We start from the raw sequence: 56,226 nt of genomic DNA, 5'->3' as shown, positions 1-56,226 counted from the left end.
CTTGGCGGCACGTGCGGATGCGGCACGCTTCGCCACCGGTACAGCGGGCACTGCCGGCGCGCCGGGGACTGCGGGGGTCGCGGGACCCTCGGCTGCAACGGCAGGCGCGTTGACCGCGGGACCGGGCGCCCCGGCGGCACCGCCATCGGCCACTGCGGGACGCTTCTTCTTGCGCCCGCGCTTGGGCGCGGGTTCGAGGGCGGGCGCGTCGATCTGCGGCAGTCGGATCGTGAACGTCGACCCGCGGCCGGGGCGCGACCACAGGCGCACCTCGCCACCGTGCCGCTGCACCGCGTGCTTCACGATCGACAGGCCCAGCCCGCTGCCGCCGGTGCGGCGCGCACGCGCCGGGTCGGACCGGTAGAAGCGTTCGAAGACCCGGTCCTGCTCGCCCTCCGCGATGCCGATGCCGCGGTCGGTCACGGCGATCTCGACGATGCGGTCGGCCGCCTTGACGCCCACGCCGACGTTCGAGCCCCGCGGCGAGTAGGCGATGGCGTTCGCGATGAGGTTGCCGACGGCTTCGCTCAGCACCTGCGCGTCGCCGTGGACGTAGAGGCCGCGCGCCCCGCCGCGCACCACCTCGACGCCGGCCGAGTCGGCCTGGATCGCGTGAGCGTCGAGAGCCGACGCCACGACCTCGTCGATCGAGACGTCCTGCTGTGGGAGCTCGTCCGCGGCCTGCAGCCGCGACAGGTTCATGATGCGCGAAGTCAGCAGCGCGAGACGATTCGCCTCGGCCTGCAGCCGCGATGCGAAGATCCGCACCTGGGGCGGGTCGTCGGCGGCCGACTCGATCGCCTCCGCCAGCAGGCTCACGGCGCCCACGGGCGTCTTGAGCTCATGGCTCGTGTTCGCCACGAAATCGCGGCGCATCTCCTCCACCCGCTCACGCTCGGAGATGTCGCGCAGCACGAGGAGGGTGAGCCGGGGCGAGATACGCGATGCGCGCACCGCCACGAGGCGAGGCTCGGCGGGTGGCGCACCGCGGCGCAACCGCATGGTCTCGGTGGCGCTGGTCTCGGCGACCGCCGGGTCGCCGGTGCGCACACGCCGCGCAAGCGTGCGCAGCTCGGCGGTGGGCAGGGTGCCCCCCTCGAGCAGCTCGAACGCCCCCGCCGCCGCGGAAGCGGCCAGCACCGTGAACGACGCGTCGACGACGACCGCCGGATCGTCCATCCCGTGGAGGACGCCGCGTACGCCATCGGGGATCTCGATCGATGTCTGCGCGAGCGCGCGGTCGCGCGCCCGCATCGACGCGACGACGACGGCGGAGATCGAACCGCCGATGATGATCCCCGCGAGGAGGGCGAGCAGCGCGAGCTGCGTCGTGTCCATGCCTCAAGCGTAGGGGCACGCCGCCCGCCGGAACGGACCTGACGAAGCCACAGGCCGCCACGCCCGGTACTGTTCACCGCGGGAGCACCATCCGTTAACCTTCCCTGACGACAATCGGCCGGGCGCGGGCGAAAGCTCCCCCATCCATGAAAGGTGCGTCGGAATGCGCGAAGTCTTCCACCAGTCCCTCGAGGACGTGCAGGGGCGTCTCGTCGAGATCTCCGAACTGGTCACGATCGCCATCGACAAGGCGACGCGCGCGTTCGGCACGAGCGACGTGGCGCTGGCGGAGGAGGTCATCGAGGCCGACGCGGTGATCGACGAGAAGGCCGTCGAGCTCGACGAGCTCGCCATCGAGATCCTCGCCCGTCAGCAGCCCGTGGCACGCGATCTGCGCATCGTCGTGAGTGCGCTGCGCATGAGCGCCTCGCTCGAGCGCATGGGCGACATCGCCGAGCACATCGCCCAGCTCACCCGCATGCGCTTCCCCGAGCGGGCGATCCCCAAGGGCCTCAAGTCCACGTTCCTCAGAATGGGCGAGCTCGACGTCGAGGCGGCGCGCCAGCTCACCGAGCTGCTGCGCACGCAGGACGGCGACCTCATCGACGAGATCCGCAACGCCGACGACAAGCTCGACGAGCTGCACGTCTCGGTGTTCGAGAAGGTGCTCAGCGACAGCTGGCAGGGCGATCCGTCCGCCACCGTCGATGCCACGCTCGCCAGCCGGTATCACGAGCGCTTCGGCGACCACGCGGTGTCGGTCGCGAAGAAGGTCGCGTACCTCTCCACCGGAGACTGGACGAGCGCCACCGACACCATCGACGTGGTCGCGCCGTAAGACCCGTCCCGCGAGCTGCAGCTGGGGGGCTGCCGCTGCGACGGCGAAGAAAGGGAAGAGCGGATGCCTCGTGGGGAGGCATCCGCTCTTCCGTCGTCTGTGAGATCAGGCCTTGCCCTGGTTCGCGACCGCGGCGGCACCGGCGGCGGCGGCCTCGGGGTCGAGGTACTCGCCCGGCCCGATCGGCTCGAGGTTCTCGGCGAGACGGTACACCAGCGGGATGCCCGTGGGGATGTTGAGCTCGGCGATGTCGGCGTCGCTGATGCCGTCGAGGTGCTTCACGAGGCCGCGCAGCGAGTTGCCGTGCGCCGTCACGAGCACCGTCTTGCCCGCCTTGAGGTCCGGGACGATGTCGCTGTGCCAGTAGGGCAGCATGCGGTCGATGACGAGCTTGAGCGACTCGGTGTCGGGAACCTCTCCGTCGATGCCGGCGTAGCGCGGGTCGCCGATCTGGCTGTACTGGTCGTCGGCGGGAAGCGGGGGCGGCGGGACGTCGAACGAGCGGCGCCACAGCATGAACTGCTCATCGCCGAACTCTTCCAGTGTCTGCGCCTTGTCCTTGCCCTGCAGTGCGCCGTAGTGGCGCTCGTTGAGGCGCCACGAGCGCTTCACGGGGATCCAGAGACGGTCGGCCGCATCCAGTGCGATGTCGGCGGTCTGGATGGCGCGGCTGAGCACGGAGGTGTGCAGCACGTCGGGAAGGATCCCGGACTCGGCGAGCAGCTCGCCGCCGCGCTGGGCTTCGGCCTTGCCCTGGTCGGTGAGGCGGACGTCGACCCAGCCCGTGAACTGGTTGGTCTTGTTCCACTCGCTCTGGCCGTGTCGGAGGAGGATCAGCGTGTAGGGCGCGGTCATGCGCCCCATGATATCCGCGCCGGGTGACGCGCCAGGATGCTGTGACAGGCACGGCTGGCATCATGGAGACATGGCGCGGGGACCGGTCGGGCAGATCACGCGCGGCACGACCGGCACCAACCGACTGCGGCGCGTGGACCGCTGGATCGCGCGGCATCCTGCGCTCCGCCGCGCGGCGGATCCCCTCGTGGTCGACCTCGGCTACGGCGCGAGCGGCGTCACCGCGCTCGAGCTCTACTCGCGCCTGGTCCGAGCACGGCCTGATGTCGAGGTGCTGGGCCTCGAGATCGATCCCGCGCGCGTCGCGCGTGCGCGGGTCCAGCTCGAGCGGGTGCACGCGGGTGGCACCTCGTTCGCCCCCGACGCCCGCGTGTCGTTCGCGCGCGGGGGCTTCGAGGTGCCCGTGCCGGGCGGGCGGAGGCCTGCGGTCGTGCGGGCGTTCAACGTGCTGCGGCAGTACGACGAATCGGAGGTCGCTGCGGCATGGGGGACGATGTGCGCGCGGCTGGCGCCGGACGGCCTCCTCGTCGAAGGCACGTGCGACGAGATCGGGCGCATCGCCACCTGGGCGGCGATCGGCGCCGACGCCGCGCCGCGCACCCTCACGGTGTCGCTGCGGCTGGCGGGGCTGCAGCATCCGTCCGTCGCCGCGGAGCGCCTTCCGAAGGCCCTGATCCACCGCAACGTGCCCGGGGAGCGTGTGCACGCGTTCCTCGCCGCCCTCGATACGGAGTGGGAGCGCGCGGCCAGCGTGTCGCCCTTCGGTCCCGTGCACCGCTGGCGCACGGCGCTGTCGGCCCTGGTCGACGGCGGCTGGCCGGTCCTCGAACGGTCGCGGTGGCGTCTGGGCGAAGTCACGGTGCCATGGGATGCCGTGGCCCCGCGCTGAGCCGCGCCCTCGGGTCCGTCACACGCGCGGCAGCACGGCCCGCGCCGCGGCGGACGACATGCCGGTCGCGGTGAGGAGGTCGACCGCCAACGGGCGCATCGCCGTGATGAGGTTCTGCTCGCCCTGCGAAGCGTCGGGGAGGATCGCCGCCGGGTCGAGGCGCACGGCGACCGCACGGACCGCCTCGCGCGCAGCCGGCTGCAGCGCGATGTCGTCGAGACTCTCGCCCACCAGTTCGGCAGCGCGCATGAGCTCGGCGAGCACCTCGGCCTGCACGGGCCGCCGCTGACCGTCGTCGCAGAGGTACACCGCACGGCGCGCGACGACGCGGAGGTTCCGCGTGGCGAAGTCCATCGCCTGCAGCACCTCGTGATGCCGGCGCAGCTCGGCGCGCTGCGGGCGCAGCCACGGCGAGAACGCGGCGACGGCGAGTCCGGAGTCCAGTGAGGCGCGCCACTCGTCGATGCGCGGGGCGATCGCCCGCGCCTTCTCGAGACCTCGGGCGGCGCGGATCGCGTCCCCCCGGCGCAGCGCCTGCACGATGGTGCGCGCCGCTGCGTCCGCCGCCGCGAAGACGGCGTGCCCGTCGCGGGCCTCCTCTCGTCGGGGGTTGCGCGGGATGAGCGCCGTCACGGCGAGGGCCGCGATGCCGCCCACCGCGCCGTCGATGAGGCGGGAGAACGGCTCCGTCGCCGGCAAGGACATCACGATGCACGCCTGGACGCCCGCCATGATCGCGAACGGCGGATACGGCGAGAGGAACCGGGCGACCAGGAGCGTCACGCCGAGAGCCAGAGCGAGCTGCCACCAGCCTGGGCCGACGACAACGACGAAGCCCTCCGCGACGAGGATGCCGACCAGCATCCCGACGACGGTCTCGAGCACGCGCCGCGGGCGTGCGTCGCGCACGAGGCCGAGGCTGGTGATCGTCACGGTGGCCGCGAGCAGCGGCGCCGGATGCCCGAGGACGTAGTGCGCGAAGCCCCACGCAGCGGTCGCCGCCACGGTGATCTGCAGGATCGCCAGCGCCGACCCACGAACTCGCGTCAGCTGCGGCCGCAGGTCCAGCCGGGCGCGCCAGCCCGTGGGCACGACCTGGGTGATCGCGGCGGTCTCGCCGTCGCCGCTCACGGCAGACTCCCCTACTGGGCGGCCGCGCGGCGCGACAGCCGGGTGATCCGCGGCACGTTCGCCGTCGCCCCGGCATCCGGCGGCACGACGACCTCCTGCGCCGCGGCGACCGGGCCGTCGGCGGTGTCGACCGTCAGCGCGGCGTCGACCGGGGTGGTGCGGCGGACGACCGCGAGCGCGATCGGGCCTTCTTCGTAATGCAGCGCCGCCGATGTGACGATGCCGACCGCGTCGTCGCCGAGTCGCACGGCCGCGCCGTGCTCGGGCAGCACGCTGCCGGATCCGTCGAGCTGCAGCGCGACGAGGCGGCGCGGCGGGTGACCGAGGTTGTGCACCTTGGCGATGGTCTCCTGCCCGCGATAGCAGCCCTTGTCGAGGTGGACCGCGGTGCGCAGCCAGTCCAGCTCGTGGGGCAGCGCGCGCTCGTCGACGTCGGTGGTCCAGCGCGGTCGCCACGCGGCGACGCGCAGGGCTTCGGTCGCCACAAGGCCGGCGAGCTCGAGTTCACCGCGGGCCGCTGCATCCGCGATCCGCTGCTCCTCCCCCCGGGTGACGATCGCCTCGGCCCAGTCGCGATCCGCGCCCGGGTGCGGGTCGACGGGCGCGTAGGCGTGGCCTCCGGGCGTGACAGCGGGCCACGGGTCGCGCCACACGAGCGGCACCCCGGCAGGCGTCGCGGGCGAGATGCGCTCGAGTGCTGCGGCTGTGCCGCCGATCACCGCGTACTCGTCATCGGCGATGCGCGGATCGACGCGCAAGCGGAACCGCATCTTGCGGAGCCAGTCGTACAGGCCCGCCACGTCGGCGCGATCGGCGATGAGCCAGGCGGTCTCACCGTCATCGACGACGGATGCCGCGTGCTCGACGTGTCCGTGCGGGTCGAGGATCAACAGCTCGGTGCCGATGCCGGGGGCGAGGCGAGTCAGCGCCTGTGACGACAGCGAGTCGAGCCAGGACAGGCGGTCCTCGCCGGGCACGGCGATGACGGCTCGGTCGGCGCGCGGGGCGAGAGCCGCGCCCGCGGCGAGCCGGCGCTGCTCGATGAGAGGGCTTCCGACGTGCTGCAGGCCGGCGTCGTCGACGACGGCGCCGGGGACGGAGGCGAACGGGTCGGCCATCACTGCACTCCGTTCATTCGGCTCGGGCGAGGCGCGCGGACGCGTGCGCTCCCAGCTCGAAGCCGAGCGCCGCGATGTCCCACGCCCACAGCAGGTGTCCCTCGACCAGTCCGTACATGCGGGTGGCGGCCGCGTACGACTTCGCGCCGGCGGGACGCACGACCGCGTCCGTGGCGATGTCGATGCGGGGTCCTTTGATCTGGCCGAGGTACAGCTCGCTCACGCCGTCGGCGTGCACGAGGGCCGCCTCGAGGTCGAACCCGCCGTCGGCGTTGCGCAGCCGCTCGATGTCGTCGGCCGTGCGCGCAACCGGGGCGGCCAGCGCGGGCAGCAGACCCGGACCGGCGTCGGCGTCGGTGGCCGTGAGCGCGAGGCGCCAGTAGCCGAGCTCGGCCACCAGGCGGGTGCGCTTCTCGGGGTCCTCGGCGTCATGCAGCCAGGCGTCGGCCGAGTAGTTCAGGTAGTCGCCGCCGTCGTGGCTGAAGCTCACGCGGTGCGTGAACTCGCCGGTGTAGGCGTGGTCGCCGTAGTCGATGACGCCCGTGCCCTCCCACACTCCGATGAGCCACGAGAGCGGGACGAGCTCCGCGGGAAGGTCGGTCGGGATGTCGAGCACGACCGGACCCGTCAGCGCTGGCCGCGGTAGAGGTTCTTGACGACGACGGCGGAGACGAAGACGATCGCCAGAGACGCCAGACCGAGCAGGCCCACGAAGAACAGTTCGAGCGCGACGGTATCCATATGAGGGAGTCTAGCCGGGAACGAGGGCGGCCAGACCGAACCCCAGGCTGATGACGCCCATCACCAGCGCAGCACCGAGGACGCTCGCCGCCACACGCTCGGTGAAACCCTGGGACCGACCCGACCAGAGCTGGACCGCGAACGCCGCGATGAGGCATCCGCCCAGTCCGACTCCCAGCCAGGCCGCGCGCGCGTCGAGCGTCGCGAACACGCCGACGACGATCGCGATCAGCGCCGCGAGCACCCACACGGCGACGATGCCGCCGAAGGTGCGGCGAGGGGCGAGTTCAGGCACGGCCACGCGTCCATCATCGCGCATCGGTTCGCGGGGCGCATCCGCCGACGCGGGCCGTGCGCGTGTCGACGGACGACATGCGCACCGACCGGGCCTCCCCCACGCCCTACACTGGGGTTCGCGGCGCACCCCCCTGCGCCGGGAAGGCGATCCATTGGCACAGCTCCTGGTTCTCAGTTCCACGCACGGAGGCGGCCCCGTGCTGCCCTCGCTCGAACTGCTGAGCCACCGCGTGCGCCTGATCCCCGCCGAGCCCGCCCAGCTCGTCAACGCCCCGAGCGCCGACATCATCTTCGTCGATGCGCGCGTCGACCTCGTCGGCGCGAAGTCGCTGTGCAAGATCCTCAACACCACGGGGCTCGACGCGCCCCTGCTGCTGATCGTGACCGAAGGCGGTCTGACGGCGGTGTCCCCGGATTGGGGCGTCGACGACGTCATCCTCTTCACCGCCGGCCCCGCCGAGGTCGACGCCCGCATCCGCCTGGCCGTCGGCCGCCAGTCCGCCGAGCAGGTGTCGACGCGCATCCAGACGTCGGGCATCACGATCGACGAGTCGTCGTACTCGGCCAAGGTGCACGGGCGTCCGCTCGACCTCACGTACAAGGAGTTCCAGCTCCTCCACTTCTTCGCGACGCACCCGTCGCGCGTCTTCACCCGCGAGCAGCTGCTGAGCGAGGTGTGGGGGTACGACTACTTCGGCGGCACCCGCACGGTCGACGTGCACGTGCGGCGCCTTCGCGCCAAGCTCGGCGACATGGAGCAGCTCATCGGCACCGTGCGCAACGTCGGCTACCGCTTCAACGTCTACGAAGACGAACCGGAGCCCGCCCCGCGCGAGCGCACCGAGGCCTGACGCGGCGGCACGTCGCCGTCCACCTCTCCGATACGTCGTTCACACTCTCGTCACGTCACCCTGCAATGATGAGGGGATGATCGAACCCGAGGTGCTCGACGCCGGCCTGGGCGATGCGGACGACGACGACTTCGACCTCTCGGAGGTCTTCGACTCGCAGCTGCCCGACCACCGCTATCTGGATCGCGAGCTTAGCTGGCTCGCCTTCAACCAGCGCGTGCTGGAACTCGCCGAGGATCCCAACCTTCCGACCCTCGAGCGGGCGAACTTCCTGGCGATCTTCGCGAGCAACCTCGACGAGTTCTTCATGGTGCGCGTCGCCGGCCTGAAGCGCCGCATCGTCACCGGCCTCGCGCTGCCGACGAACGTCGGCCGCTCCCCCGCAGACGTGCTCGCCGACATCTCGGCCGAGGCGCACCGGCTCCAGCTGCGTCACGCCGAGGCCTGGACGTCGCTCGTGAAGCCCGCGATGGCCGCGGCGGGCATCCAGGTCGTCTCGTACGACTCGCTGGATGAGGCCGAGCGCGAGGCGCTCTACGACTACTTCCAGGCGCAGGTCTTCCCCGTCCTCATGCCGCTCGCGGTCGACCCCGCCCATCCCTTCCCGTACATCTCGGGCCTGTCGCTCAACCTCGCCATCCGCATCCGCAGCGCCCGCACCGGGCGCCAGGAGTTCGCGCGCCTCAAGGTTCCGCCGATGCTTCCGCGCTTCGTCGAGCTGCCGCCTGTCGACGGCGCCGTGCGGTACCTGCCGCTCGAGGACCTCATCTCCAACCACCTCGACGACCTCTTCCCGGGGATGGAGGTGCTCGATCACCACGCGTTCCGTCTCACCCGCAACGAGGACGTGGTGATCGAGGAGGACGAGACGGAGAACCTCATCCAGGCGCTCGAGGCCGAGCTGCTGCGGCGCCGCTTCGGCCCGCCGATCCGCCTCGAGATCACCGACGACATGGACGACGTGACGCTCGACCTCCTCATCAAGGAGCTCGACATCACCCAGCAGGAGGTCTACCGCCTCCCCGGCCCGCTCGACCTGCGGGGCCTGTTCGACCTGTCGCGGATCGACCGGCCCGACCTGCACTACAAGCCGCACCTGCCCACGACCGCACTCGCCTTCCAGCCGGGTGACAACAACGAGCGCCCCGACATCTTCGCCTCGATCCGCAAGGGCGACGTGCTCGTGCACCACCCCTACGAGTCGTTCGCGACCAGCGTGCAGGCGTTCCTCGAGCAGGCGGCGAAGGACCCGCACGTGCTCGCCATCAAGCAGACGCTGTACCGCACGTCCGGAGACAGCCCCATCGTCGAAGCGCTGATCGACGCCGCCGAGGCGGGCAAGCAGGTCCTCGCGCTCGTCGAGATCAAGGCGCGCTTCGACGAGGCGAACAACATCGTCTGGGCGCGCAAGCTCGAGAAGGCGGGCGTACACGTGGTCTACGGGCTCGTCGGGCTCAAGACCCACTGCAAGCTCGCTCTCGTCATCCGCGAGGAGAACGGCGTGCTGCGCAGCTACAGCCACGTCGGCACCGGCAACTACAACCCCAAGACGAGCCGCATCTACGAGGACTTCGGCCTCTTCACCGCCGACGACCAGGTGGGTCGCGATCTCACCCGCCTGTTCAACGAGCTGAGCGGCTACGCGATCGAGAAGAAGTTCAAGCGCCTGCTGGTCGCGCCGCTGCACCTGCGCAAGGGCCTGCTCCGCCTCATCGACAAGGAGCGCCGCAACGCTCTGGCCGGCAAGCCCGCCAGCATCCGGATCAAGGTCAACTCGATGGTCGACGAGCAGATCATCGACTCCCTCTACCGGGCGAGCCAGGCCGGCGTGAAGGTGGAGGTGTGCGTGCGCGGCATCTGCTCGCTGAAGCCGGGCGTCCAGGGCATGAGCGAGAACATCACGGTGCGCTCGATCCTCGGCCGCTACCTCGAGCACTCGCGCATCTTCGCCTTCCACAACGACGGCGACCCCGTCGTGTACATCGGCAGCGCCGACATGATGCACCGCAATCTCGACCGCCGCGTCGAGGCGCTGGTGCGCGTGGTCGCCCCCGCTCACGTGAAGGAGCTCAACGACCTGTTCACCCTGTCGATGAGCGACTCGACGAGCTCATGGCATCTGGGCCCCGACGGGGAGTGGACGCGGCACAACGTCGACGAGGAGGGCAAGCCGCTCCTGGACCTCCAGGACCGCACCATGGTCAATGTGCAGCGGCGCCGGCGGGCGCGGGCGGTGCGATGACCGAGACGGCCGTCTACGCGGCCGGGGGCGTCGTGTGGCGTGTCGTCGACGACAAGCTGCGCGTGCTCCTGATCCACCGCACGAAGTACCGCGATGTCACGCTTCCCAAGGGCAAGGTCGACCCCGGTGAGATGCTCGCCGAGACCGCGGTGCGCGAGATCCATGAGGAGACCGGCATCCGTGTCGCCCTCGGCGTTCCGGTCGGGGTGTCGCGCTACCGGCTGCCCAGCAAGCGCATCAAGATCGTCCACTACTGGGCCGCCGAGGCGACGGATGCCGCCATCCGCACCTCCGCGTTCGTGCCGAACAAAGAGATCGCGGCGATCGAATGGGTGTCGCCGAGGAAGGCGCTGAAGCGGCTCAGCTACCCCGTCGACGCCGAGATCATGGAGAACTTCCTGCGACTCGTCGATGAGGGAGTGCTGCGGACGTTCCCCCTCGTGGTGCTGCGGCACGCCAAGGCGGTCACCCGCGAGGAATGGAAGGGGAAGGATGCTGCGCGGCCGCTCTCCGCGCGAGGCCGCCGCCAGGCGGACTCGATCGTCGGGCCCCTTGTCGCCTTCGGCGTCCGGCGGATCGTGTCGAGCCCGGCCGTGCGCTGCGTCAAGACCGTCGCGCCGCTGTCGGCCGCGATCGGCCGCGGAATCGACACGAGCAAGCTCATCAGTCAGGATGCGTGGGAGGACGGCAAGTCCGACGCGCGCACGGTGATCGGCGAGCGGGTCCGTGCGCGCAGGCCCGCCGTGCTGTGCAGCCACGGCCCCCTGCTTCCCGACATCCTGAGCGAGCTCGCGCTCGCGACGGGCACGCTGCGTGGCTCGTACCTCGGCAGCGCCTCGGCCCTCGAGCCCGCCGCGTTCTCGGTGGTGCACCTGTCGGTCGAGAACCCGGGCTCGGGCATCGTCACGATCGAGACGCACGAGCCCAAGGTGTGAGGGGGGCCGCGAGGCCCGAAGTGAACGGCCGGCGGAGGGTGAGGCGGAAATCCAAGGCGGAGCGACCTCTCACGTCAATGCCCGTGCATGGATGTCGGCATCCCGTTCACCTTCCGTTCACCCGCAGAGCGCACTCTCTTAAGAGTCCGAGCCTACGTTTCAGATCGAACCCCGCACCGGGTTCGAACCCGAAGGCCTGTTCGGCCTGTATCCCTGACACGTGAAGGATTCACACAGTGAAGATCTCTCGCATCGCCCAGGTGGGCGCTGTCGCCGCAGTCGCGGCCCTCGCCCTCGCCGGCTGCGCCTCGAACGAGACCAGCCCGGGCGGCACCGCTCCCTCCGCCAGCGAGGGCCCCGCACTCACCGGCACCCTCAACGGCTCGGGCGCCACGTCGCAGCAGGTCGCCGTGTCGGCCTGGACCCAGCTCTTCCAGACCGCCAACCCCGACGTCACGGTCAACTACGACCCGCAGGGCTCGGGCACCGGTCGCGAGTCGTTCCAGTCCGGCGCCGTCCAGTTCGCCGGCTCCGACCGCGCGTTCAAGATCGAGGAGATCGAGGCCGGCCCGTTCGACGCATGCGTCGAAGGCTCGGACCTGGTCGAGATCCCCGCCTACGTCTCGCCGATCGCCATCGCGTTCAACGTCGAGGGCGTCGACGCGCTCAACCTCGACCCCGACACGATCGCGGGCATCTTCGCCGGCACGATCACCAACTGGAACGACCCGGCCATCGCCGCCACGAACTCGGGCGTGACGCTGCCGGACCTCGCCATCGCGCCGGTCCACCGCTCCGACAAGTCGGGCACCACGGCCAACTTCACCGACTACCTCGCGCAGACGGCGTCGAGCGTCTGGACCTACGGCGCCGTCGAGGAGTGGCCGATCCAGGGCGGCGAGGCCGCTCAGGGCACGTCGGGAGTCGTCGACGCGATCAAGGGCGGCAACGGCACCATCGGCTACGCCGACCACTCGCAGACCGGCGACCTCTCGGTCGTGAGCGTCCAGGTCGGCTCGGAGTGGAACGCGCCGTCGGCGGAGGGCGCTGCGGTGGCCCTGGACGCCTCGCCGCTCGAGGAGGGTCGCGCGCCGACCGACCTCGCCTTCGAGATCGACCGCACCACGGAGGAGTCGGGCGCCTACCCCGTCATGCTCGTGAGCTACCTCATCGGCTGCGTCGAGTACGCCGACGCCGACGCTGCGGCGCTCGTGAAGGGCTTCTTCACGACGGCTGTCAGCGAGGAGGGCCAGCAGTCGGCCGCTGAGAACGCGGGCAGCGCCCCGATCTCGGCCGACCTCGCCGCTCAGTCGCAGGCTGCGATCGACGAGATCAAGTAAAGACCGCAATCAGGCCCCGGACGCGCCGCCAGGCGCGGCCGGGGCCGGATGCGGATCGGAAGCACCAACCCGATCAGGACGGATGACATGACAGCGGCCGCCCCCGCCCCAACCAAGATTGAGGCCAAGAAGCGCCCGGGCGACATCTGGTTCTCCGGTACGGCCCTCGCGGCCGGCTCGATGATCCTCGCCACGCTCGCGGCCGTCGCGATCTTCCTGATCGTGCAGTCGATCCCCGCGATCGGCGCGACGCCCGAAGAGGCCAGCCTCCTCTCCTCCAACTTCTGGGACTACGTCTGGCCGCTGCTGTTCGGCACCGTGTGGGCCGCACTGCTGGCGCTCGTAATGGCCGTCCCGCTCTCGCTCGGCGTCGCGCTCTTCATCACCCACTACTCGCCCCGCCGGATCGCGCAGGGTCTCGGCTACGTGGTCGACCTCCTCGCCGCCGTCCCCTCGGTGGTGTTCGGTCTGTGGGGCATCCTCGTGCTGGCCCCCGCGGTCCAGCCGGTCTACGCGTGGCTGACCACGAACATGGGCTGGTTCCCGCTCTTCGCGGGCGAGGTCTCCGCCACGGGCCGCACGATCTTCACCGCCGCGATCGTCCTGGCGGTCATGGTCGTCCCGATCATCACCGCCATCTGCCGCGAGATCTTCCTGCAGACCCCCGTCCTCCACGAGGAGGCGGCACTCGCGCTGGGTGCCACGCGCTGGGAGATGATCCGCATGGCTGTGCTGCCCTTCGGCCGCAGCGGCATCGTCTCTGCCTCGATGCTCGGTCTCGGCCGCGCGCTGGGAGAGACGATGGCCGTGGCCATGGTGCTCTCCGCCACGGGCACGGTGACGTTCCAGCTCTTCACGTCGACCAACCCCTCGACGATCGCCGCGAACATCGCCCTGACCTTCCCCGAGGCGTTCGGGACCAACATCAACGTCCTGATCGCGACGGGTCTGATCCTGTTCATCGTGACGTTCGCCGTCAACTTCATCGCGCGTTGGATCGTCAACCGCCGCAAGGAATTCTCGGGGGCCAACTGATGACCATCACCGCTACGCCTCCGAGCACGGACGTCCGTCCGTCGCGGTCGCAGCTCACCACGGGCCGGCTGCCCTCCTGGGCCGTCTGGTCGATGGTCGGCGGATCCCTCGCCGCGATGCTCGCCGTCTTCGCCATCGTGGCGGTCGGCTCGGGCGATGATCTCAACATCGCCGGCTGGCTCATCTCGACCGGCGTCGTCTACCTGATCCTGATCTTCACCGTCTCGTCGATCGTCGAGAGCCGCCGCAAGGCCGTCGACCGCCTCGTCACCGGCGTGGTCGCCTCGGCGTTCCTCATCGCGATGGTGCCGCTGATCTCGGTCGCCTGGACCGTGGTCGTCAACGGCATCGCGCGCTTCGACGCCGAGTTCTTCACGAGCTCGATGCGCAACGTGGTCGGCGAGGGCGGCGGCGTGCTGCACGCGATCGTCGGCACGCTCCTCATCACGGGCATGGCCGCGCTCATCTCGATCCCGATCGGCCTCATGGCGGCGATCTATCTCGTCGAGTACGGCGAGGGCACGCGCCTCGGGCGCGGTATCACCTTCCTCGTCGACGTCATGACGGGCATCCCGTCGATCGTCGCCGGTCTGTTCGCCTACGCGCTGTTCGCCCTGTTCTTCGGCCCCGGCATCCGCATGGGCTTCATGGGCTCGATCGCACTGTCGGTGCTCATGATCCCGGTCGTGGTGCGCTCGACCGAAGAGATGCTGCGCCTCGTCCCGAACGAGCTGCGCGAGGCCTCGTACGCGCTGGGCGTGCCGAAGTGGCTCACGGTCGTCAAGGTCGTCCTTCCCACCTCCATCGCCGGCATCACCACGGGCATCATGCTGTCGATCTCCCGCGTCATCGGCGAGACCGCCCCGCTGCTGATCACCGCCGGGTTCACGAACAGCATGAACTACGACCTGTTCGACGGCCGCATGCAGACGCTTCCCGTCTTCACCTACACCGAGTACATGAACAAGGGCATCCCGCCCGAGGCCTACATCGACCGCGCATGGGCCGGGGCACTCACGCTCATCCTGATCGTGATGCTCCTCAACCTCATCGCCCGCATCGTGGCGAAGGTGTTCTCCCCCAAGACCGGTCGCTGACCTCACCCAACCCGAAAGAACCACTGCCTTGTCCAAGAGCATCGAAGTCAACGATCTGAACGTCTACTACGGCGACTTCCTCGCCGTCGAGGGCGTCTCCCTGTCGATCGACCCGCGCAGCGTCACGGCCTTCATCGGCCCGTCGGGCTGCGGCAAGTCCACGTTCCTGCGCACCCTCAACCGCATGCACGAGGTCATCCCCGGCGCGCGCGTCGAGGGCGAGGTGCTCCTCGACGGCGACAACCTGTACGGTGCCGGCGTCGACCCCGTGCTCGTCCGCCGCCAGGTCGGCATGGTCTTCCAGCGCCCGAACCCGTTCCCGACGATGTCGATCAAGGAGAACGTCCTGGCGGGCGTCAAGCTCAACAACAAGCGCATCTCGAAGTCCGATGCCGACGCGCTCGTCGAGAAGTCCCTGCGCGGGGCGAACCTGTGGAACGAGGTCAAGGACCGCCTCGACAAGCCGGGTTCCGGCCTCTCCGGCGGTCAGCAGCAGCGCCTGTGCATCGCGCGTGCGATCGCGGTCGCGCCCGACGTGCTGCTGATGGACGAGCCCTGCTCGGCCCTCGACCCGATCTCGACGTACGCGATCGAGGAGCTCATCGGCGAACTCAAGAACGAGTACACCGTGGTCATCGTCACGCACAACATGCAGCAGGCCTCGCGTGTCAGCGACAAGACGGCGTTCTTCAACATCGCCGGCACCGGCAAGCCGGGCAAGCTCATCGAGTACAACGACACCACGGCGATCTTCACCACGCCGAGCGTGCAGGCCACCGAGGACTACGTCTCCGGCCGCTTCGGTTGAGCCCCCGGTCCCGCCTGACCCGAAGCCCTCGCCTCCGGCGGGGGCTTCGTCGATGCGGTCAGTCGCGCGCACTCAGCAGATAGCGGTTGAAGGATGCCGTGAGCTCGGCGTCCACGGGCATCTCGACGCCGTCGATCGCTGTGATCGGTGCTGCGAGCCGCACGCTGGACACCAGCCACGCGGCATCCGCTTCGCGTAGAGCACCCGTCGGCACGACCTCGTACCCCGTCTCATGCCCCTGCTCTTCGAGGTGGGCGAAGAGGCTCAGCTGCGTCGTTCCGTGGAGGATGCCGCCGTGGGGTGCCGGCGTGACGAAGCGGCCGCCGATGCGCAGGATGAGGGACGCCGTGGGCGCCTCGAGCACGAAGCCGTCGGAGGTGACGAAGATCGCGTCATCGGCGCCGCGGCGCTTCGCCTCGCGGATCGCGGCCATGTTGACCGCGTACGACAGGGTCTTCGCTCCCAGAAGCAGCCAGGGCGCCCGGGCGGGGGTGTCGATGCCGTAGCCACGGTCGAGCGTGACGACCCGGATGCCGTGCTCCCGCGCCGCCGAGTTGTCGGGTGCGGGCGCGACCGTCACCCACGCGGTGGGGGCGGGTCCGTGCTCGACGCCGCGGCTGAGGATGAGCTTGATCACGCCCTCCCCCGTGGCCGGAGCGTGCCGGGCGGCGACCCCGATGGCCTGCCGCCACTGTTCGAGATTCGGCCCGGGAAGGTCGCAGATGCGCGCCGAGTGCGCCAGTCGCTCCAGATGCGCTTGGGTCTCCTGCACGTGGCCGTCGACGACGCCGATCGATTCGAAGATGCCGTCGCCGCGCTGGGTGCTCAGCTCGCCGACGCTCAGCGCCGGCGCTGACGGGTCGATCACCCGGAAGGAGTCGGCGAAGCTCGGACGGGGATCATCGGATGCCGCGGGCTCGATCACGAGCGCGAAACGCAAGGCCATGCCCCGAGCTTAGGCGTTCGGGAATGCCGCGCCCTCGGACTCGGTTACACTGGATCGGCCGGGCCGCAGTAACCCCGGGCTCCAAAATTTGCCGCTTCGAGCGGCGCCGCGCCGAGAGGCGTTCTGCGGCCCGGCACTCTCATGCCCGGTGAATGCGCACGCACCGATCGCGACAGAACGCCTCTCCCGCGAAGCGCACGAGCACCGCGGCGTTCTGCGGCCCGGCACTCTCATGCCCGGTGAATGCGCACGCACCGATCGAGCCAGAACGCCTCTCCCGCGAAGCGCACGAGCACCGCGGCGTTCTGCGGCCCGGCACTCTCATGCCCGGTGAGCTTTTTCTGCTCAGGTGAGGGCGTCGCGGCGCCAGAGGGCGGCGCAGGCGGTGAGGTCGGCGGCGTAGTCCGACAGGCGCAGGGCACGGGTGGTGAAGGCCGAGGCGCGGTCGGGCTCGGTCGCCTCGTAGTCGTCGGCGACGTGCGTCGCACCGGAGGCCTGCACGCGGCAGAACGCTGCCGCACGGTCGAGAGCCACCGCGAAGTCGCCCTCGAAGAGTCCCCGCAGGATCGTGTCGACCAGCGAGACGAGCTCCTCCGGCCCGGCCGGCGACGGTGCGCCGGCCACCACGTCGTCGGCGGAGGCGAGCTCGGCACGGCCGCGCTCGTAGAGGAGCGCGGCCGTGCGCGGGTCGTCGTGGATCATGAGCTGCACCAGGTACAGCCGCCATAGGGCGCCGGGAAGGGTCTTCGCGGGCGAACGCGACCACAGCTCGGCGAGGTCGTCGATGCCGTGCTCGTCGGTGAAGGCGACGAGCCGGTCCACGACGGTGCCGTCGGGGTCGGCCCGCACGCGGGCGAGCAAGGCGTGCGCGGTCGTGTGCGCGACGCGGGAGACCTCCGCCGGGTCCTCGGCGGAGAACACCCGGTCGAAGAGTTCTGCCGGCCGGCGGACGGGCTTGTGGAACTCCCTGGACGAGTCGCTCATTCCGTCCAGGCTACTCGCCGCGACGAGCATGGGCTCGCGCTGCATGGCGGCGACCCACGGCAGGCACACGATCGCGCCCGTCTCAGACCTGGTTGATGCGGATGTGGTTGCCCGCCGGGTCGCGAAAGGCCGCGTCACGCGGGCCCCAGCCCTGCTCCTTGGGCTCCTGCAGCACCTCGGCGCCGAACTCGCGCAGCTTCTCGAATGTGGCATCGAGGTCGGAGGTGGTGAAGACGTAGGGTCCGGGACCGGATCCCTTGACGACCAGGCGCTGGAGCGCATCTCCGTCCTCGGGCGAGCGGCCCGCGGTCGGGTCCGACACGACGAGGGAAAGGCCGGGCTGGCCAGGGAAGCCGAAGCTCACCCAGCGGTGACCGTCGTACGCGACGTCGTTGATGACTTCCAGGCCGAGTCCGTCGCGGTAGAAGGGGATGGCGGCGTCGACGTCGTCGACGGTGATGGGGCTGTATGCCAGGGCGATGTTCGTCATGGCTGACACGCTACGGCCGCCCCGCCCCGCGCGCTTCTCCGATCCTGCTCGGTTGCGGGTCAGGCGTAGCGGGTGGGGCGCGTGAGGATCTTCGCGACGCACAGCGGCATCGCCTCGGCGGCATCGTGCGGACGCGAACGGTACGAGCTCGGGGTCTCGCCCACGATCTCGGTGAACGTCGAGCTGAACGACCCCAGCGAAGTCGCGCCGACGGCAGTGCAGGCATCCGTCACCGACATGCCTTCGCGCAGCAGAGCCATCGCGCGCTCGATGCGCCGGGTCATCAGGTACGCGTAAGGGGTCTCTCCATACGCGGCCTTGAACTCGCGCGAGAAGTGGGCGGGCGACATGAGGGCCTTCGACGCCATCGTGGGCACGTCGAGCGGCTGCGCGTAGTCACGGTCCATCAGGTCGCGGGCGCGGCGCAGGTGCGCGAGGGTCTGGGTCGTCTGCGAGACGGATGCCACGGCCTCACGCTACCGGGATCCGCGGCGTCGCAGGGGGTCAGGTGGGAATCGTCACGATGGGCTCGCTCGACGGCTCGCCCGTCGGAGAGCCGCCCTGGGGCTCGACGGTGACCGCGATCACATCGCCGGGCTGCATCGCGCCTTCGAGCAGCGCCGTGGTCGTCCCGTCGGTCGGCTCGAACACTCCGGCCGGAACCGCGGCGCCGTCACGCACGAACCAGAGCTCGAAGCTCTCGTCGTCGGCGATCTGCGGCAGCCCCTGCGACACCAGCACGACCTTGCCGAGCGACGGGGACCAGTGCGCCGTCGCGGAGCCGCCGTCGGTGATCTCGACCGTCGCCGACTGGGCGTCGGGGGCATCCTCGATCTGCTGCAGCGCGACGACCTCTTCCGGACGGTTCATGTACTCGTTGATCTGGACCGCCGCGAGGCCGAGCGCGACGAGCAGCACCATCGAGGCGGCGAGCGTCAGGATGCCGCGGGTCCAACGCCGCCGCGACACCGCCTGGATCACCGCTGTCGGCGGGGGCGGCTCGGCCGCGGGCGGGTCGTCGGACCCGTCGACAGCGGGCCCGGGCCGCGGGGTCCACCTGTCCACGGGTTCGGCGGCGGCTGCCACCGCCGCGTCCATCGCCGGCAGCTGGGGGGTCGTCGCGACACGCGCCAGCAGCGTCGACCGGAGTGTCAGCGGAGGCAGGGCATCGGAGACGGTGTCGGCGAGTGCCGCGGCGGTGGCGGCATCCGCCTCGACCCAGTGCTCCCACTCGGGGTGCTCACGACGCGCCGACTCGAACGCCTGCCGATCGGCGGGCGACAGCGCGTTCAGCGCCGCACCGGCGGCGAGCTCGGCGAACTCCTGCTCGTCCATCACGCGGTCACCCCCATCTCGCTTCTCAGGCGGGACAGGCCGTCCCGCATCCTCGTCTTGATCGTCCCCAGCGGCGCCCCCACCAGGGCAGCGATCTCGCTCTGACTGTAACCCCCGTAATACGCGAGGGTCAGCGCCTCCCGCTGGGGATCGGGAAGCCCCGACAGCGCCGCGGCGACCTTCTCCCCCTCGATGCGCAGCTCCGCCTGCTCGGAGACCCCATCGTGGGCGACGTCGAGGTCCCTGAAGCCCACCCGCACGTCGCGATCGCTCGCCGCCTGGGACGACCTCACGCGGTCGACCGCCCGGCGGTGCGCGATCGTCAGCACCCACGACCGTCCCTGTCCTCTGTTCGGAGCGAAGCGCGCAGCGGATTGCCACACCTCGAGGAACACCTCCTGCAGCACCTCCTCGCTCTGCGCGCGGTCGACGAGCACCCGCAGGATCAGGCCGAAGACCCGAGGAGACAGCAGATCGTAGAGGCGGCCGAAGGCTGTCTGGTCGCCGCCGGCGACACGCTGCAGCAGCTCTCCGATGTGATCGACCGCTTCGGTGCCGTCATCGGGCACGTCGATTCCGTCGATCACCATGTCCACCAGCATGCCTTACGCACCTCCCTCCGACCCGCCGTCGCCTCACCCGAACGTGAACGAGTACACTTCGACGCCCCGTGACACCTCGACATCGAGAACGTGCGCTCCCTCATCCCCCGCGTGCTGGGCGACGGCGTACGAGCGGGGCGTCCCCGAGACGACCACGGCCTTCTCGCTCCCGCCGTCGAGGCGCACGCGCACCTCGCCTGCGCCGGCGAGCACCATGCGCACCTCGTCGGCGCGGAAGCGCAGACGGATGCTGCCGCCACCCTCGCCCGACGGCGCGGCGTACTGCGACTCGACGCGCCACGAGCCGTCGAGCGCGAACGAGTCGTCGGGCTGGACCGCGGGCAGCGCGTAGGCGCCGTCACCCGCTCGATACGGGCCGGTGCCGCCGTAGTTCACGTCCTTCGACGAGCCCAGGAAGGTCTCCCGCGTGCGGGTGCCGCCGGCGGGCGTCTCATCGGCGACCTCGGTGGCGTCGGGCAGCGCGACACCCGGGTCGGCATCCTCGAGCAGCTCGCGGATCAGCTTCTCGGTCGCGGCGTAGTTCCCCTCGCCGAAGGCGATGTGCCGGACCGTGCCCTCGGCGTCCACCAGGTAGTGCGCCGGCCAGTAGCGGTTGCGGTAGTTCGTCCACGTCGAGAGGCTGTTGTCGAGCGCGACCGGATAGCTGATCCCGAAGTCCCGGGCACCGGCTGCGACGTTGTCGGCGTCCTTCTCGAAGGCGTACTCGGGCGAGTGGATGCCGATCACCCTGAGCCCCGCATCGCGGTAGGCGGCGTCCCACGCGACCACGTGCGGGATGCTGCGCTGGCAGTTGATGCACGAGTATGCCCAGAAGTCGATGAGCACGACCCGCCCCCGCAGATCCTCCAGATCGACGGCGGCCCCGCCCGGTGTGTTGAGCCACGCCTCGATGCCGCGGATGCCCGGGGCGGTTCCGCAGGACTCCAGCTCGGGAGCGCCGTTGGTGCACCGGTCGAGGTCCTCGTTCTCATCGGTGACGAGGCCCCCGAGGTCGAGCGCGCGCCGCGCGTCGGGGCTGTCGGTCAGTTCGCGCTGGATGCCCGCGGTGTAGTCGGGCACGAGCCGCTGCAGCACCTGCGGGGCGTTGAACACCAGGCCGACCGCCAGCGCGAGCATGGCGATCCCGGCGGCGATGCGCAGACCGCGCTCCCGCGTGCGGAACGCACGGATGCGCTCGACGAGACCGCGACCGGCGAGCGCGAAGAAGAGCAGCGGCACGGCGACGCCGACCGCGAACGACATCGTGAGCACGAGGGTGCCGGCGTCGATCCGCCCGGTGGAACCCGCCACGATGATCGCGGCGAGGACCGGCCCGGCGCACGGGACGAACACGGTGCCGAGGGCGAGGCCGACGCCGTAACCGCTTCCCCGGTTCTGCACCTCGGTGCGGCGCGCGAGCTTCTGGAACGGCTTCTCGAGCAGCTGCTCGAACCTCGGGACGAGAAGGCCGACGCCGATCAGCACGAGCACCGCGATGCCTGCCCACCTCAGCACGTCCTGCGGCAGGCCGAGCGCGCCCACCAGCAGCGAGCCGAGCAGCGTCACGAGGGTGAAGCTCGTGATCAGCCCCGCGATCACCAGATACGGGCGCCACCGCGACGCCGGGTTCGCATCGCCGTCCATCCTCGCCGACTGCGCACCCCCGGTGAGGAAGATGACCGGCAGCACCGGCAGGATGCACGGCGAGATCCCCGTGATGAGTCCGCCCAGCAGACCGATGATGACGAGCTCCATGCGTCCCCCTCGTGCGTCGCCGGTTGTTCGCGCTGGGCGACGCTTCGGATTGGACGCCCAGCCCCGCGGCCACGCTGGGGGGCCGCAACACGCGGAATGACTCGACGATGCCGCGCGTCACGGCCCCCGACGGACCGGAGGCCGCGGCAAGACGGCCGGAAGATCTCCAATCCGATGCGCACAGCCCTCCGAACAGCCCGTGTAGCCGCTCCCGTGGCTCGCACCCCGCCGGGGACCAGCAGACCGCGGTCGTCAGGACCGCACGCACTAGAGGAGGAAGACATGTCTCGCACCACTGGGAAGCGCCTGACGGCCGGGCTCGCCCTCGCCGTCGCCGCGACCTTCGCGCTGTCCGCGTGCTCGATGGGCGGGTCCGCCGCCGAGCCCTCGACCGAGCCGTCGACGCCATCCATGGAAGCCACAGAGGAGGCGATGACGGCCGACCCGGCCGCGAACCTCGTGGGCCCGGGCTGCGCCGCGTACGCCGAGGCCGTCCCGGACGGCGATGGCTCGATCGAGGGGATGTCGGCCGACCCGGTCGCGGTCGCAGCATCCAACAATCCGATGCTGACCACGCTCACCGCAGCCGTGAGCGGACAGCTCAACCCGGACGTGAACCTCGTCGACACTCTGAACGGCGATGAGTTCACGGTGTTCGCACCGGTCGACGACGCGTTCGCCAAGCTCGATCCGGCCACGATCGAGTCGCTGAAGACCGACACCGCCACGCTGACCTCGATCCTCACGTACCACGTGGTGCCCGGCCAGATCGAGCCGGCCGACATCGCGGGCACGCACACCACGGTGCAGGGCGCCGACCTCGAGGTCACCGGCGAGGGCGAGAACTGGATGGTCAACGACGCCAACGTCATCTGCGGCGGTGTGCAGACAGCCAACGCCACCGTGTACCTGATCGACGCGGTCCTGATGCCTCCGGCGCAGTGACCGACGCCGGCTTCGGCCGGCACCTGGGGGCGGCGAGACCGCCGGCGCCTGCGAGGTGGCGCCGGCGGTCTCGCCGTGCCGGTTGCACGTCGGCGAACCCTCGTCAAGCCCTCGATTCGCGGGGGCCGCAATCCGTACGGTGGATGCAGACCCGGTGCGGCGCCGGAGGGGTGCGGGCATCGGGTGGGAGGACATGTGACTGACCTGCTCGCGTCCGGAGAGCTCTCCACCGGCGAGCTCCTCGATGAGCGCTACCTGCTGCGCGAACGCATCGGCGAAGGCGGCATGGCACGCGTGTACCGCGCCGACGACACCCACCTCCAGCGCTCGGTCGCCGTGAAGGTGTTCCGTGAGCCCACGGACGGCATCGGCTCCGTCGAGCGCGCACTGTCGGAGACGACCCTCCTCGCTTCTCTCAGCCATCACTCGCTCGTCACCGTGTTCGACGCCCGCGTCGGCTCGGACGAGGTCAGCTACCTGGTGATGGAGCACGTCGACGGCATCACCTTGCGGGACCTGATCGCGCGGGGACCGGTCGACCCCCGGGTGGTCGCCTCGATCGCGATCGACATCGCGGAAGGACTGCACGTCGCACACGACCACGGGGTCGTGCATCGTGACATCAAGCCTTCGAACGTCCTGCTGTGGGCGTCACCCCGGCCCGGCTGGGAGTGGCGCGCGAAGCTGGCCGACTTCGGCATCGCCTATCTGATGGACTCGGCCCGCGCCCGCGTGACGACTCCCGGGGTCATCGTCGGGACCATGGCGTACGTCGCACCGGAGCAGGCGCGCGGCGTCGCCCCGGCACCGCCGGCCGACATCTATGCCTTCGGGCTCCTCCTGATCGAGGCGCTCACCGGCGAACGCCCGTTCGGGGAGGCTGAGGGCATCGGCACCGTCATGGCGCGGCTTTCGGCGGCGCCCAAGATCCCGGAGTCCCTCCACCCGTCGTGGCAGGGGCTGCTGCGCGGGATGACGGCGATCCGCCCCGACGACCGTCCCACCGCGCTCGAGGTCGTGACCGCTGCGTCGCGCCTGGCGGCGATGGAGAACACCATCGCCCGCGAGAAGGCCGACCCCTCGACCGCGCCGGTCGCGACTCCGGCCGCGACGCCTGTCACCGCACCTACCCAGGTCTTCTCGCCGGCCCTGCCGACGCCGGCACCCGCGGGTGAGCGCGGACCCCTCCGCCGCGACGCCCGCATGGCAGCCGCCGCGTCCGTCACTGACACCGCTGAATCCCTTGTGCCGTCGGAACCGGACGAGCAGGTTCGCCCGTCCCGTCGTGCGCTGATCATCGGGATCGTCGCTGCGGCGTTCCTCGCCGTGCTGCTCGCTCTCGGTACCCTGTGGCTGTCGAACGTCTGGTCGGCTGAGCCGGAGCCGGCACCCACGTCACCCGTGGTGGAGGAGCAGGATTCGCCCGCACCAGCCGAGGAAGCACCGGCGGAGGAGGTACCGGCGACTGTGCCCGATGAGCAGGCCCCGGCGGAGGACGTGCCGCCGGCCGAGACCGGCTCGGGCGGGAGCGACAACAGCGGTCCCGGCAACAACAACGGCAACGGCAACGGGCCCGGAAGCAACAGCGGCAAAGGCAACGGCAAGCGCTGATCCTCGGAGGCGGGCGAGAGGTCGAACGGACAGTAGGCTGGACTGCGAGGGCCTCTAGCTCAGTCGGTAGAGCATCGGACTTTTAATCCGCGGGTCGTGGGTTCGAGCCCCACGGGGCCCACTCGACAGGTGACGCAACGTTCGCGAAAGACAGCGCGCGCGTTCCGCGCGGGGTCAGCGGACGACCGCCCCCGCGATGAACCAGACGACGACGCTGAGCACGAGGGCACCGAGCGGGTACCAGAACGCGGTGCGCCGACGAGCGAGCGCCACGATCCCGGCGAACGCGCCGAGCACCGTGAGGGCGAGCGGGGCGTAGCCCCCGAGGGCGACCGCCCCGCCGTTGTCGACGGCGCCCATCGCCCACAGCAGCGCGGCGAAGAAGAAGCACACCGCGGTGCCCAGCGAGATCAGGATCAGCGCCACGGTGACGGTGATGTCGACGACGCGACCCCCGGTCGGTGCGGCGGGGGTCTCGCTCATGGCATGGGCCCGATCTCGTAGTGCACGAACCCGGTGCGGGTCGCGACGCGGTCGTAGAGCGACCGCGCGGTGGCGTTGGTCTCCTGTGTGAGCCAGTACACCTTGGCCGCGTCGTGCTCGCGCGCCCATTGGGTCACGTGGGCGATGAGTGCACGCCCCGCGCCGGTGCCGCGGGTGTCGGGTGTGACGAAGAGGTCCTCAAGGTAGACGTAGGGCGTCGCCGACCACGTGGCGGCGTGCGTGAGCCAGTGCACGAACCCGATGGCGCGGCCGCCGTCACCCGTGGCGATCGCCCCGTGAATCGGGAACTGCGGGTCGAGGAGGCGGTTCCACGTCAGTGCGGTCTGCTCGTCCGACACCTCGGACTCGTAGAACTCGATATAGCCGTGCCAGAGCGGAAGCCAGGCCTCGCGGTCGGTGGAGGTGAGGGGACGGATCTCGGTCACGACCCCGACAGTAGCGGTCGGCGTTCGTCGACGGATGCTGCGCCACGAGCGCCGCACCGACTCCCTCGGCGGTAGGCAGCGCGGCGTCGTCAGTCACCGAGTCCCGAGGGTGCGAGTTCGGCGCCCGCGTGCGCGAGCTCGGCGAGCGCCGCGTCGCTGGATTCAGCCGCGACCCCGGCCACGAGATCGGTGAGGACGCGGACGTGCCGTCCATGCTCGATGGCGTCGAGGGCCGACGCGCGCACGCAGTAGTCGGTGGCGATGCCGGCGATGTCGACGTCGACCACGCCGTGCTCCTCGAGGAGGTGCGCGACGGTGACGCCGTCATCGGTGGTGCCTTCGAACAGCGAGTACGCGGGTCTTCCCTGCCCCTTCTTGACGTGGTGGGTCACCGCCGTCGTGTCGAGGCCGGGGTCGTACTCGGCGCCCTCGGTGCCACTGACGCAGTGGACCGGCCACGTGTCGACGAAGTCGGGCTCCGGGTGGAAGTGCCCGCCGTTGTCGCCTTCGGCGTGGTGCCAGTCGCGCGAGGCGACGATCAGGGCGTACTCCTCGGCGTGCGTGACGAGGAACTCCGAGATGCGCTGCGCGACGGCGTCCCCGCCCTCAACGGCGAGCGCACCTCCCTCGGTGAAGTCGTTCTGGACGTCGACGATGAACAGTGCCTTGCTCATGGTTCGAGCGTACGCCTGTACTCCTCGCGGGTGAGGGGGTGCCCGTCGCCGGCCACGAGCTCGGGGTCGATGTCCACCGGGAGCGGCTCGTCGTGAGCCGCAGCTCCGCCCGATTGCGCCGCGGGTGCCGCGGCAGCGGGCGTGTCGGGCCGTGCCCGCGCGTTCGAAGCGGAGTTGCTGTTCGGCGCAGCGCCGGCATCACGCCGCCACAGCTTCGAGGGCCACCAGATCGCCTTGCCGATATCGTACGAGAGCGCCGGAACCAGGAGCGACCGCACGATGAACGTGTCGAGCAGCACACCGAAGGCGACGATGAACGCGATCTGCACCAGGAAGAGGATCGGGATGACGCCGAGCGCCGCGAAGGTGGCGGCGAGCACGAGCCCTGCCGACGTGATCACCCCGCCGGTGGCGACGAGGCCGCGGAGGATGCCGGGTCTCGTGCCGTGGACGAGCGACTCCTCGCGCACACGCGACATCAGGAAGATGTTGTAGTCGACGCCGAGCGCGACGAGGAACACGAAGCCGTAGAGCGGCACCGCGGGGTCGGCCCCCGGGAAGCCGAACACCTCGTTGAAGACGAGCGCGCTCACGCCGAGCGCCGTCGCGAACGACAGGATCACGGTGCCGATGAGCAGCACCGGGGCCAGCAGCGAGCGCAGCAGCAGCATCAGGATGACGAGGATCACCACGAGGATGACCGGGATGATCACCGTACGGTCGCGCGTCGACGTGTCATTCGTGTCGATGTCGGTCGCGGTCTCGCCGCCGACGATCGCCGTCCCCGCGCCCAGCGTCTCGTCCAGTTCGGCACGGAGCTCTCGCACCGTGTCTTCGGCGGCGACGGAGTCGGCAGCATCCGTCAGGGTCCCGATCACCAGCACGTCGCCGTCCGAGACCGTCGGCTCCGGTGCCGGCGTGCCCGGCGGGCCGACCACGGTGAACACCGGCTCCCCGTTCTCGATGACCACCTGCGTCTGACCCGTGGGCGAGTCCTCGGAGGCGACCGAGACCGACTCGATGCCGTCCGACTCATCGAGCACGGCGACCGTGTCGGCGAGGTCTTGCTCGGGCACGATCACGTACACCGGCGAGCCGGAACCCGCCGGGAAGTGCTCGGCGAGCACTTCCTGGCCGTCGCGGGCCTCGGATGATCCGAGCACGAGGTCGCTCGTGGGCACGCCGTCGGCTTTCAGCTGCGTGATGCCCACAGCACCGGCGAGCAGCACGATGGTGCACGCGATCCACACGATGCGGGCGTGGCGGGCGACGAACCGCGCCTGGCGCGGCCAGAAGCCCTTGACCGGCTGGGTGAGGTCGTCGGGGATCATCGCGATCGGCTCCTTCGGAATGAAGGGCCAGAACGCCGCGCGCCCGCACAACGCGAGAAGCGCCGGCAGGAACGTCAGCGCCGACAGCATCGAGAAGACGATCCCGATCGAGGCGATCGGGCCGAGGGCGCGGTTGGTGGCGAGGTCGGAGAGCAGCAGGCAGAGCAAGCCCGCGATCACCGTGCCGCCCGAGGCCAGGATCGGCTCGAAGGCTCCGCGCCACGCCGAGAGCGCAGCATCCCATCTCGATATCCCGGTCGCGATGGATTCGCGGAACCGCGCGACGTACAGCAGCGCGTAGTCGGTGGCCGCGCCGATCACGAGGATGAACAGGATTCCCTGCACCTGCCCGTTGAGCACCACGATGCCGGCGTACGCCAGCCACCACACGGCAAGGAGGGCTGCGCACAGCGCGAACATCGACGTCAGCAGCACGAGGACCGGTAGCAGCGGCGAGCGGTAGACGATCACGAGGATCAGGAAGACCGCGAGCAACGCCACGCCCAGGAGGAGCCCGTCGATCCCGAGGAAGCCCTCGACGAGGTCGGCGGTGAACCCGGCGGGGCCGGTGACCCAGCCCTCGAGCCCGGATGGCAGGTCTTCGGCGACGAGAGAGCGGATCTCGTCGACGATCGGCCCCACCTCGCCCGAGGCGTCGATCGGCACGAAGATCTGCACGGCCTCGCCGTCGTCCGAGGGGATGGGCGGCGACACGTCCTCCTGTACGCCCTCGACCTCGGCGATGTCGTCGGCCAGCGTCTGCACGTCGGCGATGTCGTCGTCGGTGAGTTCGCCGTCCCCCGTGACGACGACGACCGCGGGGATGCTGTCGCCGCCGAGGAAGTCCGCGAGGCGCTCGTTGACCTGTGTCGCGTCGGCACTCTCGGGCAGGAACGACGAGCGGTCATTGCTCGACACCTCGTCGACCTTGCCGAAGTAGGGACCGCCGATGGATCCCGCGGCCAGCCAGATGAGGACGAGGAGGGCGGGGATGCCGATCCGCAGCCACCCCGAGGGGCGCCGGTTCGCGTGGTGAGGCGAGGTCATATCGCTAGCTTATCTAGCGAAATTCCTTCCGGTTGACACTTGACACGAGGCCGTCGGAGCGGTTCGGTCCGGCGCGCTCCTATGCTGGGTCGCGATGCTCTCCGCCGCCATCGCCCTCGTGGGTGCCATCGTGTACGGCTCCGCGGACTTCCTGGGCGGACTCGCCGCCCGTCGGCTGCGATCCATCGTCGTGACGGCGGTCGCCGCACTTTCGGGACTCGCTGCGCTGCTCATCGCCCAGCCGCCGTTCGGCGGCGTGTGGTCCGCGTCCGACGTGGCGTGGGGCGTGCTCGCAGGCGTATTCAGCGTGGTGGCGATCGCGCTCTTGTACGCCTGCCTCGCGATCGGCCCGATGAGCATCCTGTCGCCGCTGACCGCCGTGGTCTCCGCCGTCGGGCCGATGCTGTGGGGGCTGCTCGTGAATGGCGATGCGCTCGCACCGATCGGGTACGCCGGACTCGGCGTGGCGCTCGTCGCGGTCGTGCTGGTGGGTTTCATCCCCGGTGAGAAGATCGTCCGGCCGAGCGCCCGGGGCCTCACAATGGCGGTCGGGGCGGGCCTCGCGATCGGCGCGTTCCTCGTCGTCCTCGATCGCACCTCCGATGACAGCGGTCTGGTGCCGCTGGTGACGAGCCGCGCGACGAGCGGGGTGGTGACGTGCGCGATCGTCGGTGCGCTCGCCCTGGCCGCGGGTCGCCGCGGCGAGCGTGCACGCTCGGTGTTCGCCATCGCAGGGCCCCCGCTCGGCGCGACGCCCAGCGGGCACGCCGACCTGGAGCACGCGACCACGGGGGTCGGGCGCGTCATCGCGACCACGCGTGAGGCATGGTGGCTGGCGATCGCGTGCGGGCTCGCGGATGCCGCCGCCAACGCTCTGGCGCTGTTCGCGCTGCGCACGGGCGACCTCGCGGTGGTGTCGGCGCTCACTGCGCTCTACCCCGCCGGCACCATCCTGCTGGCGGCGATCGTGCTGCGCGAGCGGGTTGCCGCCGTGCAGTGGGTGGGGCTCGGCCTCGCTCTCATCGCGGGCGGGATGCTGGCCGTCGCGTAGCGGTCCAGCGGGCCTGTCGAGCGGGCGTCAGCCGCGCACGAAGAGCATCACGAGCGACGTGACGAGCGCCACCACGCCGAGCGCGAGCATCCCGATCGCGAGGCGCGCGACCGCGCGCACGGCGGGAGAGCCCTGGGTCAGCCGCATCCGGTTCCGCGATCCGCGGCGCACGAAGATGTCGGCCATGTCGGCGTCGCCGATGTGGTGATCCTGCTCGTGCGTGAGGTGCGCCTCGCCGACGCCGCCCTCCTCGTCGAACCATCGGACGAGCCGGCCGTCGGGGCCGTTCTCTACGACCGCTCGCACCGGCAGCCAGGTGCCGTCGAAGAGGTACATGATGAGCGCGACGCCCGCGAGCAGAGCACCCACGCCGAACCCGATCCACGAGAAGATCTCGGCGAGGACGTCGATCGCCTGAGACACCGCATCACCGTCCTTCGGATACGGAAAACGGCCGCTGTCCGCGGCCGTTCCGGTTCTGAGCCACCTAAGGGAATCGAACCCTTGACCTAATCATTACGAGTGATTCGCTCTGCCGACTGAGCTAAGGTGGCGGGCCTCGCTTGCGCGACGCACAAGCAACGATCTTACAGGGTCAGGACGGTGCTCGCGAACCACGGCGGCCGAGGCATCCATTCCGGACTCGATCGCGTTCCAGGGCGAACTGGGTGTCGACGTGTTACGCCCCGTTCGAGATCGCGCATCGCGCCCACGTAGGTTCGAAGCCGGTCCGCGACGAAGCGTGCGCGGTCCGTGGATCGTGCGCGCGGTCACAAGCCCGAGACGGGCCTCGATCCACAGGAGCACTCACATGTCCACGTCCAAGAAGCTCACCACAGCAGCAGCGCTCGCGCTTCCCCTCGCCCTCCTCCTCGCCGGCTGCGCCGGGACCGGAACGGATGCCGCCGCCGGCGGCTCCGATGAGAACGAGGTCGTCCGCATCGGCGTCGTCGACTCCGGCGACCCGTACTGGGAGACGTACAAGGAGGCCGCCGCGGACGAGGGCATCGAGGTCGAGCTCGTCAACTTCAGCGAGTACACGCAGCCCAACCCCGCGCTCTCGGCGGGCGAGCTGGACCTCAACCAGTTCCAGCACATCATCTACCTCGCGACCTACAACGTGCAGAGCGACGACGACCTCCAGCCGATCGGCGCCACGGCGATCTACCCGCTCGGTCTGTACTCGTCGCAGTACGAGTCGACCGACGACATCCCCGAGGGCTCCACGGTCGCCGTTCCCAACGACGAGTCGAACCAGGCGCGCGGCCTCCTCGTGCTGCAGTCGGCCGGCCTCATCGAGCTGAAGGACGGCGGCTCGGTCTTCTCGACCGTGGCCGACGTGCTGCCCGAGTCGAAGGTCAAGGTCGAGGCGCTCGACGCCGCCTTCACCGCGACGTCGCTTCCCGACGTGGCGGCGGCGATCGTGAACAACGACTTCCTCGCAGACGCGAACCTCACCGCCGAGGATGCGATCGCCACAGACGACCCGAGCGACCCGAGCGCCTTCCCGTACATCAACATCTTCGCGGCGAAGGCCGAGGACGCCGATAACCCGACGTACCTCAAGCTCGTCAAGATCTACCAGGACACGCAGGACGTGCTCGATGGCGTCGTCGAGGCGTCGGGCGGCACCGCGGTGCTCGTGAAGACCCCCGTGGACGAGCTCGTCGCATCGCTCATCGACGTCGAAGACGACATCCGCGCCAACTCGTAAGACCCGCCACACCGCGGCACCCGTCTGTGCGGCCCGTCGGCGCGTCTGCGCCCGGGCCGCACACGCGCGTTCCGCCGAGGAGCACCCATGACCCTCATCCGCCTGACCGGCGTGACCAAGACCTTCCCTCCGCCCACCAAGGACGCCGCCCCCGTCGCCGCCGTCGACGACGTGTCGCTCGACGTCGCCGCAGGCGAGGTGTGCGGCATCATCGGCTACTCCGGCGCCGGCAAGAGCACCGTGCTGCGCCTGGTGAACGCGCTCGAGACGCCGACCGCCGGCACCGTCGAGATCGACGGCCGCGACATCACGCACCTGCGCGAGCGCGAGCTGCGCGAGCTGCGCGGCGACATCGGCATGATCTTCCAGCAGTTCAATCTCTTCGACTCCCGCACGGTCGCGAAGAACATCGCGTACCCGCTCGAGGTGGCGCGGCGTCCGCGTGCCGAGATCAGCGCGCGGGTCGAAGAGCTGCTGAGGTTCGTCGGTCTCGCCGACAAGGCGAAGAGCTACCCCGAGCAGCTGTCGGGCGGGCAGAAGCAGCGTGTCGGCATCGCCCGTGCGCTGGCGACGAACCCGCGCATCCTCCTCGCCGACGAGGCGACGAGCGCCCTCGACCCCGACACGACGCAGGAGGTGCTCGCGCTGCTCAAGCGCATCAACGAGGAGCTCGGGGTCACCATCCTCGTCATCACGCACGAGATGGACGTGATCCGCACCCTCGCCGACCGCGTCATCGTGATGGAGAACGGCCGCATCATCGAGAGCGGCGCCGTCTTCGACGTCCTGTCGGCGCCGCAGCACGCCGCAACGCGCCGTTTCGTCGCGAGCATCATCGAGGACGTCCCCGTGGGCGACCAGCTGCGCATCCTGCGCGAGCGCCACCCCGGGCGCATCGTGACGTTCACCATCCGCGACGGCGATGTCACGCAGGCCGACGTCTTCGCGGCGCTCTCGTCCCGCGGCGTGCGCTTCGAGCTCGTGCATGGCGGCATCAACGACATCGGCGGCCGCGTCTTCGGGCATCTCACCCTGGCACTGACCGGAGAGGCGGATGCCGTGCAGCGGGCTGTCGACGCGGCCTCGGCGTTCGCACCGCTCATCGAGGAGGACGCCCGTGGATAGGCTCGTCGACCTGCTCCCCGAGCTCTGGGCCGCCACAGCCGAGACGCTGTACGTGGTGTCCCTGAGCCTCGTCTTCGGCGGCATCGCGGGGCTCTTCGTCGGGCTCGCGCTCTACGCCACCCGGCCCGGGAGCCTGTTCCCGAACCGGTTCCTCTTCGGGACCATCAACGTCATCGTGAACTTCTTCCGGCCGATCCCCTTCGTGATCCTGCTCGCCGCCGTTCAGCCCATCGCGCGCAGCCTCGGCATCCCCGGCATCGGCCCCGAGTTCGGCATCTTCGCGATCACCATCGCGTCGCTCTTCGCGATCAGCCGCATCGTCGAGCAGAACCTTCTGACCGTCCGGCCGGGGGTGATCGAGGCTGCCCGGGCCACCGGTGCGAGCCGTTCGCGCATCCTCCTGCGCCTGCTCCCCCGCGAGGCGCTCGGCCCGCTCATCCTCGGCTACACGTTCATCGTCGTCGCGCTCGTCGACATGACCGCGATCGCGGGTGCCGTCGCGGCGGGCGGCCTCGGCGAGTTCGCGATCGTCTACGGCTTCAAGCAGTTCAACCCCGCCGTCACCTGGGCCGCGGTGCTGGTCATCATCGTCATCGTGCAGCTGGTGCAGTTCCTGGGCAACGCGCTCGCGCGCCGCGTGCTGCGCCGCTGAGCCCTGCGGCAAGAAGGCGAGCGGATGCCCCGGGTCGGGGCATCCGCTCGCCTCATGTATGGCGGGTCACTCGCACCGCAGGCCGTCCTGCGGAGGCGTGCCCTCGAGCAGGTAGGTCTCGATGGCGGAGTCGACGCAAGAATTCCCCTTGTTGTAGCCGGTGTGCCCCTCGCCGACCCGCGTCACCAGGACTCCGGATGAGAGCTGCTCGGCGAGCGACACCGACCACTCGTACGGGGTGGCGGGGTCGTTCGTGGTTCCCACGACGACGATGGGCGCTGCACCATCGGCGGTGATGCGCTCGCGCACGCCGGTGGCAGGGTAGGGCCAGACCTCGCAGGGGTCGGGCCCCTGCCAGTACGGGGCCACGGTCGGCGCCTCGGCCTCGAGGAGGGCCGTCGCGTCGGCCTGCTGCTGCTCGGTGGCGTCGACCGGATAGTCCATGCAGTTGTAGGCGCGGAACGCCTCGGTCTGGTTGTCGAGGTACGTGCCGTCCTGACGGTTGTTGTAGAAGTCGGCGAGCTGGAACGCGATCTCGGCGTTGCCCTGCAGGACATCGTCGAGCGCCATCGTCAGATAGCTCCAGCTGTCCTGCGAGTAGAGGGCAGCGACGATCGCGGTCATCAGGGAGTCCGCGCCGAGCATGCGCCCGTCGGCGTCCGGGATGGGGTCACGGTCGACGCTGGCCAGAAGGGCGCCCAAGTCGGCCATCGCCTCGTCGACCGTGCCGCGGAACGGGCACTCGTCGTCCGTCAGGCAGTCGGCCATGTACGCGCGCAGCGCCGATTCGAAGCCCACTCCCTGCGTGATGCCGACATCCAGGCCCGAGATCGACGGGTCGATCGCACCGTCGAGCACGAGGCGTCCGACCTTCTCGGGGAACAGCTTCGCGTAGGTCGCACCCAGGAACGTGCCGTACGAGTAGCCGAGGTAGTTCAGCTCGGGGTCGCCCAGCACCGCGCGCAGCAGGTCCATGTCGCGGGCGGCGTTCTCGGTCGTGATGTAGGGCAGGATGCCGTCGCTGTTCGCGTCGCACGCCTCGCCGAAAGCCCTGTGGCGTTCGAGGAGCTCATCGGTCCACGCCTCCGTTCCCCGGGCATTCTCCGGGATGTCGTAGAGGTAGGAGTCCATGTCGGCCGCGTCGTAGCAGGTCACCGACGTCGACTCGCCCACACCGCGCGGATCGAACCCGATGACGTCGAACTGCTGACGCACCGGGTCGCTCACGGCGAACGCGACCGAATCGCGGATCAACGCCACTCCGCTCGCGCCCGGGCCGCCGGGGTTGGTCAGAAGGGACCCGATGGGGTCGGCGGTGCCTTCGGCGCGGCTGCGGATGACCGACAGCTCGATGTCGCCCTTCGCCGGGTCGGCCCAGTCCAGAGGCGCGGTCACCGTCGTGCAGTCGAAGCTCTCGTTGCAGTTCGACCACTCGAGCGTCTGCTCGTAGTACGGGAGCAGGTTCTCGGCGACGCCCTCGGTATCGGCCGCCTTGCTCGAGGAGGGCCGGGGCGACGCGTCGGGGATCATCGCCGACAGGCAGCCGCTGAGGACGACGGATGCGGCGACGAGGCCGGCGACGACGGCTGCCGCGCGACGGAATCGGCGGGGGCGGGTCGGGTTCACGGGATCCTTCCGCTCGCGACGGTGACGAGCATGCTCTCGAGCGCCAGAGCCGGCGCGGCGTTCAGTTCGAGGTTCTCGCGGGTGACGCCGATGCGGTCGACGACCGTCAGCGTGCGCTCGGGCGTCCACGCCGTGGCGAGGGCGCGCAGGTCGGGCTCGAGCTCGCGGTTGATGAGGTCGGTTTCGCGCCCGAACTGCAGCAGCAGCACGTCGCGGAACATCGACTCGAGGTCGGTGAGGACGCGATCGATGCCGTCGCGCAGACTGCGCGTCGCGCGGCGCTTCTGCTCGTCCTCGAGGGCCGACAGCTGGGAGCGCACGGCGGGCGGGATCGCGCCTCCCTCGGCGATGCCGAGCGTGCGCAGGAGACCGGCGCGCTCCGCTTCGTCACGCTCCGCCGTCAGCGCCTTCGCGTCGTCGGTGGCGGCGGCGACGATCGCGCCGGCGACCTCCACGGCGTCCCCCACCCCACGCACCGCGAGCACGCCGCGCAGTGTGGCGTCGCGTCGCGCGCGGGCCGCAGCATCCGTCGCGAGTCTCTGCGCCATGCCGATGTGGCGCTGGGCGTGGCGGGCCGACTGCTCGGCGATCGAGGGGTCGACCCCGCTGCGCCGCACGATGAGATCGGCCACGTCGGCCACGTCGGGCTCGCGCAGGCGCAGCGTGCGCACGCGGGAGCGGATCGTCGGCAGGAGGTCGGCGTCGCTCGGTGCGCACAGCACCCACACGGTGCGGTCGGGCGGCTCTTCGAGCGCCTTCAGCAGCACGTTCGACGTGCGCTCGGCCATGCGGTCGGCGTCTTCCATCACGATCACGCGATAGCGTCCGAGCGACGGCGCGAAGTACGACCGCTCGACGAGGGCACGGGCGTCTTTGATGGAGATGATCACACCCTCGGTGCGCAGAGCCGTGAGGTCGGGATGGGTGCCGGCGAGCACCTGGTGCATCGTTCGCTCGTCGCCGGGCTCCGCGATGAGCGCCGCCGCGAAGGCGTGGGCGAGCGTGGACCGGCCGGAGCCGGGAGGGCCCGTGATGAGCCACGCGTGCGTCATCGAGGCGGGATCGGATGCCGCCTCCCTGAGCGCCGCGACGGCAGCGGGCTGCCCCCACACGTCGCCCCAGGGCAACTCCTGGTCGTCCGCCGCGGGAGACGCCCCAGCGACAGCGGCGACCGGCTCCATGCGGACCAGCCTAACCGGGGCGCCGGACACCGGCTGTGCGTGGGCCGAGCGTTCGCCTCATGCGAGCAGCGGCTCCACACGCGCCCGCACGGCGGCGGCGAGCGCGTCGGGCGGCAGGGCGGCGTCCAGCACGAGGAAGCGCTCCGGCTCAGCGGCGGCGAGCGCCAGGAACTCCTCCCGTACCCGGGCGTGGAAGTGCTCCTTCTCGGCCTCGAGGCGGTCGAACGGCTTCTCGTCGGCCTCGAGGCGCGCGCGCGCCGATGCGGGGTCGAGGTCGAGGAGCACCGTGACGTCGGGGAGGAGCCCGCCGGTCGCCCACAGGGAGAGCTCACGCACCTCATCGCGGCCGAGGACGCGCCCGGCGCCCTGGTAGGCGACGGACGAGTCGAGATAGCGGTCCTGGATCACGACCTCGCCGCGCGCGAGCGCGGGACGCACCAGCGTCTCGACGTGATGCGCCCGGTCGGCCGCGTACAGCAGGGCCTCGGCGCGCGGAGCGACCTCGCCACGGTGGTGGAGGACGATGTCGCGGATGAGCACGCCGACCTCGGTGCCGCCGGGCTCGCGCGTGCGCACGACGGTTCTCCCGGCATCCCTCAGCCATGCCTCGAGAAGTGCCGCCTGCGTCGTCTTGCCGACGCCGTCGCCCCCCTCGAACGTGACGAACAGCCCGTCGACGGGCTCAGGGACCGGTGCGGTGTCGCCTGTGGCCGTCACTTCTTCGCCGCGGGCTTGCGCGTCGTCGTCGTGCGGCGGGCCGGGCGCTTGGCCGGGCCCTTCGCGCGCTTGTCGGCCAGCAGCTGCACCGCGCGCTCGAACGTGACCTCCATCGCGTCCTCGCCGCGCGGGATCGTCGCGTTGGTCTCGCCGTCGGTGACGTACGGGCCGAAGCGGCCGTCCTTGAGCTTGATGGGCTTGCCGCTCGTGGGATCGGCCTCGAACTCCTTCAGCGCGGAGCTCGCACCCCGGGCCCCGTACTTCGGCTGCGCGTAGACGGCCAGCGCCTCCTCGAGCGTGATGTCGAAGATCTGCTGCTCGTTCTGCAGCGTGCGGGAATCGGTGCCCTTCTTCAGGTAGGGGCCGTACCGCCCGTTCTGCGCGGTGATCGGGGCCTGCGTCTCGGGGTCGATGCCGACCGTGCGGGGCAGGTCGAGCAGCTTGAGCGCGGTGTCGAGGTCGATCGTGTCGACCGACATCGACTTGAAGAGCGATGCCGTACGCGGCTTCGGCGCGGCTTCCTTCTTCGCGCCGCGCTTCTTCGGAGCGGGCTCCGGCTCGACGGCGACGACCTCGCCGGTCTCCTCGTCGACCTCTTCGGCCGCGGGCGGGTCGTTCTCCTGCACGTACGGACCGAACCGTCCGTCCTTGACCACCACGAGCTTGCCGTTGGCGGGGTTCTCGCCCAGCACCCGGTCACCGGCCACGGGGGCGTCGATGAGCTCCTGCGCACGAGCCGGGGTGAGCTCGTCGGGCGCGAGGTCCTCAGGGATGTTGACGCGGCGTGGCTCGGCATCCGGGTTCGCCTTGTCGACCACTTCGAGGTAGGGACCGTACTTGCCGAACCGCAGCGTCGCGACGTCGCCGATCGGCGTGGAGTTGAGCGCGCGCGCGTCGATCTCGCCCAGGTTGTCGACGATGTTGCGCAGGCCCACGTGATCGGTGGAGCCGAAGTAGAACTCCCGCAGCCAGTCCTGCCGCTTCTGCTCGCCGCGGGCGATCGCGTCGAGGTCGTCCTCGAGCGCCGCGGTGAAGTCGTAGTCGACGAGGTCGGCGAAGTGCTGCTCGAGCAGGCGCACGACACTGAATGCGAGCCAGCTCGGGATGAGCGCCTGGCCGCGCTTGGTGACGTAACCGCGATTGAGGATCACGTCGATGATGCTCGCGAACGTCGAGGGGCGGCCGATGCCCTTCTCCTCGAGCGCCTTGACGAGGCTCGCCTCGGTGTAGCGCGGCTTCGGACTGGTCGCGTGTCCCTTGGGCTCCACGTCGCGCAGGCGCAGCACGTCACCCACGGCCATAGCCGGCAGCGACTGGTCGTCGGTCCTGTCGGCGTCGCTGCGCTTCTCGTCGCGGCCCTCCTCGTAGGCCTCGAGGAAGCCCTTGAAGGTGTAGACGGTCCCGGATGCCGTGAACTCGGCGCGGCGGCCGGCCGCCGACACCTCGAGGGTCACGGTGGTGGTCTCGTACTTCGCGTCCGACATCTGGCTCGCCATCGTGCGCTTCCAGATGAGGTCGTACAGGCGCAGCTCGTCGCGGTCCAGCTGCCCCGACACCTCGGACGGCGTGCGGAACGTCTCGCCCGACGGGCGGATGGCCTCGTGCGCCTCCTGCGCGTTCTTGCTGTTGTTGCGGTAGCTGCGGGGGTTCGGCGGCACCGACTTGTCGCCGTACATCGCGACGGCCTGCTCGCGCGCGGCCTGCACGGCCTGCGTCGACAGCGCCGTCGAATCGGTGCGCATATAAGTGATGTACCCCTTCTCGTAGAGACGCTGCGCGACGCCCATGGCGTGCTTGGCGCTCATCGAGAGCTTGCGACCGGCCTCCTGCTGGAGGGTCGAGGTCGTGAACGGGGGCTTCGGGCTCCGGGTTCCCGGCTTGGACTCGAGGGCGGTGACGGATGCCTCGCCCGCGGCCTCGATCGCGGCGGCGAGCTCGCGCACCTGTGCCTCATCCAGGACCAGCACGGCCTTCTTCAGCTCACCACGGTCGTCGAAGTCGGTGCCGCGGGCGAGCACCGCGCCGTCGACGCGGGCCAGCCGCGTCGAGAACGACTCGTCCATCCCCTGCGGGCGGTTCGGCGCGGCGAGCGCCTCGATGTCCCAGTACGACGCCGACACGAACGCCATGCGCTCGCGCTCGCGGTCGACGACGAGGCGAGTGGCGGCCGACTGCACGCGGCCGGCCGACGTGCCCTGCTGCACCTTGTACCAGAGCACGGGGCTGACGTCCCAGCCGTAGAGGCGGTCGAGGATGCGACGGGTCTCCTGCGCGTCGACCAGCGCGAGGTCGAGTTCGCGCGTGTTGCCGACGGCGGCCTGGATCGCGTCCTTGGTGATCTCGTGGAACACCATGCGCTTGACGGGGACCTTCGGCTTGAGAGTCTGCAGCAGGTGCCACGCGATGGCTTCGCCTTCGCGGTCTTCATCGGTGGCGAGCAGGAGCTCGTCCGCCCCCTTCAGCGCGCGCTTGAGCTCGGCGACGGTCTTCTTGCCGCGCTCGCTCTCGACGTAATAGGGGTCGAAGCCGTTGTCGATGTCGATCGAGTACTTCCCATAGGCCTGCTTCTTGTCGGCCGGGATGTCGCGCTTGTCCGCCAGGTCGCGGATGTGCCCGACCGAGCTGAGCACCTCGTAGCCATCGCCGAGGTACCCCTGGATCGACTTCATCTTCGTCGGTGACTCGACGATGACGAGCTTCTTGCCTTCTGCCAACGGGGGCGTCCTTTCTTCGACGCAAACCATACACGCCAGTTCCCGGTGCGGGCGCTGTGAGACCGGATCAGGGCGGCGGCCCGGCACGAGCCGACGCCCGCGCGGCGAGCGGTCCGAGGCGCATCGACACGGTCACCGTTGCGATCAGCTCGTCGAGCTCGCACGCCTCGACGACGGTGCCGAAAGCACCCGCGACCTCGCCGGCCCGCTCGCACGGGACACCGGGAACCGCACCGGATGCCGCGTCCGCGGCGGCGAGCGCCCCGGCATCGGCCGCCGAGGCCAGTCGCTGGCTCGCGACGGCAGCAGCGCCGGCGCCGGCGAGCCCAGCCGTGAGCACCGCTGCGGCGGCGAGGATCCCGACGGCCGCCATCGTCCCCGCCATCAGCCCGGCCCGATCGCCGGCCGGGCGACGGCGCCACCGCGCGCGTTCACAGCCCGCCCGCCAGCGCGCACCCGGCGGCCGTGATCCGCACTCCGAAAAGCGCCGGCGCGGATGCCGACACGCACACCAGATCCCCGCGCGACGTGATCTCGACGGATGCCTCGCCCACCGTCGTGGCGACGGCCTGGCGCACGCGCTGGTCGGACTCCCCGCGAGCGCTCAGGCGTGCCGCATCCGCCACAGCATCCTGCAGCCGCACCTGCCGGGATGCTCCGGCGAGTGCTCCCACGCCGAGAACCAGCACGACGACGACAGCGGGGAGGGCGACCGCGAACTCGGCGACGACCGCACCGCGGTCGTCGCCCAGCCGCGGCCGCATCACGCCACCGTGAGAGCGCGTCGTACGAGATCGGTGAGGATCGTCCGCACCTCGTCGGACCGCATGATCACGACGAGCAGCCCAGCGAAGGCGACGGCGGCCATCGTCGCGATGGCGTACTCGGCCGTCGCAGCTCCGGTGTCATCGCCCCCGGTGAGCTCGGCCTCCCGAGGCGCGAACAGGCGTTCGGCTCGGCGGCGCGTGAGAGGAGGGACGACTCGGTCGGTTCGGGACAGGGACATGGGGTTCTCCGTTCGATGGATTCGTGGGTCGGGCACGGTCTGAGGGCGATGGCGAGTCGAGGGCGTCGCGGGCGAGCCCCTGGTTCGTCACAGCGACACCGACATGGTCGACATGACGCTGAGCAGCATCGGCGCGACGCCGAGGAGGAGGAAGGCGGGCAGCGTGCAGACGCCCAGGGGAATGAGCAGCCTCGACGAGAGCCGGGCGGCACGCAGACGGGCCTCGACCCGGGCGCGATGCCGGGCGTGGGCGGCGGAAGCCCGTAGCAGCTCGACGGCGGGCACGCCCGCCGTCCGCGACAGGGCGAGCACGGCGTCGACGTCGTCAGATTCGCCCGGCTGCTCGTCGATATCGGTGGTTTCGCGCTCGGAGCCGGCGTGCCACGCGGCACTTTCGTCCACGGTCCCCCGCCGGCGTGCCTCCTGCACGACCGCCCGCGCCCGATCGATGGACACCCCTCCGCTCAGCGCGATCGCGATCAACTCCGCGTCCAGGCCGGGCGCTTCCTCCGACGTCGCAGCCGCGCGCACCAGCCGCTTCGTCCACCTCTGTGCGGCGAGGATGAGCACCGCACCGCCGGCGAGACAGGCCAGGCCGAGCGGGCTCGCGAACAGGGTGCCGAAGGTGTCGAAACCAAGCGCTGCGCCCAGCCCCACCGCGACGAGCGGAAGCCAGCCCATGAGCCGAGCTGTTCCTGCTGGCTCGGCGAGGGCAACCCGCACATCGTCGGCCGCCTCCTGCGCGTCCCGCAGCGCGGCGGCGAGTCCGCGCAGGCACTCGGCGAGTGGTGCACCGACGACCAGCGCCACGTGGGATGCGACGGCGACCTCGCGCCACGCACCGGACCCCGCGGTCGCGATCGCTTCGGGCAGCGGCTGGCCTCGTCCGATCGCCGAGGCGACGTGCTCCGCCGCCGGGTCGCCGGCGCGGGCGAGATGCTCCCAGGCTCGCGCCGGCGCCACCCCCGCCTGCAGCAGCACCGCCAGCCGCAGCACGGTCTCCGCGACATCCGCCGACGACGCGGGGGACGGGACTGACGCCCGGCGGCGAGACGACGGCGGGCGTCGCGACCATGACGGCGATCGAGGCAGCAGGCCCTGGGCGTCAGCGCCCCGTGTCAACGAGAGCCCCATCGCTCCTCCTCGATCGCGAGACGCCCGTCGCCGCCGACGACAGGGCGACCGACTCCGGCGATGCGGCGCGAGCCGTCCGCGCTCCGCTCGACGTGCACGACGAGCCCGATCGCACTGGCCGTCTGTCTGGCGAGCGCGCGGTCGTCGAGTCCGGCCGGGGCGCCGAGCGCCTCGAGCCGGGCCGGCACGTCGTGGAGTCCGTTCGCGTGCACGGTGCCGGCTCCGCCGTCGTGGCCGGTGTTCAGCGCCGATAGAAGCTCCCGGACTTCGTCGCCGCGGCACTCCCCCACCACGAGCCGGTCGGGCCGCATGCGCAGCGCCTCCCGCACCAACCGGGCGAGACCGATACCACCGGACCCCTCGATGTTGGGCTGACGGGCCTCGAGACGCACGTGGTGCGGGTGCGCGATCCGCAGCTCCGCCACATCCTCGATCGTGACGATGCGCTCGTGCGCGGGCGCCTCGGCGAGAAGCGCCGCGAGCAGCGTGGTCTTGCCCGCCCCGGCCGCCCCCGACACCAGCAGGTTGGCGCGACCGGCGATCGCGTCGGCCAAGCGCCCGCGCACGTCCTCATCGAACATCCCGGTGCGCTGCAGGTCGTCGAGCGTGGCAGCGCCCAGACGCGGCACGCGGATCGACAGCACCGTGCCTTCGGGGGCGATCGGCGGCAGCACGGCGTGGACGCGGATGCCGCCGTCGAGGCGCACGTCCACGCACGGCGCGGCGTCGTCGATGTGGCGTCCGCCGAGGCCGATGAGCGCCACGGCGAGATCGCGCACTTCTTCTTCGGTCGCACGCCACTCTCGCGCCGGCACGACGCCGGCCCCGCGATCGACGAACAGCCCCGTCGCACCATTGACGAACAGGTCGGTGACGTCCGGGTCATCCAGGTAGGCCGCGAAGGGCTCGAGGACGGGATGCCGCTGCGCCCGACCCTTCGCGAGCGCCGCTGCCATCGCACGGCCAGGGTTCGCCGCTGGTCTCGCTGCTTCACTCGGCGCGAGGAGCGGCACCGGATTCGCCGCACCGGGCTGCCCGTCGGCACGTCCCCGGTGAGGCACCCACGCGTCCGCGGACCGCGCCACGGCCGGCGGAGCGGACGCCGGTCGGATCGACGCAGGCCGGGGCGCAGCATCCGTCCATTCCTTCGCCGTGAGCTCGGCCGAGTTCCCGGAGCGGGGACGGACGACGAACGGTGCGGACATGCTCCGACGGTACGGAGCCCCGTGCCCCTGCCGGTCGGCGGATCACGTCATCGGGGGAGAGCTGCGCCGCGAACGCCGCTGGGGAGGAGCCGGCGCCGTGCGGGCGGACCGCGGAACCGCTCCCAACAAATGGAGGCGGCATCCCATGGGGGGAATGGGATGCCGCCAAGCGCGGCCCCGAATTCGGGGGGTGACGTCGGGTGCCGCAATGCCAGAATCGATGTTCGGCCATCGGTCAGCATATGCGAGGCAAGGGTCCTGACAAAACGAAAAGGAGAGGATTCTCACTGATATATCGGTCGGGATCGATGTATGAGAGCCCCCCTACTATCGGGGGTAGTCCGTTCCGGCGGGGGTGGGTACATTTCCTGGCAGACTCGCCGACACCCCTCGGCTTCGACCCAGCCCGCAAAGGAGCGCGCTCCCATGAGCGAACAGACCCCTGTCACGCAGACCAGCAGCCAGATCGACCACCTGCTGAATGAGGATCGACGCTTCGCGCCGACCGCCGAGTTCGCCGACAACGCGATCGCGACGGCACAGCTCTATGAGGAGGCCAAGGCGGATCGCCTGGGATTCTGGGCCGACAAGGCCCGCGACCTTCACTGGCACAAGCCGTTCACCGAGGTGCTCGACTGGTCGAACCCGCCGTTCGCGCAGTGGTTCGCCGACGGCGAGCTGAACGTCGCGTACAACTGCCTCGACCGCCACGTCGAGGCCGGCAACGGCGATCGCGTCGCGCTGCTGTGGGAGGGCGAGCCGGGCGACGAGCGCCGCGTCACCTACGCCGAGCTCACCGACGAGGTGAAGCGCCTGGCCAACGTGCTCGAGGGGCTCGGCATCGGGCAGGGCGACCGGGTCGCGATCTACCTCCCGATGATCCCCGAGGCGGTCGCCTCGATGCTCGCCGTCGCGCGTATCGGCGCCATCCACTCCGTGGTGTTCGGCGGCTTCTCGGCCGACAGCCTGCGCGCCCGCATCGACGACGCCGGGGCCAAGCTCGTCATCACCGCCGACGGCGGTTACCGCAAGGGCAAGGTCTCGCCCCTCAAGCCCGCCGTCGACCTGGCCCTGGGTGACCGCGGAACCGGGGCCCAGGAGACCGTCGAGCACGTGCTCGTCGTCCAGCGCGGCGAGAACGAGGTCGACTGGACCGACGGCCGCGACCTCTGGTGGCACGACGTCGTGCCCGCGGCGTCCGCCGAGCACGAGGCGCAGGCCTTCCCCGCCGAGAACCCGCTGTTCATCCTCTATACGTCGGGCACCACCGGCAAGCCCAAGGGCATCCTGCACACCTCGGGCGGCTACCTCACGCAGTCGGCGTTCACGAACAAGGTCGTCCACGACCTGCACCCCGAGACCGACGTGTACTGGTGCACCGCCGACATCGGCTGGATCACCGGGCACAGCTACGTCACGTACGGCCCGCTCGCGAACGGCGCGACGCAGGTGCTCTACGAGGGCACGCCCGACACCCCGCACCCGGGTCGCTGGTGGGAGATCGTGCAGAAGTACGGCGTCACCGTCCTCTACACCGCGCCGACCGCCATCCGCTCGTTCATGAAGCTCGGCCGCGCCATCCCGAAGCAGTTCGATCTGTCGTCACTGCGCCTGCTCGGCTCGGTGGGCGAGCCGATCAACCCCGAGGCGTGGATGTGGTACCGCAAGATCATCGGCGGCAAGACCGCGCCGATCGTCGACACCTGGTGGCAGACCGAGACCGGTTCGATCATGGTGTCGGCCCTTCCCGGAGTCACCGAGACGAAGCCCGGCTCGGCACAGGTGCCTCTTCCTGGCATCTCGATCGACGTCGTCGACGAGGACGGCACGCACGTCGGCAACGGCAACGGCGGGCTCCTCGTCATCACCGAGCCGTGGCCGTCGATGCTGCGCGGAATCTGGGGCGACCCGGAGCGCTTCGTCGAGACCTATTGGGAGAAGTTCCAGAAGCAGGGCTATTACTTCGCCGGCGACGGCGCCCGCCTCGACGACGACGGCGACGTGTGGCTGCTCGGCCGCGTCGACGACGTCATGAACGTGTCCGGCCACCGCCTGTCGACCACCGAGATCGAGTCGGCGCTGGTCGGCAACGAGGCTGTCGCCGAGGCGGCGGTCGTGGGCGCTTCCGACGAGACCACCGGCCAGGCCGTGGTCGCATTCGTGATCATCAAGCAGTCGTACCTGTCGGCCCACTCCCCCGACGGCCTCGCGCAGAACCTGCGCCTGTGGGTCGGCGAGCAGATCGGCCCGATCGCGCGCCCCCGCGACGTCTACATCGTGGGCGAGCTGCCGAAGACCCGCTCCGGCAAGATCATGCGCCGCCTGCTCCGCGACGTCGCCGAGGGACGCGAGGTCGGCGACACCACCACGCTCGCAGACACCGCCGTCATGTCGGTGATCTCCGCGCAGGTCAAGTAGCGAATGACAAGAGCGGATGCTGCAGCCCGTGGCTGCAGCATCCGCTCTTCGCTGTCTGTGGTTCCTGTCGCCGCTCAGGCGAACGAGAAGACGACCTCGACCTCGACGGGGGCGTCCAGCGGCAGCACGGGCACGCCCACCGCCGAGCGCGCGTGGGTGCCCGCGTCGCCGAAGACCTGGCCGAGCAGCTCGCTGGCGCCGTTGATGACGCCGGGCTGACCGGTGAACTCGGGGACTGATGCGACGAACCCGGTGACCTTGAGGACGCCGGTGAGGCGGTCCACCCCGCCGACGGCGGCCGCCGCGGCGGCGATGGCGTTGAGGGCGCTCTGGCGCGCGTAGCCCTTCGCGTCGGACGCGGAAACCAGTCCGTCGCCCTCGCCGACCTTGCCGGTCGCCGGCAGTGCGCCGGAGACCATCGGCAGCTGCCCGGCGGTGTAGACGAGGTCGCCGTGCGCTTTCGCAGGCACGTACGCGGCGACGGGCGGCACGACGCCGGGAAGCTCGATGCCGAGTTCGGCGAGGCGGGCGCTCACGCTCATGCTCACGCCTCCTCGAACTGCTTGGCGGCCTGGGCCGCAGCATCCAGTCCGGCGTTCTGCTCACCGCCGCCGGATGGGCGCTTGAAGTAGGCGACCAGGCCGCCCTCGGGGCCCTGCACCACCTGCACGAGCTCCCAGCCCTGCTTGCCCCAGTTGTTGAGGATCGCTGCGGTGTTGTGGATCAGAAGGGGCGTGGTGAGGTACTCCCACGTCATCATCGCGGCTCCTAGAGTCTGCGGTGGAATGGGCTGACGCGGCTGGGAATCAGCCTCGCGCGCGCGGGTGCGTCGGGGTTTCGCCCAGGTAGTTCCCCTACGATCAAGCCTATGCCTGATACCAAACGCACGGCCACCGGTGTGCTCGGCGGACTCGCCGGGCTCGTCGGCCTCAGTGCCGCAGCCGGTGTCCTCATTGCGGCGACCGTCACCCCCGCGGTCGCGATCACGAGCACCGCGGCAGAGCGCGCGATCACGATGTTCGACAACCTCCCGAGCTCGCTCGAGATCGACAAGCTCATGCTCCCGAGCAACTTCTACGCGACGAATCCGGAAACGGGTGAGACTGTCCTGTTGACGAAGTTCCTCGAGCAGGACCGCACGCCGGTCAACTTCGATCAGATCAATCCGGTGATGTACGACGCGCTCCTCTCCAGTGAGGATCCGCGCTACTACCAGCACGGAGGTATCGACCTCATCGGCACGACACGCGCGCTGCTGTCGAATGCCGGGGGTTCCAGCGAGACCCAGGGTGGTTCGTCGGTGAGCCAGCAGTACGTCAAGAACGTCCTGATCCAGAAGTGTGAGCAGGACGCAACCGACACCCCCGAGGTCGACGACAAGGGCGAGGCCGTCCTCGACGAGAACGGCAATCCGAAGATCATCCCCCGCGCGCAGGTCCTGCTCAACTGCTGGACTGACGCCACAACGGCCGAGGGTTCCGAGGGCTACGCCCGCAAGCTGCAGGAGATGCGATACGCCATCGCCCTCGAGCAGAAGTACTCGAAGAACGACATTCTGCTCGGTTACATGAACATCGCCAACTGGGGCGGGGTCACTTACGGCATCGAATCAGCCGCACGCCAGTACTTCGGCACGACGGCAGCCAACCTGACGGTGGCTCAGGCGGCGACCCTCGCGGGCATGGTGCAGAACCCGAACAACTACCGGATCGACAAGCCCGAGGGATCGATTGTGAGTTCCGACGGCACCACGTTCAACAAGGCTCCGGACGGCGTCATCGACGAAGGAGCGAACCTCGTCGCCCTCGACAACCTCGTCAAGTCGGGCGAGATCACCGAAGAGCAGAAGCTCGCCGCGGCGGACGGGTACACCTCGACCAAGGTGCGCCAGCTGTATGTGCTGAGCCGCATGCTCGATGACGGCAAGATCACCCACGAGCAGTATGTCGAGGCTGCCGTCTGGCCGATCACGCCGAACGTCGTGCGCGCGGAGACCGGGTGTGTAAACGCCGCGGGTGCGGAGTACTTCTGCCAGTACGTCAAGGACGTCATCCTCAAGGATCCCGCCTTCGGCGAGACCGACGACGAGCGTCGCGCACTGCTGCAGCGCGGCGGGCTGAACGTGTACACCACTCTCGACCCACGCATCCAGGCGACCGCGCAGGAAGCGATGGCGGCGAATGCGCCGGCCAACCCCGCGATGCCTGGAACCAAGGACTGGCCTGCGGGCGGTCGTTTCGGGTCCACCACGGTGAGCATCGAGGCGGCCACAGGGCGCATTCTGTCGATCGCGCAGAACACGCAGTTCAGCGAGGACGCAGCGGTCAAGGACGACTGGAACTACTCGTCACTCGTCTTCGCGGGCGACTCGCAGTTCGGCAACTCGGGCGGCTTCAACGCGGGGTCGACGTTCAAGCTCTTCACCCTCATCGACTGGTTGGAGAAGGGCCATTCGGTCAACGAGACGCTCAACGGGACGGTCCGCGTCTTCAAGAAGATGACCAACTCCTGCGGTAAGGGCGATTGGTACAACGAAGGCAACACGATCGTGAACAACTTCGGCAAGGCGCCCGGACGTGTTGGCACACCGATGCAGTTCACCGCCTCATCGCTGAACACCGGATACTTCGCGATGGCCGAGAAGCTCGATCTCTGCGACATCAAGAACGTCGCCACCAGGATGGGCGTCCTCAACCCCAAGGGCGGCGAAGTCACGATGGATACCCTGACCTCGATCATCGGCGTCAGCGAGGTGTCGCCGATCGCCATCGCGGAGGCCTACGCCACCGTCGCCAACAACGGTGTCTACTGCCAGCCTCAGGCCATCGATCGCATCACCGACTCGGATGGGAATGAGCTGCCGAAGCCTGCGCGTACGTGCACCCAGGTGATCGAGCCGAATGTGGCCGCCACCGCGGCCTACGCGTTGCAGGGCGTGATGCGCGGCGGCGGAACCGGTCAGAGTGGAAACCCGAACGACGGCACGCCGCTCATCGGTAAGACCGGAACGCACGAGTCGATCCAATCTTGGCTCGTCGAGTCGAGCACCAAGGTCGCGACCGCAACCTGGGCGGGCAACGTCGACGGCGGCGGCGACATCTTCAAGACGTGGCACAACGGCAACAAGCTGTCCGATATCCGCTATCGGATCACAAGGGCCGTTCAGGGCGCGGCGAACGCCGCGTATGGCGGTGATGCGTTCGCCAGTCCCGACGCCAACCTTACGAAGCAGATCCTCACCGACCTGCCGAACGTCGTCGGCAAGTCGATCGATGAGGCGTCGCAAATCCTCTCCGACGCGGGCTTCAGCGTCGAGGTCGGCGCCCCTGTCGATTCCGACCTGCCGGAAGGAGTCGTCGCGGCGCAGAACCCCGGTGCGGGTAAGGTCGCCGGCGGGACGACGGTGACGATCAGCCCCAGCAACGTGCAGGGCGTCGCAGTTCCCAGCGTCGCGGGCAGCTCGCTCGAGGACGCCAAGAAAGCGCTGCGCAGCGCGGGCTTCGGCAACGTCGGCGATGGCACCTGCACGGTCGATGCCAGCCTCGGCACACAGACCAAGGCCGGCGCGACCAATCCAGCGGCCGGCTCCGTGGTGAACCGGAACACCTCGATCACCGTCGATTACTCCGCCGTGATCTGCGGCGCCGGGGGCGGCCGCGGACCCGGTGGCGGCGACGACAACGGCAACGGCTAGTGCCCTCGACCATGACTCGCACCGCCCTCACCGTGCTCGGCACGGTGGGGGCGGTCGGCGCGGGCGCCGCGATCTGGGGCATCGGCATCGAGCGCTACCTCTTCACGGTCCGCTTCCATGAGCTTCCCGTGCTTCCCGCCGGCGCAGCGCCGATCCGCGTCCTCCACCTCTCGGACGCGCACATGGCGCCCTGGCAGCACCGCAAGCAGGACTGGATCGCGGCGCTCGCCGAGCTCCAGCCCGACCTGGTCGTCAACACCGGCGACAACATGGGCCACTTCGACGGCCTTGAGGGACTCCGCCGAGCGTTCGAGCCTCTCCGCGGCGTTCCCGGCGTCTTCGTGCACGGTTCCAACGACCACGCGGCGCCGTCGCCTCGCAACCCGTTCCGGTACTTCACCGGTCCGTCGAAGGTGAAGCACACCGCGGAACCTCTCGACACCCAGGCGCTCGACGACTACCTGGCCGGCGAGCTCGGCTGGCTCGACCTCAACAACAAGGTCGGATCGTTGGATGCTGCGGGCCTGCGCATCGCCGCGTTCGGCGTGAGCGACGCCCACCGCCACTGGGACGACCTCGAGGCTCTGCCCGAGCCGCTGGCGGCGCTGCGCGCCGAGGAGCCGGCCGACCTGTCGATCGGCGTGACCCACGCGCCGTATCGCCGCGTGCTCGACGACTTCGTCGACCTCGGTGCCGACGCGATCTTCGGCGGCCACACCCACGGCGGCCAGGTACGTGTCCCGGGCTTCGGCGCGCTGGTCGCCAACTGCGACATCCCGCTGCGTCAGGCGCGCGGGCTGAGCGCCTGGAAGCACGACGGTCATTCCGTGCCGCTGAACGTGAGCGCGGGAATCGGCCACTCGATCTACGCGCCAGTGCGCTTCGCCTGCCGCCCCGAGGCCTCGCTCCTGACTCTCATCCCGCGAGCGTAGGTCGAGCCGGCCGCGAGGTTCCTCCCCAATCGCCTTCGCCGATCGGTCGTCCCCAGTTCCGGCCGCACGACCGCACCCGCGGGCGCATGGCGTCGATGCTCGATGCATGGCTGCTTCCCGTACCCACCGACCCGCAGATGGCGCGTTCCGGAACACACTCGTCGCCACGACGGCCGTGCACGGCATGGGTCTGCCCGTACGCCTGCGACTGCTCGCGCTTCTGATCGCCCTCGTCATCGCCGTCGCCTGCGCGCCCTTCGGTTCGCCCTCCGCCGAAGACGCCGATCGCGGCGATACGCCTCGACCTCGCTTCGGCCGGCACGCCCCGTTCATCCCTCTCGTCAAGGACGCACAATGAGCGTGCCCGTGGCAGACTCCTCGCCCGATCGGATCCGGCCCGTGACTCGCAGACGCGTCATGCGACCGACCGCGCACCTGCTCCTCGTCGCCGTCTTCGTGATCATCGTCGCAATGAACCTCAGTTCCCCGTCCCGCGCGGATGCCGCCGACCGCGGCACCGGCTTCGGCACCTGGGCGCCGATCTCCGCATACGGCTGGCACGGCTCCATGCTCGTGAACGGCGTCCACACGTACTGCATCACTCCGGGAGCACCCGCCCCGACGGGGCAGACCGTCGACCACGGGATCAGCGGATCGGCCGCCGGCCTCTCAGCCCAGCAGCTCGCCGGGATCAACCTCCTCGTGACGACGTACGGTCAGACGGACGACCCCGTTCAGGCAGCCGCGGTCGCGTGGGCCGTGAAGGCGATCGCGAACCGCGAGGAGACCCTGCATGCCTTCGGCTACCCCGGCGACTCGCTCGCGGGGGCGATCCACTGGACGATGTCCGCGCTCTCGCCGCAGCATGACCGCGCCGTCCAGGAGCGAGCGGTCGCGTACTACGACGAAGCAAACCGCGCGGCGTCAGGTCCTGCGACAGCCGAGGGAAGCCTGGTGTTCACCACGGATGCTGCGGACCACCGCTCCGGAACCGTGCGGGTCGACGCGACCAGTGCGGCGACCGGCACCATCACCCTCACGAACGCCGTGTTCGCGGATTCCGGTGCACCGACGCTCGAGAACGCGGCGGCCGGCTCGACGTATGCCATCCGCACGGAGCCGCCTGCCGCGGGCCGCCCCTACACAGTGAGCGGAACCGGCCGTTTCGATGCCGGTCTCGCCTCCGCCGTTCGGCACTTCACAACACCCGGCGGCCAGGAGACCGCCGGCCCGGCTGGGCGCGTCCAGTTCGACGTGGCGGGCGCCGACGCCGCCCCGCGCATCCCCCCGTTCTCCCCCGCCATCTCGACGCAGGTCGCGGCGCAAGAGGCACCTGGCGGTCCATACGTCGACCAGGTCACCTTCATCGCCGCCGACGGCTCGTGGCCACGCGCTGACGACGGCTCCTATCTGCCTGTCACCGCGAGCGCCGTGGTCTACCGCACGGACGCCGAGCCCGTCCCCGGTGCGGCTGTGCCGGGCGACGACGCCATCGTCGGCACACTCCGACTCACCACCGACCCCGCCACGGGTCCGACCGCGCCGTACACCGTCACCTCGACGTGGGAGATGACGAGCCCGGGGTACTACACCGCGGTCTGGAGCGTGCGGGGCGCCGACCAGCTCCCCTCCGTCGCCGTCCACACCGGCGCCGGCTTCGCCTGGACCGAACGATTCGGCGAGCCTTCGCAGGTCGTCGTGATCGCCCCGCCCCCACCGGCACCTACCCCGACGCCCACCCCTGCCGCCGAAGCGCCCACGGCTCGCGCAGAGCCACACCCTGCGGAGCTGGCGGCGACGGGAACGGATGCTGCCACCCTGCGCGCGCCGGCCGCGATCGCGATCGGACTGCTCAGTGTGGGCATCGCGATCATCAGCTCGAGACGTCCGTGGTCAGGAGCACCCTCTCGGATCGGTTAGACTCGGAGGGTTGCAAAACGGGGTGTGGCGCAGCTTGGTAGCGCGCTTCGTTCGGGACGAAGAGGCCGCAGGTTCAAATCCTGTCACCCCGACAGCAGAGAGGCTCCGCCGCAAGGCGGAGCCTTTCGCATGAAAGGACGGACACCATGGTCGACCGCACCACCCCGCCCCTTCTCGTCGCGTTCGATCTCGACGACACGCTCGCGCCCTCGAAGAGCCAGATCGACTCCCGCATGGGCGAACTGCTGATCGCCCTGGCGGAGCGCGTCGAGGTGGCGATCATCTCCGGTGGCCAGCTCCAGCAGTTCACCACGCAGGTCGTCGATCGCCTTCCCGACGCCTCCGCCGATGCCCTCGCGCGTCTGCACCTGCTTCCCACATGCGGCACCCAGTACTACCGGCTCGCCGCGGACGAGGTCGTCACCGTCTACAAGCGCTCGCTCACGGACGACCAGAAGGCCCGTGCCCTCGCTGCCGTCGAGGGCGAAGCACGACGCCTCGGTCTCTGGGAGTCCGAGACGTGGGGCGACATCCTCGAGGACCGCGGTTCGCAGATCACCTTCTCGGCGCTCGGCCAGAAGGCTCCCGTCCCGGCCAAGACCGCCTGGGACCCCACCGGCGAGAAGAAGAACAGCCTGCGCGCGGCCGTCGCCGCACTGCTGCCCGATCTCGAGGTGCGCTCCGGCGGCTCGACCTCGGTCGACATCACCGAGCGGGGCATCGACAAGGCCTACGGCATGCGTCAGCTCGCCGAGCAGACCGGCATCTCGCTCGACGACATGCTCTTCGTCGGCGACCGGCTCGACCCCGACGGCAACGATTACCCCGTCCTCGCGATGGGCGTGCGGTGCCAGGCCGTCGACGGCTGGGAAGACACCGTCGCCTACCTCGAGCAGCTCATCCCCACGCTTCCCGTGCGCGTCTGACGCGGCCTGTCGCCCGTCGCGGCGCTTCGCGACAGGGGAGCCTCGGCGTTCCGGCCGACCGGAGTGCTCACCTGTCACGATCTGCCGCGTTATGCAGCACGCCGTGACAGGTGAGCAGCTCGGCGGTCAGGCCTTGGCGCGCGGAGCCGCGCTCTTCGCAGCCGGAGCCTTCGCGGCACGGGATGCCGCAGCATCCGTCTTCGCAGCGTTCGACGCCGTCGTGGCGCGAGCAGCGCGCGGGCGAGCCGCCGACGCGGCCGCCTCTGCGGCGGGCGCCGACACCGTGACCGGAACCAGGCGCTGCAGCTGCGTGACGTGGCGCGGCTCGAGCTCGGCGATGGACGAGACGCCCAGGAGCTTCATCGTGCGCTCGATCTCACTGCGCAGGATCGCGATCGTGCGATCCACGCCCTGGCGTCCGCCGGCCATGAGGCCGTACAGGTACGCCCGGCCGATGAGCGTGAACTTGGCGCCGAGCGCGATCGAGGCCACGATGTCGGCACCGTTCATGATGCCGGTGTCGACCATGACCGTGGCGTCCTTCCCCACTTCGCGCACGACCTCGGGCAGCAGCCGGAACGGGATCGGAGCGCGATCGAGCTGACGGCCGCCGTGGTTGGACAGGATGATGCCGTCGACGCCCGCGTCGATCAGGCGCTTCGAGTCGGCGACGTTCTGCACGCCCTTGATCACGATCTTGCCCGGCCAGATCTCGCGGATGATCGCGAGGTCGTCGTAGCTGATCGTCGGGTCCATCGCCGAGTTGAGCAGCTCGCCGACCGTGCCGCCCGTCGTCGAGAGCGACGCGAACTCCAGCTTGGGGGTGGTGAGGAAGTCGTACCACCACCACGGCCGCGGGATCGCGTTGACGATGGTGCCGAGCGTGAGCTGCGGCGGGATCGAGAAGCCGTTGCGCTTGTCGCGCAGGCGGGCGCCCGCGACCGGTGTGTCGACCGTGAACTGCAGGGTGTCGAAGCCGGCCTCGGCGGCGCGGCGGGCCAGGCCGTACGAGATCTCGCGGTCGCGCATGACATACAGCTGGAACCAGTTGCGCCCGTTCGGGTTTGCCGCCTTGACACCCTCGATCGATGTCGTGCCGAGCGTGGAGAGCGTGAAGGGGATGCCGGCGGCACCGGCCGCGCCGGCGCCGGCCACCTCGCCCTCGGTCTGCATCAGGCGGGTGAAGCCGGTCGGCGCGATGCCGAACGGCATCGCAGACGGGCCGCCCAGGATCTGGGTCGACATGTCGACGTTCTCGGCGGGGCGCAGCACGTCGGGGTGGAACTCGATGTCTTCGAACGCCTGGCGGGCGCGCGACAGTGACAGCTCGCCCTCAGCGGCGCCGTCGGTGTAGTCGAAGGCGGCCTTGGGTGTCCGGCGCTTCGCGATGTCGCGGAGGTCGTAGATCGTCAGCGCGGCCTCGAGCCGGCGCTTGCGGCCGTCGAGCTCGGGCTTCTTGAACTGCATGAGTTCGAGAAGCTCCTTGGGGTTGGGGAACTGGCGGGTGACCATGAGTACCTCTCCGATGGGTCAGATCTGCGTGCGGGCGGCGGACGAGCGGGCGAGACCCGCCGCTGCGTAGTAGCCGACGATGTGGTCGTGGACGAGGGTGCGGGCGAGCGTCGGATCGCCCGCGTCGACGGCGTCGAGGATCGCGTGGTGCTCGCGGCGCAGGCGGTCGGCCGCAGCATCCCATTGCGCGATGCCCGCCGCGCCCGCCTGGACGTAGGACTCGATGGCCGTGCGCAGGCCCGCCATCATCGCCGCGATGACGACGTTGCCCGACGCCTCGGCGAGGGCGAGGTGCAGCTGAGCGTCGAGGGCGAGGAATTCGGGGGCGGTGAGGTCGTCGGCGTCCATGGCGTCGACCACCCGCCGCGCCTGGGCTGTCGATCGCGCCGGGTCTGCCGCGAGTGCGTCTACGACGGCGGTCTCCAGCACGAGCCGCGTGGCGACGACGTCGTCGAACGGGAAGCCCTGTGCGGCGACCTGCAGCCGCAGCAGCGCCGACATGCCGCCCTCGGGCGTCGCGATGATGATGGCGCCGGAGGTCGGACCGGATCCGGTGCCCGTGCGGATGAGCCCCATCACCTCGAGCACGCGCAGCGCCTCGCGGACGCTGGAGCGTCCCACGCCGAGGGTGGCCGCGAGCTCCCGCTCGGGCGCGAGCCGGTCGCCGGGCTTGAGGGTGCCGTCGAGCAGGTCGGTCTCGATCTTCTCGAGCACGACGCGCCACGCTCGTGCGGGCGCGAGCGGGGGCGGAGTCGGGGTGCCTGCCACGGATCTCCTCGTCGATGTCGGACCCGGAGCCCTCCGTCGTTGAAGGGCGTGGTGTGGTCTGACCACGATAGCGTGTGGTCGGACCACAGACAACCCGCATGACGCCGCGTGTCCGCGCGGAGCACTACGCTGACCCCATGGACCCCCTCGCGCTCGTCCTCATCGTCGCCGGCATCGCCGCCGCGTTCTGCTGGATCACCTCGCTCGTCACGAACGAGACGTCGTGGATCGACCGGCTGTGGTCCATCGTGCCCGTGGTCTACGTGTGGATCTTCGCCGCCGCCGCGCTGATCGCCGGGGTCGATGCGACGCGACTGGTCGTGATGGCGCTCCTCGTCACAGCCTGGGGCGCACGGCTCACCTTCAACTTCGCGCGCAGGGGCGGCTACACCGGGATGGAGGATTACCGCTGGGCGATCCTGCGCGGCCGCATGACGCGGTGGCAGTTCCAGCTGTTCAACATCTTCTTCATCGTGCTCTTCCAGAGCGCGCTGCTGGTGCTCATCTCGCTTCCGGCCTACATCGCGTGGCAGCATCCCGTGCCGTTCACCGGATGGGATGCCGCGTTCGCGGCGCTGTTCGCCGCGTTCCTGGTCGGCGAGACCGTGGCGGATCAACAGCAATGGGCGTTCCACCAGGCGAAGAGGGCCTCCGGCGGCACACTCGAACCCGGCTTCGTCACCACGGGACTCTTCGCCTACAGCCGGCATCCCAACTTCTTCTTCGAGCAGGCGCAGTGGTGGGCCTTCTACGCGCTCGGGGCGACGGCGCTGGTCGCCGACGGTGGCAGCTGGCTCAACTGGACGATCGCCGGTGCGGCGCTGCTGACGATCCTCTTCATCGGTTCGACGGTGTTCACCGAGTCGATCTCGGCCTCGAAGTACCCGGCCTACCGGGAGTACCAGCGCACGACGTCGATGCTGATCCCGCTCCCCCGACGACGCGGGCGCGCACCCGAGACGGCCTGACGCCAGGCCGCCGCACGCGGCCCGTCGCCACTGGCCGGCCGTCACTCCAGACGGCCACCCGACGCGCGCAGGTAGTCCTCGGCGCACAGCGACTCGTAGGTGACGCGATCGGCGGTCAGCTCGTCGATCGCGACCTGATCGCCGTCGAACACGAAACGACCGCCGACGAGACGGGCGTTGAAGAGCGCCTTGCGCCCGCACCGGCAGATGGTCTTCAGCTCTTCGAGGCTGTGAGCGAGCTCCAGCAGTCGCGCGGAGCCCGGGAACGCCTGCGTCTGGAAGTCGGTGCGGATGCCGTACGCCAGCACCGGCACGCCGTCGAACACGACGATGCGCAGCAGGTCGTCGACCTGCGCGCGGGTGAGGAACTGGGCCTCGTCGATGAGCAGACACGCGATGTCGACCTCATGCTCATCGGACTCGGGCACGAGCGTGTCGGCCGCCTCGGCCTTCACTCGGGCGCGGTGCTGCGCGAACAGTGCGCGGATGTCGTCCTCGGGGCGCACGAGGAAATCGACGGTGCGCTTCACACCGAGCCGGCTGTCGATCTGGTCGGCGCCCTTGGTGTCGATGGCGGGCTTCGCGAGAAGCACGTGCTGCCCGCGCTCCTCGTAGTTGTACGCGGCCTGCAGCAGCGACGTCGACTTGCCGGAGTTCATCGCCCCGTAGCGGAAGTAGAGCTTGGCCACGGATCGAGCGTAGTCGGTGACGGTGCCCGCACCGGCCGGGCCCAGCTTGCGCCGCGACCGACGTCCCGGCGCGCGTCAGCGCCCCCCGAATCCTCCCCCGCCTCCTCCAC

Annotated in this window: 54 protein-coding genes and 3 tRNA genes (1 of these 57 only partly in view); 24 read left to right on the top strand and 33 right to left on the bottom strand. The window is 70.2% G+C overall.

The window, feature by feature from the left end:
- Positions 1–1,338 carry the 5' portion of a sensor histidine kinase gene (locus tag JNB61_RS16420; RefSeq protein WP_223214907.1) on the bottom strand. Its footprint begins 78 nt before the window's first position, so 1,338 of the gene's 1,416 nt are visible here — the first part of the coding sequence; it begins with the start codon at positions 1,336–1,338; its stop codon lies off the left edge, out of view.
- A 163-nt stretch (positions 1,339–1,501) separates the two neighbouring features.
- Between JNB61_RS16420 and phoU the strand changes: the two genes are divergently transcribed.
- Entirely contained in the window at positions 1,502–2,176 is a 675-nt protein-coding gene (phoU, locus tag JNB61_RS16415; RefSeq protein WP_159842753.1) for a phosphate signaling complex protein PhoU, read from the top strand.
- 105 nt (positions 2,177–2,281) lie between these two features.
- Here phoU and JNB61_RS16410 read toward each other — a convergent pair whose 3' ends face one another.
- Positions 2,282–3,031, bottom strand: coding sequence for a phosphoglyceromutase (locus JNB61_RS16410; RefSeq protein ID WP_220340343.1), 750 nt, complete (start codon positions 3,029–3,031; stop codon positions 2,282–2,284).
- A 70-nt stretch (positions 3,032–3,101) separates the two neighbouring features.
- Here JNB61_RS16410 and JNB61_RS16405 point away from each other — a divergent pair, with 70 nt between their 5' ends.
- Positions 3,102–3,920, top strand: a complete 819-nt coding sequence (locus JNB61_RS16405; protein WP_220340342.1) for a class I SAM-dependent methyltransferase — start codon at positions 3,102–3,104, stop codon at positions 3,918–3,920.
- Positions 3,921–3,938: 18 nt separating this feature from the next.
- Here the strand turns inward: JNB61_RS16405 and JNB61_RS16400 are convergent, their stop codons facing one another.
- The 4 genes from JNB61_RS16400 to JNB61_RS16385 form a co-directional block, all read right to left on the bottom strand.
- On the bottom strand, positions 3,939–5,051 hold the full coding sequence (locus JNB61_RS16400) for an FUSC family protein (RefSeq protein WP_220340341.1): 1,113 nt from the start codon (positions 5,049–5,051) through the stop codon (positions 3,939–3,941).
- An 11-nt stretch (positions 5,052–5,062) separates the two neighbouring features.
- Positions 5,063–6,169, bottom strand: coding sequence for a CAF17-like 4Fe-4S cluster assembly/insertion protein YgfZ (ygfZ, locus tag JNB61_RS16395; protein ID WP_220340340.1), 1,107 nt, complete (start codon positions 6,167–6,169; stop codon positions 5,063–5,065).
- Between the two features lie 13 nt (positions 6,170–6,182).
- Complete coding sequence (locus JNB61_RS16390; protein ID WP_159842745.1) at positions 6,183–6,785, bottom strand: FABP family protein; 603 nt, start codon at positions 6,783–6,785, stop codon at positions 6,183–6,185.
- Between the two features lie 135 nt (positions 6,786–6,920).
- Entirely contained in the window at positions 6,921–7,211 is a 291-nt protein-coding gene (locus tag JNB61_RS16385; protein ID WP_220340339.1) for a hypothetical protein, read from the bottom strand.
- Positions 7,212–7,359: 148 nt separating this feature from the next.
- Here JNB61_RS16385 and JNB61_RS16380 point away from each other — a divergent pair, with 148 nt between their 5' ends.
- The 7 genes from JNB61_RS16380 to pstB all read left to right on the top strand — a co-directional run bounded on the left by JNB61_RS16380 (position 7,360) and on the right by pstB (position 15,515).
- Positions 7,360–8,058, top strand: coding sequence for a response regulator transcription factor (locus JNB61_RS16380; protein WP_159842741.1), 699 nt, complete (start codon positions 7,360–7,362; stop codon positions 8,056–8,058).
- Positions 8,059–8,134: 76 nt separating this feature from the next.
- On the top strand, positions 8,135–10,300 hold the full coding sequence (locus JNB61_RS16375; RefSeq protein ID WP_220340338.1) for an RNA degradosome polyphosphate kinase: 2,166 nt from the start codon (positions 8,135–8,137) through the stop codon (positions 10,298–10,300).
- Positions 10,297–11,235: an NUDIX hydrolase gene (locus JNB61_RS16370; RefSeq protein WP_220340337.1), complete on the top strand. Its 939-nt coding sequence runs from the start codon at positions 10,297–10,299 to the stop codon at positions 11,233–11,235. The genes JNB61_RS16375 and JNB61_RS16370 overlap by 4 nt, the downstream gene beginning before the upstream one ends.
- A gap of 236 nt (positions 11,236–11,471) precedes the next feature.
- Positions 11,472–12,575 (top strand): phosphate ABC transporter substrate-binding protein PstS, encoded by a 1,104-nt coding sequence (locus JNB61_RS16365; protein ID WP_220340336.1) that lies wholly within the window; start codon positions 11,472–11,474, stop codon positions 12,573–12,575.
- Between the two features lie 87 nt (positions 12,576–12,662).
- A complete protein-coding gene (pstC, locus tag JNB61_RS16360) occupies positions 12,663–13,610 on the top strand; it encodes a phosphate ABC transporter permease subunit PstC (protein WP_220340335.1) in 948 nt (315 codons plus the stop codon).
- The gene (pstA, locus tag JNB61_RS16355; protein WP_220340334.1) at positions 13,610–14,707 is read left to right on the top strand and encodes a phosphate ABC transporter permease PstA; all 1,098 of its coding nucleotides are present in this window, start codon (positions 13,610–13,612) and stop codon (positions 14,705–14,707) included. Before pstC ends, pstA begins: the two co-directional genes overlap by 1 nt.
- Before the next feature lie 28 nt (positions 14,708–14,735).
- Positions 14,736–15,515: a phosphate ABC transporter ATP-binding protein PstB gene (pstB, locus tag JNB61_RS16350; protein WP_159842729.1), complete on the top strand. Its 780-nt coding sequence runs from the start codon at positions 14,736–14,738 to the stop codon at positions 15,513–15,515.
- Positions 15,516–15,573: 58 nt separating this feature from the next.
- On the opposite strand, the gene JNB61_RS16345 is transcribed toward pstB, so the two are convergent.
- The 7 genes from JNB61_RS16345 to JNB61_RS16315 form a co-directional block, all read right to left on the bottom strand.
- On the bottom strand, positions 15,574–16,461 hold the full coding sequence (locus JNB61_RS16345) for an aminodeoxychorismate lyase (protein WP_220340333.1): 888 nt from the start codon (positions 16,459–16,461) through the stop codon (positions 15,574–15,576).
- A 345-nt stretch (positions 16,462–16,806) separates the two neighbouring features.
- On the bottom strand, positions 16,807–17,445 hold the full coding sequence (locus JNB61_RS16340; protein WP_220340332.1) for a DNA-directed RNA polymerase subunit beta: 639 nt from the start codon (positions 17,443–17,445) through the stop codon (positions 16,807–16,809).
- Between the two features lie 82 nt (positions 17,446–17,527).
- A complete protein-coding gene (locus JNB61_RS16335; protein WP_159842723.1) occupies positions 17,528–17,935 on the bottom strand; it encodes a VOC family protein in 408 nt (135 codons plus the stop codon).
- A 59-nt stretch (positions 17,936–17,994) separates the two neighbouring features.
- Complete coding sequence (locus JNB61_RS16330; RefSeq protein ID WP_159848360.1) at positions 17,995–18,342, bottom strand: helix-turn-helix transcriptional regulator; 348 nt, start codon at positions 18,340–18,342, stop codon at positions 17,995–17,997.
- A gap of 97 nt (positions 18,343–18,439) precedes the next feature.
- Complete coding sequence (locus tag JNB61_RS16325; RefSeq protein WP_220340378.1) at positions 18,440–19,270, bottom strand: anti-sigma factor; 831 nt, start codon at positions 19,268–19,270, stop codon at positions 18,440–18,442.
- Positions 19,270–19,872: an ECF RNA polymerase sigma factor SigK gene (gene sigK / locus JNB61_RS16320; protein ID WP_220289673.1), complete on the bottom strand. Its 603-nt coding sequence runs from the start codon at positions 19,870–19,872 to the stop codon at positions 19,270–19,272. The genes JNB61_RS16325 and sigK overlap by 1 nt, the downstream gene beginning before the upstream one ends.
- A gap of 33 nt (positions 19,873–19,905) precedes the next feature.
- Positions 19,906–21,627, bottom strand: coding sequence for a cytochrome c biogenesis protein CcdA (locus tag JNB61_RS16315; RefSeq protein ID WP_220340331.1), 1,722 nt, complete (start codon positions 21,625–21,627; stop codon positions 19,906–19,908).
- A 282-nt stretch (positions 21,628–21,909) separates the two neighbouring features.
- Between JNB61_RS16315 and JNB61_RS16310 the strand changes: the two genes are divergently transcribed.
- From JNB61_RS16310 to JNB61_RS16300, 3 genes are all read left to right on the top strand, one after another.
- Entirely contained in the window at positions 21,910–22,572 is a 663-nt protein-coding gene (locus JNB61_RS16310) for a fasciclin domain-containing protein (protein WP_220289678.1), read from the top strand.
- Positions 22,573–22,767: 195 nt separating this feature from the next.
- On the top strand, positions 22,768–24,183 hold the full coding sequence (locus tag JNB61_RS16305; RefSeq protein ID WP_220340330.1) for a serine/threonine-protein kinase: 1,416 nt from the start codon (positions 22,768–22,770) through the stop codon (positions 24,181–24,183).
- Between the two features lie 48 nt (positions 24,184–24,231).
- Positions 24,232–24,304 (top strand) — tRNA-Lys (locus JNB61_RS16300).
- Positions 24,305–24,357: 53 nt separating this feature from the next.
- On the opposite strand, the gene JNB61_RS16295 is transcribed toward JNB61_RS16300, so the two are convergent.
- The 4 genes from JNB61_RS16295 to JNB61_RS16280 form a co-directional block, all read right to left on the bottom strand.
- Entirely contained in the window at positions 24,358–24,666 is a 309-nt protein-coding gene (locus JNB61_RS16295; RefSeq protein ID WP_220340329.1) for a hypothetical protein, read from the bottom strand.
- On the bottom strand, positions 24,663–25,112 hold the full coding sequence (locus tag JNB61_RS20160) for a GNAT family N-acetyltransferase (protein ID WP_220340328.1): 450 nt from the start codon (positions 25,110–25,112) through the stop codon (positions 24,663–24,665). The genes JNB61_RS16295 and JNB61_RS20160 overlap by 4 nt, the downstream gene beginning before the upstream one ends.
- A gap of 89 nt (positions 25,113–25,201) precedes the next feature.
- Positions 25,202–25,786: an isochorismatase family protein gene (locus tag JNB61_RS16285; protein ID WP_220340327.1), complete on the bottom strand. Its 585-nt coding sequence runs from the start codon at positions 25,784–25,786 to the stop codon at positions 25,202–25,204.
- Positions 25,783–28,164, bottom strand: coding sequence for an MMPL family transporter (locus tag JNB61_RS16280; protein ID WP_220340326.1), 2,382 nt, complete (start codon positions 28,162–28,164; stop codon positions 25,783–25,785). Before JNB61_RS16280 ends, JNB61_RS16285 begins: the two co-directional genes overlap by 4 nt.
- 94 nt (positions 28,165–28,258) lie before the next feature.
- Between JNB61_RS16280 and JNB61_RS16275 the strand changes: the two genes are divergently transcribed.
- On the top strand, positions 28,259–29,215 hold the full coding sequence (locus JNB61_RS16275) for an EamA family transporter (protein ID WP_220340325.1): 957 nt from the start codon (positions 28,259–28,261) through the stop codon (positions 29,213–29,215).
- Between the two features lie 27 nt (positions 29,216–29,242).
- Here JNB61_RS16275 and JNB61_RS16270 read toward each other — a convergent pair whose 3' ends face one another.
- Both JNB61_RS16270 and JNB61_RS16265 read right to left on the bottom strand, forming a co-directional pair.
- The gene (locus tag JNB61_RS16270) at positions 29,243–29,638 is read right to left on the bottom strand and encodes a hypothetical protein (protein ID WP_220340323.1); all 396 of its coding nucleotides are present in this window, start codon (positions 29,636–29,638) and stop codon (positions 29,243–29,245) included.
- Between the two features lie 58 nt (positions 29,639–29,696).
- Positions 29,697–29,769: transfer RNA gene (locus tag JNB61_RS16265), tRNA-Thr, on the bottom strand.
- A gap of 257 nt (positions 29,770–30,026) precedes the next feature.
- On the opposite strand from JNB61_RS16265, the gene JNB61_RS16260 reads away from it, so the two are divergent.
- The 3 genes from JNB61_RS16260 to JNB61_RS16250 all read left to right on the top strand — a co-directional run bounded on the left by JNB61_RS16260 (position 30,027) and on the right by JNB61_RS16250 (position 32,706).
- Complete coding sequence (locus JNB61_RS16260) at positions 30,027–30,929, top strand: MetQ/NlpA family ABC transporter substrate-binding protein (protein WP_220340321.1); 903 nt, start codon at positions 30,027–30,029, stop codon at positions 30,927–30,929.
- An 87-nt stretch (positions 30,930–31,016) separates the two neighbouring features.
- Positions 31,017–32,054, top strand: a complete 1,038-nt coding sequence (locus JNB61_RS16255; RefSeq protein WP_220289704.1) for a methionine ABC transporter ATP-binding protein — start codon at positions 31,017–31,019, stop codon at positions 32,052–32,054.
- Complete coding sequence (locus JNB61_RS16250) at positions 32,047–32,706, top strand: methionine ABC transporter permease (protein WP_220289706.1); 660 nt, start codon at positions 32,047–32,049, stop codon at positions 32,704–32,706. Before JNB61_RS16255 ends, JNB61_RS16250 begins: the two co-directional genes overlap by 8 nt.
- A 66-nt stretch (positions 32,707–32,772) precedes the next feature.
- On the opposite strand, the gene JNB61_RS16245 is transcribed toward JNB61_RS16250, so the two are convergent.
- The 9 genes from JNB61_RS16245 to JNB61_RS16205 all read right to left on the bottom strand — a co-directional run bounded on the left by JNB61_RS16245 (position 32,773) and on the right by JNB61_RS16205 (position 42,040).
- Positions 32,773–34,332, bottom strand: coding sequence for an alpha/beta hydrolase (locus tag JNB61_RS16245; protein WP_220340320.1), 1,560 nt, complete (start codon positions 34,330–34,332; stop codon positions 32,773–32,775).
- Entirely contained in the window at positions 34,329–35,513 is a 1,185-nt protein-coding gene (locus JNB61_RS16240; RefSeq protein ID WP_220340318.1) for a DNA polymerase III subunit delta', read from the bottom strand. The genes JNB61_RS16245 and JNB61_RS16240 overlap by 4 nt, the downstream gene beginning before the upstream one ends.
- Positions 35,514–35,570: 57 nt before the next feature.
- Positions 35,571–36,230, bottom strand: a complete 660-nt coding sequence (gene tmk / locus JNB61_RS16235) for a dTMP kinase (protein ID WP_159842650.1) — start codon at positions 36,228–36,230, stop codon at positions 35,571–35,573.
- Complete coding sequence (gene topA, locus JNB61_RS16230) at positions 36,227–38,944, bottom strand: type I DNA topoisomerase (protein WP_220340317.1); 2,718 nt, start codon at positions 38,942–38,944, stop codon at positions 36,227–36,229. The genes tmk and topA overlap by 4 nt, the downstream gene beginning before the upstream one ends.
- A gap of 67 nt (positions 38,945–39,011) precedes the next feature.
- Positions 39,012–39,317, bottom strand: a complete 306-nt coding sequence (locus JNB61_RS16225; protein WP_262927525.1) for an Rv3654c family TadE-like protein — start codon at positions 39,315–39,317, stop codon at positions 39,012–39,014.
- A 58-nt stretch (positions 39,318–39,375) separates the two neighbouring features.
- Entirely contained in the window at positions 39,376–39,708 is a 333-nt protein-coding gene (locus tag JNB61_RS16220) for a TadE family type IV pilus minor pilin (protein ID WP_220340315.1), read from the bottom strand.
- The gene (locus JNB61_RS16215; RefSeq protein WP_220289720.1) at positions 39,708–39,950 is read right to left on the bottom strand and encodes a DUF4244 domain-containing protein; all 243 of its coding nucleotides are present in this window, start codon (positions 39,948–39,950) and stop codon (positions 39,708–39,710) included. Before JNB61_RS16215 ends, JNB61_RS16220 begins: the two co-directional genes overlap by 1 nt.
- A gap of 87 nt (positions 39,951–40,037) precedes the next feature.
- The gene (locus tag JNB61_RS16210) at positions 40,038–41,084 is read right to left on the bottom strand and encodes a type II secretion system F family protein (protein ID WP_220340313.1); all 1,047 of its coding nucleotides are present in this window, start codon (positions 41,082–41,084) and stop codon (positions 40,038–40,040) included.
- Positions 41,069–42,040: a TadA family conjugal transfer-associated ATPase gene (locus JNB61_RS16205; RefSeq protein ID WP_220340377.1), complete on the bottom strand. Its 972-nt coding sequence runs from the start codon at positions 42,038–42,040 to the stop codon at positions 41,069–41,071. The genes JNB61_RS16210 and JNB61_RS16205 overlap by 16 nt, the downstream gene beginning before the upstream one ends.
- Positions 42,041–42,715: 675 nt before the next feature.
- Here JNB61_RS16205 and acs point away from each other — a divergent pair.
- A complete protein-coding gene (gene acs, locus JNB61_RS16200; protein WP_220340311.1) occupies positions 42,716–44,707 on the top strand; it encodes an acetate--CoA ligase in 1,992 nt (663 codons plus the stop codon).
- 74 nt (positions 44,708–44,781) lie between these two features.
- Here acs and JNB61_RS16195 read toward each other — a convergent pair whose 3' ends face one another.
- Both JNB61_RS16195 and JNB61_RS16190 read right to left on the bottom strand, forming a co-directional pair.
- Positions 44,782–45,249, bottom strand: a complete 468-nt coding sequence (locus tag JNB61_RS16195; RefSeq protein ID WP_159842637.1) for a RidA family protein — start codon at positions 45,247–45,249, stop codon at positions 44,782–44,784.
- Between the two features lie 2 nt (positions 45,250–45,251).
- Positions 45,252–45,467, bottom strand: a complete 216-nt coding sequence (locus tag JNB61_RS16190; protein ID WP_220340309.1) for a DUF4177 domain-containing protein — start codon at positions 45,465–45,467, stop codon at positions 45,252–45,254.
- Between the two features lie 108 nt (positions 45,468–45,575).
- Here JNB61_RS16190 and JNB61_RS16185 point away from each other — a divergent pair, with 108 nt between their 5' ends.
- The 6 genes from JNB61_RS16185 (at position 45,576) to JNB61_RS16160 (ending at position 52,179) form a co-directional block, all read left to right on the top strand.
- Positions 45,576–48,401, top strand: a complete 2,826-nt coding sequence (locus tag JNB61_RS16185) for a transglycosylase domain-containing protein (protein ID WP_220340307.1) — start codon at positions 45,576–45,578, stop codon at positions 48,399–48,401.
- 11 nt (positions 48,402–48,412) lie between these two features.
- Positions 48,413–49,333, top strand: coding sequence for a metallophosphoesterase (locus tag JNB61_RS16180; RefSeq protein WP_220340306.1), 921 nt, complete (start codon positions 48,413–48,415; stop codon positions 49,331–49,333).
- A 106-nt stretch (positions 49,334–49,439) separates the two neighbouring features.
- Complete coding sequence (locus JNB61_RS16175) at positions 49,440–49,691, top strand: hypothetical protein (RefSeq protein ID WP_220340305.1); 252 nt, start codon at positions 49,440–49,442, stop codon at positions 49,689–49,691.
- A gap of 41 nt (positions 49,692–49,732) precedes the next feature.
- A complete protein-coding gene (locus tag JNB61_RS16170) occupies positions 49,733–51,253 on the top strand; it encodes a hypothetical protein (protein ID WP_220340303.1) in 1,521 nt (506 codons plus the stop codon).
- A gap of 18 nt (positions 51,254–51,271) precedes the next feature.
- Positions 51,272–51,345 (top strand) — tRNA-Pro (locus tag JNB61_RS16165).
- Positions 51,346–51,399: 54 nt separating this feature from the next.
- Positions 51,400–52,179 (top strand): HAD-IIB family hydrolase, encoded by a 780-nt coding sequence (locus JNB61_RS16160; protein ID WP_220340301.1) that lies wholly within the window; start codon positions 51,400–51,402, stop codon positions 52,177–52,179.
- Positions 52,180–52,305: 126 nt separating this feature from the next.
- Here JNB61_RS16160 and JNB61_RS16155 read toward each other — a convergent pair whose 3' ends face one another.
- Positions 52,306–53,691 (bottom strand): alpha-hydroxy acid oxidase, encoded by a 1,386-nt coding sequence (locus JNB61_RS16155; protein ID WP_220292977.1) that lies wholly within the window; start codon positions 53,689–53,691, stop codon positions 52,306–52,308.
- A gap of 18 nt (positions 53,692–53,709) precedes the next feature.
- The gene (locus JNB61_RS16150; RefSeq protein WP_220292974.1) at positions 53,710–54,459 is read right to left on the bottom strand and encodes a FadR/GntR family transcriptional regulator; all 750 of its coding nucleotides are present in this window, start codon (positions 54,457–54,459) and stop codon (positions 53,710–53,712) included.
- A 137-nt stretch (positions 54,460–54,596) separates the two neighbouring features.
- On the opposite strand from JNB61_RS16150, the gene JNB61_RS16145 reads away from it, so the two are divergent.
- Complete coding sequence (locus JNB61_RS16145; protein ID WP_220340299.1) at positions 54,597–55,427, top strand: DUF1295 domain-containing protein; 831 nt, start codon at positions 54,597–54,599, stop codon at positions 55,425–55,427.
- 41 nt (positions 55,428–55,468) lie between these two features.
- Here JNB61_RS16145 and JNB61_RS16140 read toward each other — a convergent pair whose 3' ends face one another.
- Complete coding sequence (locus JNB61_RS16140; RefSeq protein ID WP_220292971.1) at positions 55,469–56,116, bottom strand: thymidine kinase; 648 nt, start codon at positions 56,114–56,116, stop codon at positions 55,469–55,471.
- Between the last annotated feature and the right edge of the window lie 110 nt (positions 56,117–56,226).

The sequence above is a fragment of the Microbacterium ureisolvens genome, from assembly GCF_019511645.1.
In the GTDB taxonomy this organism is placed as follows: Bacteria; Actinomycetota; Actinomycetes; order Actinomycetales; family Microbacteriaceae; genus Microbacterium; species Microbacterium ureisolvens_A.
The sequence above is the reverse complement of the archived record's forward strand: the minus strand, read 5'-3'. Positions and strand labels throughout refer to the sequence as shown.

Excerpts from the sequence above, each read along its gene's own strand:
- phoU (WP_159842753.1), top strand. The coding sequence starts at position 1,502 with ATGCGCGAAGTCTTCCACCAGTCCCTCGAGGACGTGCAGGGGCGTCTC.
- JNB61_RS16410 (WP_220340343.1), bottom strand. The coding sequence starts at position 3,031 with ATGACCGCGCCCTACACGCTGATCCTCCTCCGACACGGCCAGAGCGAG.
- JNB61_RS16405 (WP_220340342.1), top strand. The coding sequence starts at position 3,102 with ATGGCGCGGGGACCGGTCGGGCAGATCACGCGCGGCACGACCGGCACC.
- ygfZ (WP_220340340.1), bottom strand. The coding sequence starts at position 6,169 with ATGGCCGACCCGTTCGCCTCCGTCCCCGGCGCCGTCGTCGACGACGCC.
- JNB61_RS16375 (WP_220340338.1), top strand. The coding sequence starts at position 8,135 with ATGATCGAACCCGAGGTGCTCGACGCCGGCCTGGGCGATGCGGACGAC.
- JNB61_RS16370 (WP_220340337.1), top strand. The coding sequence starts at position 10,297 with ATGACCGAGACGGCCGTCTACGCGGCCGGGGGCGTCGTGTGGCGTGTC.
- pstC (WP_220340335.1), top strand. The coding sequence starts at position 12,663 with ATGACAGCGGCCGCCCCCGCCCCAACCAAGATTGAGGCCAAGAAGCGC.
- pstA (WP_220340334.1), top strand. The coding sequence starts at position 13,610 with ATGACCATCACCGCTACGCCTCCGAGCACGGACGTCCGTCCGTCGCGG.
- JNB61_RS16345 (WP_220340333.1), bottom strand. The coding sequence starts at position 16,461 with ATGGCCTTGCGTTTCGCGCTCGTGATCGAGCCCGCGGCATCCGATGAT.
- JNB61_RS16340 (WP_220340332.1), bottom strand. The coding sequence starts at position 17,445 with ATGAGCGACTCGTCCAGGGAGTTCCACAAGCCCGTCCGCCGGCCGGCA.
- JNB61_RS16335 (WP_159842723.1), bottom strand. The coding sequence starts at position 17,935 with ATGACGAACATCGCCCTGGCATACAGCCCCATCACCGTCGACGACGTC.
- JNB61_RS16330 (WP_159848360.1), bottom strand. The coding sequence starts at position 18,342 with ATGGACCGTGACTACGCGCAGCCGCTCGACGTGCCCACGATGGCGTCG.
- JNB61_RS16325 (WP_220340378.1), bottom strand. The coding sequence starts at position 19,270 with ATGGACGAGCAGGAGTTCGCCGAGCTCGCCGCCGGTGCGGCGCTGAAC.
- sigK (WP_220289673.1), bottom strand. The coding sequence starts at position 19,872 with ATGCTGGTGGACATGGTGATCGACGGAATCGACGTGCCCGATGACGGC.
- JNB61_RS16315 (WP_220340331.1), bottom strand. The coding sequence starts at position 21,627 with ATGGAGCTCGTCATCATCGGTCTGCTGGGCGGACTCATCACGGGGATC.
- JNB61_RS16310 (WP_220289678.1), top strand. The coding sequence starts at position 21,910 with ATGTCTCGCACCACTGGGAAGCGCCTGACGGCCGGGCTCGCCCTCGCC.
- JNB61_RS16295 (WP_220340329.1), bottom strand. The coding sequence starts at position 24,666 with ATGAGCGAGACCCCCGCCGCACCGACCGGGGGTCGCGTCGTCGACATC.
- JNB61_RS16285 (WP_220340327.1), bottom strand. The coding sequence starts at position 25,786 with ATGAGCAAGGCACTGTTCATCGTCGACGTCCAGAACGACTTCACCGAG.
- JNB61_RS16280 (WP_220340326.1), bottom strand. The coding sequence starts at position 28,164 with ATGACCTCGCCTCACCACGCGAACCGGCGCCCCTCGGGGTGGCTGCGG.
- JNB61_RS16275 (WP_220340325.1), top strand. The coding sequence starts at position 28,259 with ATGCTCTCCGCCGCCATCGCCCTCGTGGGTGCCATCGTGTACGGCTCC.
- JNB61_RS16260 (WP_220340321.1), top strand. The coding sequence starts at position 30,027 with ATGTCCACGTCCAAGAAGCTCACCACAGCAGCAGCGCTCGCGCTTCCC.
- JNB61_RS16255 (WP_220289704.1), top strand. The coding sequence starts at position 31,017 with ATGACCCTCATCCGCCTGACCGGCGTGACCAAGACCTTCCCTCCGCCC.
- JNB61_RS16240 (WP_220340318.1), bottom strand. The coding sequence starts at position 35,513 with ATGGAGCCGGTCGCCGCTGTCGCTGGGGCGTCTCCCGCGGCGGACGAC.
- JNB61_RS16225 (WP_262927525.1), bottom strand. The coding sequence starts at position 39,317 with ATGGCGGCCGTCGGGATCCTCGCCGCCGCAGCGGTGCTCACGGCTGGG.
- JNB61_RS16220 (WP_220340315.1), bottom strand. The coding sequence starts at position 39,708 with ATGCGGCCGCGGCTGGGCGACGACCGCGGTGCGGTCGTCGCCGAGTTC.
- JNB61_RS16215 (WP_220289720.1), bottom strand. The coding sequence starts at position 39,950 with ATGTCCCTGTCCCGAACCGACCGAGTCGTCCCTCCTCTCACGCGCCGC.
- JNB61_RS16210 (WP_220340313.1), bottom strand. The coding sequence starts at position 41,084 with ATGGGGCTCTCGTTGACACGGGGCGCTGACGCCCAGGGCCTGCTGCCT.
- JNB61_RS16205 (WP_220340377.1), bottom strand. The coding sequence starts at position 42,040 with ATGGCAGCGGCGCTCGCGAAGGGTCGGGCGCAGCGGCATCCCGTCCTC.
- acs (WP_220340311.1), top strand. The coding sequence starts at position 42,716 with ATGAGCGAACAGACCCCTGTCACGCAGACCAGCAGCCAGATCGACCAC.
- JNB61_RS16195 (WP_159842637.1), bottom strand. The coding sequence starts at position 45,249 with ATGAGCGTGAGCGCCCGCCTCGCCGAACTCGGCATCGAGCTTCCCGGC.
- JNB61_RS16190 (WP_220340309.1), bottom strand. The coding sequence starts at position 45,467 with ATGATGACGTGGGAGTACCTCACCACGCCCCTTCTGATCCACAACACC.
- JNB61_RS16185 (WP_220340307.1), top strand. The coding sequence starts at position 45,576 with ATGCCTGATACCAAACGCACGGCCACCGGTGTGCTCGGCGGACTCGCC.
- JNB61_RS16180 (WP_220340306.1), top strand. The coding sequence starts at position 48,413 with ATGACTCGCACCGCCCTCACCGTGCTCGGCACGGTGGGGGCGGTCGGC.
- JNB61_RS16175 (WP_220340305.1), top strand. The coding sequence starts at position 49,440 with ATGGCTGCTTCCCGTACCCACCGACCCGCAGATGGCGCGTTCCGGAAC.
- JNB61_RS16160 (WP_220340301.1), top strand. The coding sequence starts at position 51,400 with ATGGTCGACCGCACCACCCCGCCCCTTCTCGTCGCGTTCGATCTCGAC.
- JNB61_RS16155 (WP_220292977.1), bottom strand. The coding sequence starts at position 53,691 with ATGGTCACCCGCCAGTTCCCCAACCCCAAGGAGCTTCTCGAACTCATG.
- JNB61_RS16145 (WP_220340299.1), top strand. The coding sequence starts at position 54,597 with ATGGACCCCCTCGCGCTCGTCCTCATCGTCGCCGGCATCGCCGCCGCG.